This window comes from Pseudomonas sp. (assembly GCF_030147005.1).
Classification (GTDB): domain Bacteria; phylum Pseudomonadota; class Gammaproteobacteria; order Pseudomonadales; family Pseudomonadaceae; genus Aquipseudomonas.
In genome coordinates, this window is the sequence record NZ_JASLAW010000252.1 from 1 (window position 1) to 43,420 (window position 43,420).

Genomic DNA, 43,420 nt, shown 5'->3' on the forward strand with positions numbered 1-43,420 from the left:
GTCAATATATTCATCACTGACCCGGCGCATTCGCGAGCAAGCCCGCTCCCACAATTTGATCTTTGTACAGCCGCTGGACAGTCGTCTTCTGCCCGCCGCTGGCGTAAACTTGCGCCCTTTCGCGACCCAACGGTTCGCACATTCATTTTTTCAAAGGTGCCCGCCATGCCTTGGCTGCAAGTCCGTCTCGCCATCAGCCCAGAACAAGCCGAAACCTACGAAGACGCTTTCCTCGAAGTCGGCGCCGTGTCGGTAACCTTCATGGACGCCGAAGACCAACCGATCTTCGAGCCGGAACTCAACACCACCCCGCTGTGGTCCCACACCCATTTGCTGGCGCTGTTCGAAGACGGCACCGATGCCGCCAGCGTACTGGCCCATATGGAATTGCTCACCGGCGGCCCGCTGCCGGAAAATCACAGCGAAGTGATCGAAGACCAGGATTGGGAACGCAGCTGGATGGACAACTTCCAGCCCATGCGTTTCGGCCAGCGCCTGTGGATCGTCCCCAGCTGGCACGCCGCACCTGAGCCCGAAGCCGTCAACCTGCTGCTGGACCCGGGCCTGGCATTCGGCACCGGCACACACCCCACCACCGCGCTGTGCCTGGAATGGCTGGACGGCCAGGACCTGACCGACAGCAACGTGCTCGACTTCGGCTGCGGCTCGGGGATCCTGGCCATCGCCGCGCTGCTGCTGGGCGCCAAGGAGGCCGTGGGTACCGATATCGACGTGCAAGCGCTGGAAGCTTCCCGCGATAACGCCGGGCGCAACCACATTCCTGAAAGCAAATTCCCGCTTTATCTGCCTGAAGACCTGCCCCAGGTACAGGCCGATGTGCTGGTAGCGAACATTCTCGCCGGGCCGCTGGTTTCGCTGGCGCCGCAGTTGTCGAGCCTGGTCAGGCCGGGCGGGCGCCTGGCGCTGTCGGGCATCCTCGCCGAACAAGGTGAAGAGGTGGCTGCCGCCTACGCCAAGGATTTCGAGCTGGACCCTATCGCCAACCGTGACGGCTGGGTACGCATCAGCGGACGTCGGCGCTAGAATGAGTGCTTGTCTGAATCGGATGGCCGCATGAGCGACAGTTTCGTCACCCAGTGCCCGCATTGCCAGTCGCGCTTTCGCGTCAACCACGCTCAATTGAGCGTGGCCCGTGGCGTGGTGCGCTGCGGCTCGTGCCTGCAAGTGTTCAATGCGGCTCGCCAGTTGCTGGAGCAGCGGGCTCAGCTGTCGACAGCCGAGCCCGGACAGCCCAGCGCTGCTGAGCCAACGCCTGAGACACCGCGTGCAATCAGCCAAAAACAGTGGACGGCCGAAGAACTGGACCTGGACAACCTGGACCTGGACGAGGAACTGGCCAAGCTGGAGCGCCGCGAGATTCAACACACCCATCCCGTCGGCGCGGAACGCCGCCAACCCGGGGCCGATCGTCGACACAAGGAAGACGCCCTCAGCGCCAGCCGCGGTACGGTCAAGGCCGAGGAAGAAAAATGGGCCGCCAGCCTGTTCAGCGAGCCGCCGCAGGAGCGCGACCAGCCCGCCGAAGCAGAACCGGAGCCGAGCGAACGCACCGAACCGTCCATGTCATTTCACGCAGAGGATGATATCGACGACGAGCCGCCACTGCGCCGGGCCCCGAACGACGACAATCCAGACCCACCGTTCACGCTCCTGACGCCAGCGGCAGAAGCCACCGATGACCGCCCGCCATTGCGGCGCAAGCGGCCTCGCGCCGAGGCCGGCGTACACGCCGACGTCTTCCAGGACCTGGAAGACGACCCGCTGCACCTGTATGCGCAGAAGCGCCCGTCCGGCTGGGGCCGTCGCCTGATCTGGATCGTGCTGGTGCTGCTCGCCGCCGCCGGCCTGGCAGGCCAGTACATCGCCTACCAATTCGACGAACTGGCTCGCCAGGACGCCTACCGTCCGTGGTTCCAGCAGCTGTGCCCGACACTGGGCTGCACCGTGCCATCACGGGTCGACATCGCCCATATCAAGAGCAGCAATCTGGTGGTGCGCAGCCATCCGGATTTCGCCGGAGCACTGGTGGTGGATGCGATCCTTTACAACCGCGCGACCTTCTCCCAGCCCTTCCCGCTGCTGGAGCTGCGCTTTGCCGACCTGAACGGCGGCCTGATCGCCAGCCGGCGCTTCAAGCCCGCCGAGTACCTGAGCGGCGAATTGGCCGGGGTCAGCGAGATGCCTTCGCAGACGCCGATCCACATCTCCCTGGATATCCTTGACCCCGGCAGCAAAGCGGTGAATTACAGCCTGAGCTTCCATTCGCCCGAGTGAGACCACGCCAGAACCGAGGTTTGACGGCGGATTATTGACTGCGCCGGCGTCAACCAAACCGATGGCGATAAAAAAATAACTGTTCAGATTTTATCCAATTCAGCCTTTATCCAGTCATCGAGAGCGGGTATCATGCCAACCCTTTTTCGAACTCTAATGATCCGGCCCCACAACAGGGAAGTCCTATGTCGGCGGTACGCATCGGCCCATATACATTGCACAATGGCTTGATCCTCGCCCCGATGGCGGGTGTCACTGACCAGCCCTTTCGTCAGCTCTGCAAACGTTTGGGCGCGGGTCTAGTAGTCTCTGAAATGGTTACCAGCGACATGAGTTTGTGGAACACCCGCAAGTCGCGGATGCGCATGATCCACGAAGGTGATCCCGAGCCACGCTCGGTGCAGATCGCCGGGGGTGATGCGCAGATGCTGGCGGACGCGGCACGGGCCAATGTGGAGCTGGGCGCGCAGATCATTGATATCAACATGGGCTGCCCGGCCAAGAAGGTTTGCAACAAGGCCGCGGGTTCCGCCTTGTTGAAAGATGAGCAGTTGGTTGCCGAGATCCTGCAGGCCGTTGTCGCCGCAGTCGATGTGCCGGTAACCCTGAAGATTCGTACCGGCTGGGACCGGGACAACAAGAATGGCCTGACGGTGGCGAAGATTGCCGAACAGGCAGGCATTACAGCGCTGGCGGTGCATGGCCGCACCCGCGCCGACCTTTATACCGGGGAAGCCGAGTACGACACCATTGCCGCGATCAAACAGGCAGTGTCGATACCGGTGTTTGCCAATGGCGATATCGATTCAGCCGAGAAAGCCCGGCGCGTGCTGCACGCAACCGGTGCCGACGGTTTGTTGATCGGCCGGGCCGCCCAGGGGCGGCCGTGGATTTTCCGTGAGATTGAGCATTTCCTGCGTACCGGCGATGTGTTGCCGGCGCCGGAACTGACCGAGGTGGAATGTATTCTGCTGGAGCATCTGGCCGCCCTGCACGCCTTCTATGGGGATGTGATGGGCGTACGCATTGCTCGCAAGCATGTCGGCTGGTACCTCGCCACCTTGCCGGGCGCCAAGGAGTTTCGCGCTCAGTTCAATCGTTTGGATGAAACGCAGGCACAGGTCGCCACCGTTCGTGAGTTCTTCGCCGAACGTGACAAGAGCCTGGGAACAGGGGATGGAGAGGGGGTGGCCGCATGACGATGATGACCGAGACTTTAGTGAGTGGAACAGCACCCGTGAGCGACAACGTCAATTTGAAACAGCACCTCAACACGCCGAGCGAAGAAGGCCAGACCCTTCGCGGCAGTGTCGAGAAGGCGCTGCACAATTATTTCGCCCACCTTGAGGGCGCTTCCGTCACGGACGTGTACAACCTGGTGCTCTCCGAAGTCGAGGCGCCCCTGCTCGAAAGCGTGATGAACTACGTCAAGGGCAACCAGACCAAAGCCAGTGAGCTACTGGGCCTCAACCGTGGCACGTTGCGCAAAAAGCTCAAACAATACGATTTGCTGTAAGCATTCAATCAAACCAGAAAGGCGCCCGCGTAAAAACGGTCGCCTTTTTTGCTGACTCCTTTGCTTTTGATGGAAATTGAAATGACCGACCAGACTACCCGCCTGCCGATCCGCCGCGCCTTGATCAGTGTTTCCGACAAGACCGGGATCCTCGAATTCGCCCGGGAGCTGGAAGCCCTGGGCGTGGAAATCCTCTCCACGGGCGGGACCTTCAAACTGCTGCAGGACAACGGCGTGGCCGCAGTGGAAGTCGCGGACTACACCGGTTTCGCGGAAATGATGGACGGTCGGGTCAAAACCCTGCACCCGAAAATTCACGGCGGCATCCTCGGCCGTCGCGGCATCGACGACGCGATCATGAGCGAACACGGTATCAAGCCGATCGACCTGGTGGCCGTTAACCTCTACCCGTTCGAAGCCACCATCAACAAGCCAGGCTGCGACCTGCCGACCGCCATCGAAAATATCGACATCGGCGGCCCGACCATGGTGCGCTCGGCGGCCAAGAACCACAAAGACGTGGCCATCGTGGTCAACGCCGGCGACTACACCCATGTGCTCGAAAGCCTCAAGGCCGGTGGCCTGACCTACGCCCAGCGTTTTGACCTGATGCTCAAGGCGTTCGAACACACCGCAGCCTACGACGGCATGATCGCCAACTACATGGGCACCGTGAACCAGGCCGCCGAGACCCTGAGCACAGAAGGCCGCAGCCAGTTCCCGCGCACCTTCAACAGCCAGTTCATCAAGGCCCAGGAAATGCGCTACGGCGAGAACCCGCACCAGAGCGCGGCGTTCTACGTTGAGGCAAAACCGGCCGAAGTGGGCATTGCCACCGCGACCCAGTTGCAAGGCAAAGAGCTGTCCTATAACAACGTGGCCGACACCGACGCCGCGCTGGAATGCGTGAAGAGCTTCGTCAAGCCGGCCTGCGTGATCGTCAAGCACGCCAACCCGTGTGGCGTGGCCGTAAGCCCGGACGCTGAAGGCGGGATCCGCCAGGCGTACGAACTGGCCTACGCCACCGACACCGAATCGGCATTCGGCGGCATCATCGCCTTCAACCGTGAATTGGATGCAGAGACGGCCAAGGCCATCGTCGAGCGTCAGTTCGTTGAAGTCATCATTGCTCCAAGCGTCAGCGCCGAGGCTCGCGCCATCGTCGCCGCCAAAGCCAATGTGCGCCTGCTGGCCTGCGGCGAATGGTCGGCTGACCGCGCCGCTGCCTGGGACTACAAGCGCGTCAATGGCGGTTTGCTGGTACAGAGCCGCGACATCGGCATGATCGGCAGCGACGACCTGAAAGTTGTGACCCAGCGTGCGCCGACCGAGCAGGAAATCAACGACCTGATCTTCGCCTGGAAAGTGGCCAAGTACGTTAAATCCAACGCCATCGTCTACGCCAAGAACCGCCAGACCATCGGTGTCGGCGCAGGTCAAATGAGCCGCGTGAACTCGGCGCGTATCGCTGCGATCAAGGCTGAGCACGCCGGTCTGCAGGTAGTCGGCTCGGTGATGGCGTCCGACGCATTCTTCCCGTTCCGCGACGGCCTGGACAACGCCGCGAAAGCCGGCGTGACCGCCGTGATCCAACCGGGTGGTTCGATGCGTGATGCTGAAGTGATTGCCGCCGCTGATGAAGCCGGCATCGCCATGGTCTTCACCGGCATGCGTCACTTCCGCCACTAAACACCACTGCTTTCACTGTAGGAGCGAGCTTGCTCGCGAAAAGCTCGAGAGCGCCATGGGGTGTCAGGTTTCCCCCGTTATCGTTGACGATCTTCGCAAGCAAGCTCGCTCCTACAGAGAAGCACAGCGTTTCTCAGAGGTTTTTGAAATGAATGTTTTGATCATTGGCAGCGGTGGCCGTGAACACGCCCTGGCCTGGAAAGTTGCCCAGGACCCACGCGTCCAGAAAGTCTTCGTTGCCCCTGGCAATGCCGGTACCGCCATTGAAGCCAAGTGCGAGAACGTTGCCATCGACGTGCTGGCGCTCGAACAACTCGCGGACTTTGCCGAAAAGAATGTCTCCCTGACCATCGTCGGCCCGGAAGTGCCGCTGGTGGCTGGCGTCGTGGACCTGTTCCGCAGCCGTGGCCTGGATTGCTTCGGCCCGACCGCAGGCGCCGCTCAATTGGAAGGCTCGAAAGCCTTCACCAAGGATTTCCTGGCGCGCCACAAGATCCCGACCGCCGATTACCAGAACTTCACCGAGATCGAGCCGGCCCTGGCGTACCTGCGTGAAAAAGGCGCGCCGATCGTGATCAAGGCCGACGGCCTGGCCGCCGGTAAAGGCGTGATCGTCGCCATGACCTTGCAGGAAGCCGAGGACGCGGTGCGCGACATGCTCGCCGGCAATGCCTTTGGTGATGCAGGTTCGCGCGTGGTGATCGAGGAATTCCTCGACGGCGAAGAAGCCAGCTTCATCGTGATGGTCGACGGCAAGAACGTACTGCCGATGGCCACCAGCCAGGACCACAAGCGCGTCGGCAACGGCGACAGCGGCCCGAACACCGGCGGCATGGGCGCTTACTCCCCGGCGCCGGTGGTCACCGCCCAGGTGCACCAGCGCGTCATGGACCTGGTGATCTGGCCGACCGTGCGCGGCATGGCCGACGAAGGCAACGTCTACACCGGCTTCCTCTACGCCGGCCTGATGATCGACAAAGCCGGCAACCCGAAAGTCATCGAGTTCAACTGCCGCTTCGGCGACCCGGAAACCCAACCGGTGATGCTGCGCCTGCAATCGAGCCTGGTGCTGCTGGTGGAAGCCGCGCTGGCCCAGGCCCTGGACAAGATCGAAGCGCAATGGGACCCGCGCCCGAGCGTCGGTATCGTGTTGGCGGCAGGCGGCTACCCTGCCGATTACGCCAAGGGCGATGTGATTGAGGGTCTGGATGCGGCGGCAGCGCTGGAAGGCAAGGTGTTTCATGCCGGCACTGCGCTGAAGGACGGCAAGGTCGTCACCGCAGGTGGCCGTGTGCTGTGCGCCACCGCGATGGGCGAAAGTGTCGACGCCGCGCAGCAACAGGCGTACAAGCTGGCCGCAAAAATCGACTGGAAAGGCTGCTTCTATCGCACCGACATCGGTTACCGCGCCATTGCCCGTGAACGCGGCGAGAACAACTGAGTAGCTATCCGTTCGGGTAGGTAAGGGCCTCTGGCCCTTGCCGCACGCATGCCGCCCCGCGCATAGTTACCCGTGCATTCATCTACGAAGGGACTTCGCCGTGCGCTGGCTCAGGATCGCCATAGGTTTTACAGTCAGTCTGCTGACCTTGCTCTGCCTGGTCCCGGCTCAAGCCGCGGCGCAAGGCAGTGGCTGGGCAGTATTGCTCGATGATCAGGCCGACCTGCAACTGAGCGACATTCGTTCCTCGCGCTACACCAATCAATTCAGCCCCATCGAACTGGACCGGATCACCGCCGCGCAGCCGGACGGTGCGTTGTGGGTACGCTTCAAACTGCAACCCGGCAAGCATGAACAAGTGCTGCGGGTGTTCGCCCCGGACCTGTCGCACCTGAGCCTTTATGTGCTGGACGGCGACATCCTGGTGGAACAGCAAACCACCGGCACGCACCAGCCCCAGGCCGAACGCCCGCTGCCAAGCAGTGATTTCATGCTGCCGATGCCACAGAGCCAGCGCCCGCTCGAGGTGTACCTGCGCCTGGTGTCGGAGCACGAGCTACGCCCCTATATCACCCTGGAACCCGCCGTACTGGCCGCCGCCAACCAGAACCAGACGCTGGTCTACGGCCTGCTGTTCGGCGTCCTGCTGATGCTGATCCTGCACAACCTCACGCGCTTTGCTTATCACCGTTCGCGCAGCAGTCTATGGCTGGCCGCGTGTGAATTCCTGCTGATGCTCAGCCTGGCGCTGTTGCTCAACGTGGTGGGGCCGTGGCTGCCCAACTGGCACGCGATCCAAACCCCTGGCGCGTACCTCGCCCTGCTGCTGACCGCGCCATGCGGGCTGATGTTTGCCTATCGCTTCTTTATGCCCCTGGGGCCCCACCCGCTGAACAAACTGTTGATGGCCGACATATTGTTGATCGTGCTGTGCGGGTTGCTGCTGTTGTTCGTCAACACCCTGCCGCTGAATATCATCACCTATGCCCTGGTCGCCCTGGCCGGCCTGAGCATGCTGTTTGTCTCGGCCTATCACTGGCAAAAAGGCTACCGCCCGGCGCGCTTGTTCGTGGCAGGGATGGTGGTGTTCAACATCGGCACGCTGATCATTCTTCCCGCCCTGCTCGGCCTCACGTTGCTGGCGCCCCAAGGCCTGATCGTGACCCTGCTGAGCTTTATCTGCATCAGCGGCCTGTTGATGAGCCTGGCCCTCGGCGAGCGCCAGCGCGCCATCGTTGAAACCCGCTTCAGTCTCAGCCGCGACCTGGCCGCCAGCAACGCCGAAATCGCCGCCAAGGCCGAGTTCCTGGCGAAGATGAGCCACGAGATCCGCACCCCCATGAACGGCGTGCTGGGCATGACCGAGTTGCTGCTGGGCACGCCGTTGTCGGTGAAACAACGCGACTATGTGCAGACCATCCACAGCGCCGGTAACGAGTTGCTCACGCTGATCAACGAAATCCTCGACATCTCCAAGCTCGAGTCGGGGCAGATTGAACTTGATGACGTGCAGTTCGACCTCAACGCGCTGATCGACGATTGCCTGAGCATCTTCCGCGCAAAGGCCGAGCAGCAAAATGTCGAGCTGATCAGCTTTATCCAGCCCCAGGTACCGCGCGTGATCAGCGGTGACCCGACACGCCTGCGCCAGGCATTGTTGAGCCTGCTGGAAAACGCCCTGCAAAAAACCGACGAGGGCGAAGTGCTGATCGTCGTTGCCCTCGACGAGCGCAGCACCAAGCCGCGCCTGCGCATTGCGATACAAGACAGCGGCGTACCAATGGAAGCCGCCGAACGCGAGGCCCTGCTGCACAGCGAACTGCACAGCAAGAACTTCCTCTCGGCGACACGCTTGAGCGGCCACCTGGGCCTGGTGATCGCGCGCCAGTTGATCCTGTTGATGAACGGCGAGTTCGGGATCAAGAGCGGCAGTCACCAAGGCAGCACCCTGTGGCTGACCCTGCCGCTGGACCCGGAACGCCTCGAACACCCGACCTCCGACCTCGACGGCCCGCTCAAGGACGCACGCGTACTGGTGGTGGACGACAACGACACCTGTCGCAAGGTGCTGTTGCAGCAGTGCTCGGCCTGGGGCCTGAACGTCAGCGCCGTGGCGTCCGGCAAAGAGGCCCTGGCCCTGCTGCGCACCAAGGCGCACCTGCGCGATTACTTCGACGTGGTGCTGCTGGACCAGAACATGCCCGGCATGACCGGCATGCAACTGGCGGCCAAGATCAAGGAGGACCCGAGCCTGAACCACGATATCCTGCTGATCATGCTCACCGGCATCAGCAACGCGCCGAGCAAGATCATTGCGCGCAACTGCGGGATCAAGCGCATCCTCGCCAAACCGGTGGCCGGCTATACGCTCAAGACCACCCTGGCCGACGAACTGGCCCAGCGCAGCAGAGGCGTGACCCTCCCTCGGCCCGTTGCCGTCGCGCCGGCAGCCATTACGGTGCCCGCCGACTTCCGCATCCTGGTGGCTGAAGACAACAGCATTTCCACCAAAGTGATACGCGGCATGCTCGGCAAGCTCAACCTCAACCCGGATACCGCCAGCAACGGCGAAGAAGCGTTGGAGGCGATGAAAGCCCAGCGCTATGACCTGGTATTGATGGATTGCGAAATGCCCATCCTCGATGGGTTCTCCGCCACCCAGCAGCTGCGCGCGTGGGAAGTCAGCCACCAACGTGTACGCACGCCGGTGGTGGCGCTTACGGCGCACATTCTCTCGGAACATAAAGAACGCGCACGCCAGGCCGGCATGGACGGGCACATGGCCAAGCCGGTGGAGCTGTCGCAGTTGCGTGAACTGGTGGATTACTGGGTGGCGCAGCGCCAGCAACGTACGGAACACAGCACCCTTTCCTGATCTGCAATTGTGGGCGCCGGCTCCCGTGACGACTGGGTTGCCCATGGCTATCTGCCTGACGCCCCATGATCCGAATGCGGGCGCTGGCTTGCCTGCGAAAGCGGCCTGACAGCCAACCAGGATGTTGGATGGGTCTGAGTACCTGCCCGGCCTCACGGGGGCAGATCCATGCATACCAACGGCTATCGCAAGCAGGCCGACTCCCACATTTGGTCCCCGTCGCCTGATAGACTTCCCCCCACTTCCTCCGCTGCGAGCCGCCCCCATGCTCCACGTGTTATTCAGCGTTTACCTGAAGATGTTGGTGCTCTACAGCCCGTTCTTCGTGCTGTCCTGCTTTATCAGCCTGACCCGTGGGTATTCCAGCAAAGAGCGGCGGCGCCTGGCCTGGAAAGTCGCGTTGGCGACCCTGGTATCGAGCGTGCTGCTGTACCTGTTCGGCCGGGTGATTTTCAGTGTGTTCGGCATCACTGTGGACGCGTTCCGCATCGGTGCCGGCAGCGTGTTGTTTATCTCCGCGCTGGGCATGGCCCAGGGCAAGTCGGCGGTGCAGACCGATAACGTGCAGCAAGACGTGACCATCGTGCCGCTGACCATCCCGCTCACGGTCGGCCCCGGCACCATCGGTGCGTTGCTGGTGATGGGGGTGAGCCAGCCCCATTGGGACGACAAGCTCACCGCCATCCTCAGCATCGCCCTGGCCAGCCTCACGGTGGGTGTTGTGCTGTACTTGTCCAACCGGATTGAACGCATTCTCGGCGACCAGGGTTTGCAGATTGTCAGCCGGTTGATGGGGTTGTTCGTGTGCGCCCTGGCCGCGCAAATTATTTTTACCGGGGTGCGCGGTTATCTGGTGACCTAGATCCGGTATTTGGCAATGGCCGACTGCACTTTGTCACCCGCGCTTTCACGCATCAGCTGGATGGTTTTTTCGTTGACCACCGAGGTATTGAGCACCAGGCAGGTCTGCCCGCTGAAGGCCTCGAACGATGAGCTGTCCCATTCAAGAAACGGCAACCCCACCTGCTTGGTTACGCCATGGCTGCTGTAGGTCACCAGCACCATCATCACTTCGCCATTGGTCTCGGCGCAGGACGCCACGCCGAAGTCACCGCCCTCCTGCACGCCACTGTTGCGCTTGAACAAATCGAAAGAGGCCGGCTGTTGCTTCAAGGCCTCCAGCGCATCCGCAGCCAGTTTCGGCAGCAGGCTGAGCAGCGGCCCCGACAACGACATCGAGGCGAGCATCGCGCCGATGATGTTCGAAGCCGCCAACTGCACCGTCAGCCCCTTGCCGGCGCGTGAGACTCGCTCAAAGCTGCTGCGCAACGGCAGCCAGCCGAGGCTGATCATCACCTTGATAAATTCGTCGTACCAGACCTCGGTACCTCGATGGACCTTCAGTACATCGCTCACATAACTGCTGGCCAGCAGATAGCTTTTACGGATGTACTCGCGGTTAAGCCCGGACAGCCCCTCGGCAAACGAAATCACGCCATTGTTGACCACCGCCGCATTGCAATCATCTTCGGTATCCAGCGGTAAAGCCACGTGCATGCCTGGCGCGCCCGGCAACTTGTAAGCGGCAATGAGCTTGCGCCTTTTTGTACTGTTGATCCTTCTATGATGTCGCTCCATTTCCAATTCTCCACGTACACCCCGACTCGGGGCTTGTAACCACACTAGTCCACCCACCGACCGGCTTTCCAGGCGACAAACATCCCTTGGCGCGGCCCGGCAAAACGCACCGCCCAGCAATAACGCGGCATGAGCGAAGGGCTTCCTTGTTTCGTTGTGAAAAAAAGAAAAAGCCCCAAACCACAACAGGAAAATCCCTGAGGGGTTCGGAGCTTTCGTGCCGCCGCCGAGCTGTTTTCAGGAGGCGGGTTTATCGCCGTACCAGCGCGGGGTGTACACCCACTCCCCGCCACCGGCACGCGCAAAGGTGCAGGTGGTGGACGAGCCGATCAGCACCATGGTGCGCATGTCCACCTGCTCCGGGGTGAGCTGCCCCAGCGTGGTGACGCGCAGCGTCTGGCCGGGGCGACCAATGTCGCGGCCCAGCACCACCGGTGTTTCAGGCGTGCGGTGCTGCGCGACGATCTCCAGTGCGCGCCCCAGTTGCCACGGCCGCGCACGGGAAATCGGGTTGTAGAACGCCAACGCCAGGTCGGCCTGGGACGCAAGGTCCAGACGCTTTTCGATGATCGACCACGGCTTGAGGTTATCCGACAGCGACAGCACACAGAAGTCATGCCCCAGCGGCGCACCCGCCTGGGCCGCGGTGGCCAGGGAAGCCGAGACGCCAGGCAGGATTTGCAGGTCGACCTGGTGCCAGGCTGGGTCGGCGGACTCATGCAACGCCTCAATCACCGCAGCGGCCATGGCGAATACACCCGGGTCGCCGGACGACACCACCACCACCGAACGCCCTTGGGCAGCCAGTTCGAAGGCGTGGCGCGCGCGCTGCATTTCTTCGCGGTTGTCCGTGCAGTGCTGCACCTGATCGTCACGGAACGGCCCGGCCATGCGCACGTAGGTTTCGTAGCCCAGCACATCGGTGCAGCGCGACAACTCGGCCTTGACGGCCGGCACCATCAACTCAGCGGCGCCGGGGCCAAGGCCGATCACGGCGAGGCGGCCGCGTGGGCGGCCGACCTGTGACACGTCCAAAGGCTGCTCGGCCACGCTGAGGGTGATGTCCGCCTGCGGCTCAACCTTGGCAAACCGCAGCGGTACGCCCAGTTCCAACGCGGCCTCATGCAGCGACGCTTCGGCCATCTGCAGGTCGCTGGCAAGCAGGCACGCCAACGATTGCACGGCAACGCCTGCCTCATGCAAGGCGGTGCGCACACGTGTCGCCAAGTGCACACCTGGTTTGCAGGTGGCGCAGACCGTCTTCGGATAAATCAGCAATTCGTTGGCGGCGGGCTCACGTTCGACACTGCCCACATGAATTGCCAGGCGTGCGTGCGGGCCCTGCGGCAGGTTGGCCTGCGCAAGCCAGGGCGCCGCGCCCTCGATGCGCACGCTTTCACCGGCCAGCAGGTCCGAAACGAAACGCTTGCCCAGCTCCAGGTCCGCCAATTCATAGCCCGTGGGCGGGTTGAGCAGGCAGGTGCCGAACCGCAACTCGCCGCTGGTGGTGATTGCCGCCGCCACGCCCAACGCGGCGGCAATCTCCCGCGCCATTCCATTTACACCACCCAGTCCACCCAACAGTGGCACCACGGCGCTGCCGTCTTCGGCGACGGCCAGCACGGCCGGTTCCTCACCTTTTTCGAGCAACAGCGGCGCGAGCGTACGGATCACGATGCCGGCGGCGCACAACACAACCAGCGGCGTGCCTTGCTGGTAAAGCTGGCGCAGCGTGACGCCGAACTCGCTGTAGCGCTGGTCCGCCCCTTCAACCCGGCCGGCCAGACCGTAGATCAACGCCGTGGGGTAAAGCTGCTGGATCTTGCGCGCAGTCGCCAAGCTGCCCTGGCCCAGAATGACAATCGCCGGGCTCATCAACCTTGCCACCGTTCACCGGGCACGATGATCAACGAGAAATACGGCGACGACATCGGCTCCACCTGGTCCAGCGGCACGATTTTCTGATTGGCCATGGTGGCGCGTTCCACGTACAGCGCACGCCCGGCCAGGCCAAGTTCTTCCAATACCTGGCGCACCTTGGGGAAGTTGCGCCCCAACTTCATGATCACCGCCGCATCCGCGTCCGCCAGCCGGCGTTTGAGGTCAGCGTGGGGCAACACGCCCGACAGCACCGACAGGCTCTGATTGCGATACACCAGCGGCGCGCCCAATACCGAGGCACCGCCAAGCATCGAGCACACGCCGGGGATGACGTGCGCTTCGTAGCGCTCGGCGAGGCGGTCATGCAGGTACATGTAGGAGCCGTAGAAGAACGGGTCGCCTTCGCAGATCACCGCCACATCGCGGCCCGCATCCAGGTGCGCGGCCACGTCGACGCTGGCCGTGTCGTAGAAATCGCTGATCACTTGCTCATAGGACAGCGGCGCCGGCAGCGCCTCGGTGGTGACCGGGTACACCAGCGGCATCAGGGTTTGCTGTGGCACCAGGTGGTCTTCGATGATGCCGAAAGCGTTGCCCTTCTTGCCCTTGGCCACGAAGTACGCCACCACCGGCGATTCGCGCAGCAGGCGCAGGGCCTTGAGGGTGATCAGTTCCGGGTCGCCGGGGCCCACGCCCAGGCCGATCAAACGTCCGCGTGGGTGCATTATTCGACCTCCGTGGCGAGCGCATTGACGGCGGCGGCGGCCATGGCGCTGCCCCCCAGACGGCCCTGCATGATCACGAACGGCACGCCACGGCTGTCGGCGGCGAGCATCGCCTTGGATTCGGCGGCACCGACAAACCCCACCGGGAAACCAAGGATCAACGCCGGTTTCGGCGCACCGGCGTCGAGCATTTCCAGCAGGTAAAACAAGGCGGTCGGCGCATTGCCGATCACCACCACGCTGCCTGCCAGGTGCGGGCGCCACAGCTCCAGGGCGGCAGCGGAACGGGTGTTGCCCAATGCCCGCGCCAGCTCCGGCACGCTGTCGTCGCGCAGGGTGCAGATCACCGGATTGTTGGCCGGCAGCCGCGCACGAGTCACGCCTTCGGAGACCATCCGCGCATCGCATAAAATCGGTGCGCCCGCCGCAAGCGCTTCGCGCCCGGCCTTGCCTGCGCCCTCGGAGAATTGCAGGCCATCGATGGCCTCGACCATGCCGCACGCATGAATCACCCGCACCGCGAGTTTTTCCAAATCAGCCGGGATACGCTCCAACTTGGCTTCCGCGCGAATAATGGCGAAGGAGTTGCGGTAGATCTCCTGACCGTCGCGGATGTAATCAATCATCGGTGTTGCTCCGTGGGCGAGCGCGCAGCAAGGCACCCGCCGCTTCAATAGAAAGAGTGCGCGCGTGCAGCCGGCCAAAACCTGGGTGGGCTGCGTCGCGAAAATAGAGGTCGTAGTGGCCGGGGCTCACCGCCAGCAAGGTGACCGGCGCGGTGTGCGCGGCGGCGCAGGAGCGCGGGCAGCCGGACAGGTGAATATCGTGGCCCGGTTGCAGGGCGGCCAATTGCACGGCGTCGGCCTTGGTATCGGACAAGCCTTTGCCGCAGCCGCTGGAACCGGTGCAGGCGATCATGCGCGCCAGGGGTTGGTCGGCTGCGCAGAGAAAGCCCAATTGCGTCAGCTGCTCAGTCACAACCTCAGGCTCTGTGAGGTTGGGCAACAGCACACCTTGCCAGGGCGTGAAACGCAAGGTTGCGTCGCCATGCGCGCAGGCAAGTTGCGCGGCGCCCTTGAGCATCGCCGAATCCAGGCGGCCCAATGGCGCGACGGCGGCGACGTAGAACTGATCCTGCTGGCGCTGTGGATAACTGCCCAGATGCAGTAAAGCGCCGCTGGCCGGGCGCTTGAAGCCCTTCGCCGAGAGCAGCGGCAGGATCAGGCGGCTCAGTAAGTTATCCACAACCAGATGACGCATGCGCGTTTGTTGCGGCGTGGCCAGGTCGAGAAATGCTTCCAGCACGGCCACCACCAGTGCATGGCCCTGGTCCAATCGCACAGCGGCCAACGGCGCATTCAGTCCGGGACACCCGGCCAGGCCGAACGCGAGCAGCGTTTCACCCGCCTGCTCGAAGGCTGACAGCCACAGGTCGTGATGATGCTCGAGCATCGCAAACGCTTCACGACCATCGAGCTGCACCGCGAACTTGGCGGACAGCTCATGAAAGCGTGGATGGCTTTCCAGCGTGGCGAGGATCTGCCCGGCCAGTGGACGTGTGTCGAACAGCATCTGTGGGTCGATGCCGGCACTGGGGCTGAGCATCAGGTTGCGCACGTCATCACCGGCCGCGTTGCTCGGGCCGAGGCCTGCCGCCAGCAGGCTCGCGATCAGGGCATTGTGCTCGGCGCCGATGCCGCGAATCTGCAGGTTGGCGCGGTTGGTCGCCTCGATCACCCCGCCCGCATACGCTTGGGCAGCGTCCGCCACGGCGTTGGCCTGGTCCGCGGTAATCGAGCCACCGGCCAATTTGATCCGACAAATGCCGCCGTCCAACGCCTGGACAATACGCAACAACCCCGGACAAGCCGAGGGGCGCAAGGTATTCAGAGCGGGCGTTGGTTTCACGGGGCTACCGGTTGACGGGTAAAGGCGCGGTATTATGCCTGCTTTGTCCGACGGCATGAAAAGCCTGCCCGTCGGATGTCGTTCAAGGAATAGATATGTCGCCCTGGCTGACGGTTGTAGGCATCGGTGAAGACGGCTTCAAGGGCCTGGGCAGAAACGCCCGGCATGCCTTGTTGTGCGCCACGCGGATTATAGGTGCTCAGCGCCAGTTGGACCTGTTGCCGCTGTGTATCCGAGGCGAACGCCAGCTGTGGCCAAGCCCGTTTTCCCTGGCGCCGGTGCTGGCACGACGCGGGACGCCTGTGTGCGTGCTGGCCAGCGGCGACCCGATGTTCTACGGCGTGGGGGCGAGCCTGGCGCGGCAAGTGCCGGCTGGAGAACTGCTGGTTTTACCGGCGCCGTCTTCCGTGTCGCTGGCGGCGGCGCGCCTGGGCTGGCCGTTGCAGGAGGTGGTGACGTTATCCGTGGTGGCGCGGCCATTGGCGGCGATCAACGCGCATCTGGCCAGCTGCGTGCGCTTGCTGGTGTTGAGCAACGACGGGCGCAGCCCTGCTTTGATTGCCGCGCGGCTGGTCGAGTCCGGGTTCGGGCCCAGCCGATTGACGGTGTTTGAACACTTGGGCGGCACGGATGAGCGTCGCATCGACGGGTTGGCGCAGGCGTGGCCGCACAGCTCGGTCGCCGATTTGAATCTGGTCGCCATCGACTGCCTGGCCGACGCCGCCACACCTCGCCTGTCGCGCCTCGCCGGGCTGCCGGATTCAGCCTTCAAGCACGACGGCCAACTGACCAAGCGCGACGTACGCGCCATGACCCTCGCCCGCCTCGCCCCAATGCCCGGCGAATTGCTCTGGGATGTGGGCGCCGGCAGCGGCTCCATCGGCATCGAGTGGATGCGCACCCACCCCGGCTGCCGCGCCTTGGCGATTGAAGCCGACGAAGGCCGCCAGGGCCTGATCGAATATAACCGCGATGCGCTTGGCGTGCCTGGCTTGCAACTGATTCGCGGCAAAGCCCCGGATGCTTTGCAGGGCCTGGAAGCACCGGATGCCATCTTCATCGGCGGCGGCGTCACCCGCGACGGCGTGCTCGACACCTGCTGGCAACACCTGCGCCCCGGCGGTCGACTGGTGGCCAACGCCGTCACCCTGCAAAGCGAGATGACCTTGATGAACTGGCGCGCCGAGCACGGCGGCGAACTGACCCGCATCCACGTGGCCCAGGCGCAGCCGTTGGGCGAGTTTGACACCTGGCGCCAGGCACTGCCGATCACCCTGCTGGAAGTGGTCAAGCCGCTATGAAACGAATTCTGCTGCTGGGCGGCGTGACGGAAGCGCTGGCCATCGCCCGAACCCTGGGGCCGGAGCATATCTACAGTTTGGCCGGTGTGGGCCGTGTGCCTACCGACCTCACCTGCCAGGTACGTGTCGGGGGCTACGGCGGTTACGAAGGGTTGGCGCAGTTTGTTCGCGATGAGCGCATCAGCCTGATCCTCGACGCCACGCATCCGTATGCGGCACAGATCAGCCGGAACGCTGCCCAGGCTGCGCAATGGTGTGGCATTCCTTGCTGGGCCTTGCGGCGCCCGGCGTGGCGGCCGCAGGCGGGGGATGATTGGCGTGAAGTCGATGATTGGTCAGAGCTGGTTGCAGCATTGCAGCCATTCAAGCGTCCGCTGTTCACGCTGGGCCGTGAGCCGTTGCAGCATCTCGACGAAATCCCCTCCGACCAATTCTGGACGCTGCGGGCGCTGGATGTTTATCCGGGGAATGAGCGCTGTGAAGTGATCGGGGCACGGGGACCGTTTCTGATCGAGGACGAGCGGGCGCTGTTTGAGCGTCGGCAGATTGATGTGCTGATCAGCAAAAACAGCGGCAGTACCGCCACCGAACCAAAGCTGGAAGTGGCACGGGAGCGTGGGGTGCCGGTGCTGGTGTTGAAGCGGCCGGTGTTGGCGACTGTTGACAGGGACCTTTGGTCGCCCGCAGAAACACTCGCTTCATTGGCCGACTTCATGCGATAGATCAGGATCATCCGCCTGCCTTCATCAGATCTCTGCCAGCTCAAGAAACGGCAGTGAACCAACAACACGAAGTGCTGAACTCCAGGAACAGCTTAAGCCAGGCCCGAGCACCTTCAGGAGTTGACAGGATAGAAGTTAAGAAAGCCGTACAAGTTACCAAGGCGGCGGCCAATGACTTTCTCGGGCAAGAAGTGGCACTACAGGATTTGCTGGTTGAGGAAGCTGAGTTAAGTCCAGACAATAAAACATGAGCAATCACTTTAGAATTCAACATTCCCACCCCTAACAAATTTGAGCGATCGGGCGCATCGTTGGGGCAAACGTATAAGGAAGAATATAAAACGTTCATTATTGACTCGGAGACTGGCGAATTCCGCTCCATGAAGATTCGCGAAACATGATAAGTGCTTATATCAAGCAATATTGGAAAAGCGGAATCATTGTCGATACAAACCTTCAGCGCTGACAGGAGGAGCTTCCAGCATCGTGGGGGTCAACAGAACAAATGATGACTACTGCCTGTTGCTCAACGTCCTGGATCAGTTCGAAAAGCTTATTTCAACCCCACACATCCTCGCCGAAGTCGGCAACCTCTCGAATGGATTGTACGGAAGCAAGTTACACGACTTCTACGCAACACTAAAACCCGCTCTCAACAATTATTTAAACCCACAGCCTTGTCGTGGATATAAGCCGTTATTACGAACTGTCACCTTACGGCCTTAACTGACGCCGGCATTATTGCTGCTGCTAAAAATAACTATCTGGTTTTGCCCGACGACCTAAGGGTTGCCGGGTTTGCTCATCGGCATGATGTAGCTGTCGTGAACTTCAACCCTATACGGGAAGCAAACTGGAAGGCCTGAACCACAGGAGCTAAACCCGCTAATAAAATAACAAACCATCGCCAGCCCAAGGCATGACCCACGCAGCCCGCGATGCCGCCCTGGACGCGAGAGCTTGCACAAAACCCTCTCCAGCATTGGCAATCCCGAGTTCGGGTCTATCATGAAAATGATGAAAGCGTTGAGCCTCAAGCTGCATGCCACCGCAACCTGATAGCACTGCGACACCAAACCACACCGCCCGTTTTTACTTATCCCCTCCGATCAGGCTAAATACCCGCCTGATCGTTTAACCCTACGGATTATCCGCCATGGCCCGTCAACGCGCTGCAATTGCCTGGATCGCCTGCCTTGCAGTGCTGTTCAATGCGTTTGCCATGCCGCTGGCCAGCGCAATGCAGCAGGCGGATGACCCGGTCAAGCGCCTGATGTGGGGCAGTTTCTGTTCGTCCAATGGCGCCAGCTTCAAGGCGCTTGCCCTGGGCACGCTGCAGATCCCGGCGCCGCCGGACGACCATTCCGCCATGCAGCATTGCTGGTGTTGCTCGGGCTCGACGCCGCTGGTGGCGCTGCCGGGGCATTTACCGCAGTTGTATGTGACGCGGTTCGATGCGGTCCAAAGCCTGCCGCCGCGCTCGTTGCACACTCATACGCCGCGCCAGCAATGGCCGAGCCTCAACCCCCGCGCCTCTCCAACGGCCTGATCTTCTTCGCAAGTGAACTGCGTTTAGAACCGTTCTGGAGAACTGCCATGCTTAAATCTTCCCTGCTTCTGGCGGCGTTGCTGCTGCCGGTGTTCAGTGCTGCCAATGCCGATGAGTACAAGGTCGGCGATCTGTTGGTCAGCGATCCCTGGTCCCAGGAGTTGCCGCCGAGTGCGCCCACCGTTGCGGCGTACTTCGTGATTCATAACACCGGAGCTTCCCCGGATCGTCTGCTCAGCGTTGAAAGCGCCATCGCCCAAAAAGCCGAGCTGCACGAACATGTGATGCAAGGCGGCCTGATGAAGATGCAACAAGTGCCCAGCGTCGCCGTGCCGGCCATGGGCGAGCTGACCTTCGCGCCGATGGCCTATCACGTGATGCTGCTGGGCTTCGAAAACCGCAGCCTACTGGCCGACGGCAAGCAGTTCCCACTGACCCTGACCTTTGAAAAGGCCGGCAAGGTCGATGTGAATGTATTGGTGCGCAAGGCGCCACCGATGACCTCCCAGGAGCATAAGCACGCCCAGTAGGCCGACCTCCATGGGCGCCCCTCGCGCCAGGTTGTCTCCACGCCCGCGCCTGATGCGCGGCAGCTGGATCAGCCTGTTCGCCATGCTGATGATCTTTATCGGCCCGCTGATTTCCCAAGCGATGCCGATGGACCATCACGCCGGTATGTCGATGGACATGCCGAGCTGCCATGGCGAGCCCAAGCCAATCAAAGCCCCCGACGAGCACCACGTGCTCTGGGAAAAGTGCGGCTATTGCAGCCTGCTCTTCAGTTGCCCCGCCCTGCCCGGCGGCGCATCCTTCATCACCCTCGATGCCCCGCCGCCCGCCAACGCCCTGCCCGCCGCTCCGCGCTTGGGCCATGCCCGGCAAAGCATCTTCCCCGGCGCCCGCAGTCGCGCGCCGCCCATCGCCTCGTAAACCCTTCGCAGCGTTACTTCACCCCGGCCGACTTTAAACAGACAGCCCCAGGCTGCTGGCCGTGTTGTTTACGATTGATTGATGGAATTTTTCATGTCCAGGTTTTCTGCCGACACCCGTTTGGGATGTACGCCCCTGCTCGCCGCCCTGTGCGGCGCATTGCTGGCTCCGCACGTCTACGCCGAGGAACACGAGTTGAGCCCCACGGTGATCACTGCGATCGCCCCCAGCTCGCCGCTCACGGTCATCACTAACCCGAAGGACCCACGCCAGCCGGTGCCCGCCAGCGATGGTGGCGACTACCTCAAGACCATCCCCGGCTTCGCGCTGGTACGCAACGGCGGCACCAATGGCGACCCGGTGCTGCGCGGCATGTTCGGCTCGCGCCTGAATATCCTCACCAACGGCGGCATGATGCTCGGTGCCTGCCCAGGCCGGATGGATGCGCCCACCTCGTACATCTCGCCGGAAACCTACGACAAGCTCACCGTAATCAAAGGCCCGCAAACCGTGTTGTGGGGCCCCGGTGCGTCGGCCGGCACCGTCCTGTTCGACCGTGAGCCGGAGCAGTTCGGCCAGCTTGGCACGCGGGTCAACGCCAGCGTGCTGGCCGGGTCCAACGGGCGTTTCGACAAGGTCATCGATGCCGCCGCCGGTGGGCCGCTGGGCTACGTGCGGGTGATCGGCAACCAGGCCCATGCCGACGACTACAAGGACGGCAACAACGATACCGTCGCGTCGCGCTACGACAAATGGAATGGCGACGTCGCCGTCGGCTTCACCCCCGACGCGGATACGCTGCTGGAACTCACCGCCGGGCGTGGCGATGGCCAGGCACGTTACGCCGGGCGCGGCATGGACGGCTCGCAGTTCCTGCGCGAAAGCCTGGGGTTGCGCTTCGAGAAATCCAACCTCGGCGAGGTGCTGGATAAGGTCGAGGCTCAGGTCTACTACAACTACGCCGATCACGTGATGGACAACTACAGCCTGCGCGTGCCGTCGGGCACCGGGATGATGGCGGGACCGATGGCCTCCAACGTCGACCGTCGAACCCTGGGCGGGCGGATCAAGGCCACCTGGCGCTGGGCCGACGTACAGTTGATTGGCGGCCTGGATGCGCAGACCAACGAACACCGCGCGCGCAGCAGCATGGGCATCGACACCTACAAGGACCTGCCGCGCAGCAAGGACGCCGACTTCCACAATTACGGCGCGTTCGGCGAACTCACCTGGTACGCCGCCGACCGCGACCGCCTGATCACCGGCGCACGCCTGGACCGAGCCTCGGCCAGGGACTCGCGTCAACGCACCGGCTCGGCAATGATGTCCCGCCCCAACCCGACCGCCGACGCGACGCGCGCCGACACCTTGCCCTCGGGCTTCGTACGCTATGAGCACGATCTGGCGGCCACGCCCACCACGTTCTACGCGGGCCTGGGCCACGCCGAACGCTTCCCCGATTACTGGGAACTGTTTTCCCCCAACACGGGCGCGCTCGGTTCGGCCAATGCCTTCGACGGTGTGAAGCCCGAGAAGACCACCCAGCTGGACGTCGGGGCGCAATATAAAACCGCCGACCTGGAGGCCTGGGCCTCGGGTTACGTCGGCCAGGTGCGCGACTTTATTCTGTTCGACTACACGCCCGGCATGATGGGCACCACCTCCCAGGCGCGAAATGTCGACGCACGCATCATGGGCGGCGAGTTGGGCGCCGCGTATAAGCTGACCCCACACTGGAAGGCCGACGCCAGCCTCGCCTACGCCTGGGGCAAGAACAGCAGCGACGGCAAGGCCTTGCCGCAGATGCCGCCCCTGGACGCTCGCCTGGGCCTGACCTACAGCGAAGACGACTGGAGCGCAGGCGCCTTGTGGCGTGTGGTTGCGGCGCAACACCGTATCGACCAGAACAAGGGCAACGTGGTCGGCAAAGACTTCGACAAGAGCAGCGGCTTTGGCGTGTTCTCGCTGAACGCGGCGTACCGCATCAATAAGAACTTCAAGCTCAGCACCGGTGTCGACAACCTGTTCGGCAAGGCTTACGCCGAGCATTTTAACCTGGCCGGCAATGCCGGGTTCGGCTATCCGGCCAGCGACCCGCAGGCCATCAAGGAGCCGGGGCGTACGCTCTGGACCAAGGTGGATATGAGCTTCTAAAAGCATCGGGGGCTTGCCCTAATGCCGGTCAGTTAAGCGCTAGAACAGCACAACCTGCGACCTGTGGCGCGGGAGCTTGCTCCCGCTGGACTGCATAGCAAACCCGTTTTTGGGGCCGCTTCGCGCCCCAGCGGGAGCAAGCTCCCTCGCCACAGTGACCGGTTCTGTCTTAACTGACTGGCATTAGGGCTTGCCCCCGATGGCGGCGTAACCGACACAAGAAACCAAAAGCCTTGCGGAGCTCCCGATGAGTACTCAAAAAGTTTCCTTCTACAACCTGGCCTGGCGCTGGCACTTCTACGCCGGGCTGTTCGTCGCACCGTTCATGGTGCTGCTGGCCCTCACCGGCATCATCTACCTGTTCAAACCCCAGCTCGACCCGCTGATGTACGGCGACCTGCTCACCGTGCAAAGCGCAGAACATGCCCTGAGCGCCGACGAGCAACTGCAACGCGCCAAGGCTGCCTACCCCCACGCCGCGATCAGCAAATACCTGCCGCCGGCCGACGCCACCAGCAGCGCGCAATTCGTCATGCACAACGACGGCCGCGAAGTGACGGTATTCGTCGACCCGTATCGCGGCACCGTCCTCGGTCAGCAGGACGCCCACAACAATCTGCAGGCCATCGCCCGCGCCCTGCACGGCGAGTTGATGATCGGCACCACGGGTGACCGCCTGATCGAATTGGCCGCCGGGTGGGGCGTGATGCTGGTCGTGTCCGGCCTGTACCTGTGGTGGCCGCGCGGCCAATCATCGGCGGGCGTGTTATGGCCACGTTTGAACCGCCGAGGCCGGTTGTTGTGGCGCGACCTGCACGCCGTCGCCGGCTTCTGGGGCGCGGCATTCCTGCTGGTGATGCTGCTCAGCGGCATGACCTGGACGGGGTTCTGGGGCAAGCAATACGCCGACCTGTGGAACACCTTCCCGGCGGCAATGTGGAACAACGTGCCGCAGTCCGACCAGCAGGCGCGCATCCTCAATACCGCCAGCCGGCAGACCGTGCCCTGGGCCATGGAAAACACGCCGATGCCGATGTCCGGCGACCACGCCGAACACATGAACCACGGCGCCATGCATTCGGCCCCCGCCGCGCCCACCATACGCCTGCAACAGGTGGTCGACCTGGCCAGCGCGCGCAAAGTCGAGCCTGGCTACAGCATCACCTTCCCCACCACGGCCGAAGGCGTGTTCACCGTCGCGGTGTTCGCCAACGACCCACGCAACGACGCCACCCTGCATGTGGATCAATACACCGGCAAAGTCCTCGCCGATGTGCGCTGGGAGCACTACAACCTTGTCGCCAGGGCCACCGAGACCGGGGTGATGCTGCACGAAGGCAAGATGTTCGGCTGGGTCAACCAACTGATCGTGCTGGTGATCTGCCTGATGATTCTGCTCAGCGCGGTGAGTGGCGTGGTGATCTGGTGGAAGCGTCGACCACAGGGCGGGCTGGGTGTGCCGCCGTTGCGTCATGACCTGCCCAGATGGAAAACGGCGATGGCGATCATGTTCGGGCTGGCGATTGTTTTCCCGTTGGTGGGCGCCTCGTTGGTGCTGGTGTGGGTACTGGACCGCCTGCTGCTGTCACGGTTGCTGGGGCGAGGTGAATCCAGGCCAAACATGACATAAGCAGGATGCCCGATCGCATCATGCCGTCAGTATCGCATCGTGCCGTCAGTTAAGAAGGCACACTGTACTGTGACGATGGAGCTTGCTCCCGCTGGACTGCGCAGCAGTCCCATTTCCGGGGCCGCTTCGCGACCCAGCGGGAGCAAGCTCCCTCGCCATACGTCACCGGTTGTCCGCTCCAAAGTGCTGCATATCCAGCCCGGCGCCCTTTTTGAGGGCCTGGCGCGCACGCCACCCCCATTGCGGCGCCAAGTTGGTGCGCGGCACCGCCGCTGCAAGCCGCCAGCCCCCATTCCCAGCCGCGTTGAGCACCGCAGGCACAGCCTTTGCAAAGTCCGTGTATCCGGCTAACAAATCGCCTGATTAAAAACCACCCCAAAAAAATACGGGTATACGGAGATCGCACCATGCAGCGTCGCAGTTTGATCAAGGCTTTCACGTTGTCGGCATCCCTTGCCGCCATGGGTTTGACCTGGACCGTCCAGGCCGCCGAGACCATCAAGGTCGGCATCCTGCATTCGCTGTCGGGCACCATGGCGATTTCCGAAACCTCGCTTAAAGACATGGCGCTGATGACCATCGACGAGATCAACGCCAAGGGCGGTGTGAACGGCAAGATGCTCGAGCCGGTTGTGGTCGACCCGGCGTCGAACTGGCCGCTGTTCGCCGAAAAGGGCCGCCAGTTGCTGACCCAGGACAAGGTCGCCGTGGTGTTCGGCTGCTGGACCTCGGTGTCGCGCAAATCGGTATTGCCGGTGTTCGAAGAACTCAATGGCCTGCTGTTCTACCCGGTGCAATACGAAGGCGAAGAGATGTCGCCCAACGTGTTCTACACCGGCGCGGCGCCCAACCAGCAGGCGATCCCGGCGGTGGAGTACCTGATGAGCGAAGAAGGCGGCGGCGCCAAGCGCTTCTTCCTGCTGGGCACCGACTACGTGTACCCGCGCACCACCAACAAAATCCTGCGCTCGTTCCTGCACGCCAAAGGCGTGGCGGACAAGGACATCGAAGAGGTCTACACGCCGTTCGGCCACAGCGACTACCAGACCATCGTCGCCAACATCAAGAAGTTCTCCGCCGGCGGCAAGACCGCTGTGATCTCCACCGTGAACGGCGACTCCAACGTGCCGTTCTACAAAGAGCTGGCCAACCAGGGCCTGAAGGCCACCGACGTACCGGTGGTGGCGTTCTCGGTGGGTGAAGAAGAACTGCGCGGCATCGACACCAAGCCATTGGTGGGCAACCTTGCCGCCTGGAACTACTTCCAGTCGGTGGAAAACCCGGTGAACCAGAAGTTCGTCGCCGACTGGAAAGCCTACGCCAAGAAACACAACCTGCCGGGCGCCGACAAAGCCGTGACCAACGACCCGATGGAGGCCACCTACGTGGGCATTCATATGTGGGCGCAGGCGGCGCAGAAGGCCAAGTCCACCGACGTCGACAAAGTACGTGAAGCCCTGGCCGGCCAGACCTTCGACGCACCGTCGGGCTTCACCCTGACCATGGACAAGACCAACCACCACCTGCACAAGCCGGTGATGATCGGCGAGATCCAGGCCGACGGGCAGTTCTCGGTGGTGTGGCAGACCCAGGAACCGATCCGCGCGCAGCCGTGGAGCCCGTACATCCCAGGCAATGACAAGAAGCCGGACTACGCGGTGAAGAGCAACTAAGCCCGACTCGATCTGAATGTGGGAGCGGGCTTGCTCGCGAATGCGCGGTGTCAGCAATACACCTGTCAGTGACACACCGCCTTCGCGAGCAAGCCCGCTCCCCAGTTTTCGGCCGCGCATGATCAGGACATTTGTGTATGCCCACTGCCCTTAAACGTTATTTGCTGACGCTGCTGCTGTTGCTGCCTTTCGCCGCACACGCCGGCGACGCCGAAGACTTCCTGGCCGCCAACCCCGCGCAGCAAGCCAAGCTCCTGCAGGACTGGGCCGCCCAGCCCGACCCGGCGCGCATCGAACTGGTGGACGCCCTGCAACAAGGCCGGCTCACGCTCAACGGCGAAACCAAAACCCTGCGCCTGAACAACCGTCTGCGCGGGCTGATCGACAATGTGCAGGCCAGCCAGCAACTGCTCGCCGCTGACCCCAAGGTACGCCTCAATGCGGCGCGCACCCTGCAAAAAAGTGCGGTGCCGGCGCAACTGAAATTCCTCGACCAGCAGGTCGCCGCCGAGCCCGACGAGGATGTGCACAGCGCCCTCAGCCTGGCCCTGGCCAACCTGCAACTGGTCGACACCGACCCGGTGGTGCGCCTGGCCGCCGTGCGCTTGCTTGGCAGCACCGGCGACCCACTGGCCCGCACGCGCCTCGAAGCCCTGCTCGCGCCCGGCGTCGAAACCGATGCCGGCGTGCACACCGCCGCCGAAACCAGCCTGGCCCAGGTCAAACGCAAACTGATGTTCGGCGAGGTCCTCGGCCAGGCCTTCAGCGGCATGTCGCTGGGCTCGATTCTGTTGCTCGCGGCCCTGGGCCTGGCGATCACCTTCGGCCTGCTCGGCGTGATCAATATGGCCCACGGCGAGATGCTGATGCTCGGCGCCTATTGCACCTATGTCGTGCAGTTGCTGGTGCAGCGTTACGTGCCCCAGGCCATCGAGTTCTACCCGTTGATCGCGCTACCGGTGGCGTTCTTTGTCACGGCCGCCATCGGCATGGCACTGGAGCGTACGGTGATTCGTCATCTGTATGGCCGCCCGCTGGAAACCCTGCTCGCCACCTGGGGCATCAGCCTGATGCTGATTCAACTGGTGCGCCTGGTGTTCGGCGCACAGAACGTCGAAGTGTCCAACCCCGCCTGGCTGTCCGGGGGCATCCAGGTATTGCCCAACCTGGTGCTGCCGTACAACCGCATCGTGATCATTGCCTTCGCCCTGTTCGTGGTGGTGCTGACCTGGCTGCTGCTGAACAAAACGCGCCTGGGCCTCAACGTGCGCGCCGTCACCCAGAACCGCAACATGGCGGCCTGCTGCGGTGTGCCGACAGGGCGTGTGGACATGCTCGCGTTTGGCCTGGGGTCCGGCATTGCGGGGCTGGGCGGCGTCGCCCTGAGCCAGGTCGGCAACGTCGGCCCGGACCTGGGCCAGAGCTACATCATCGACTCGTTCCTGGTGGTGGTGCTTGGCGGCGTGGGCCAGCTCGCCGGCAGCGTCACCGCGGCCTTTGGCCTGGGCATCGCCAACAAGATTCTGGAACCTGCAATCGGCGCCGTGCTCGGCAAGATCCTGATCCTCGCGCTGATCATTCTGTTTATCCAGAAACGCCCGCAGGGACTCTTCGCACTGAAAGGACGGGTGATCGACTGATGAACCAGCCATTGATGCTCACGGCCGCGCAGAAAGCCGGCCCCTGGGTGACGATTACCCTCGGCGCGACAGTACTCGCAGTGCTGCTGGCGCTGCCGTTGCTGTCGCTGTTGCCGGCGGACAATGTGTTTCATATTTCGGCCTACACCTTGACGCTGACAGGCAAGATCCTCTGCTATGCCATCGTCGCCCTGGCGCTCGATCTGGTGTGGGGCTACGCCGGGATGTTGTCCCTGGGCCACGGCTTGTTCTTTGCCCTGGGCGGTTACGCGATGGGCATGTACCTGATGCGCCAGGCGTCCGGCGAGGCGTTGCCGGCGTTCATGACTTTTTTGTCGTGGACCGAATTGCCCTGGTACTGGATCGGCACTCAACACTTCTGGTGGGCGCTGTGCCTGGTGGTGCTGGCGCCAGGCCTCTTGGCCCTGGTGTTCGGCTTCTTCGCCTTCCGCTCGCGGATCAAGGGCGTGTATTTCTCGATCATGACCCAGGCCCTGACCTTCGCCGGCATGCTGCTGTTCTTTCGCAACGAAACCGGGTTGGGCGGCAACAACGGCTTTACCAACTTTCGCAGCATCCTCGGCTTCGGCATCACCGAGCCGGGCACCCGGGCGGTGTTGTTCGTGGCCACGGTACTGCTGCTGGTGGCGAGCCTGTTCATCGGCTGGCGGCTGGCCCGGAGCAAATTCGGCCGGGTGCTCACCGCCTTGCGTGACGCGGAAAACCGTCTGATGTTCTGCGGCTATGACCCGCGCGGTTTCAAGCTGTTCGTGTGGGTGTTGAGCGCGGTGTTGTGCGGCTTGGCGGGGGCGTTGTATGTGCCGCAGGTGGGCATCATCAACCCCAGCGAAATGTCGCCGACCAACTCCATCGAAGCCGCCGTCTGGGTGGCCCTGGGCGGGCGCGGCACCTTGATCGGCCCGCTGCTCGGCGCTGGTGTGGTCAATGGCATGAAAAGCTGGTTCACCGTGGCCTTTCCGGAGTACTGGCTGTTCTTCCTCGGGGCGTTGTTCATCATCGTCACCCTGTACTTGCCCAAGGGCGTTATCGGCTTGCTGAAGAAATGAGGAACGTCATGCTTGAACCTGTTTTCGACGCGGGCAGCGGCCGCGAGGCCATCGGTATCGGCCAGGCCGCAGGCAAGGGCCTGAACACCCGCCACGGCACCATCCTGACCCTGGAGGACATCAGCGTCAGCTTCGATGGTTTCAAGGCACTGAACGACCTGAACCTGTACATCGGCGTCGGCGAACTGCGCTGCATCATCGGCCCCAACGGCGCGGGCAAGACCACGCTGATGGACGTGATCACCGGCAAGACCCGGCCCAGCCATGGCAACGCCTGGTTTGGCGAAACCCTGGACCTCACCGCCATGAACGAAGTGCAGATCGCCCAGGCCGGTATCGGTCGCAAGTTCCAGAAACCCACGGTGTTCGAAGCCCTCACGGTGTTCGAAAACCTTGAGCTGGCGCAGAAGGCCGACAAGTCCGTATGGGCCAGCCTGCGCGCACGCTTGAGCGGCGAGCAGAAAGACCGTATCGATGAAGTGCTCGACACCATCCGCCTCAGCGCCTCGGTGCAGCGCCCGGCCGGGTTGCTGTCCCACGGGCAGAAGCAGTTCCTGGAAATCGGCATGTTGTTGATGCAGGACCCGCAACTGTTGCTGCTGGACGAACCGGTGGCGGGCATGACCGACGCCGAAACCGAATTCACCGCCGAACTGTTCAAGCGCCTGGCGGGCAAGCATTCGTTGATGGTGGTGGAGCATGACATGGGCTTTGTCGGCTCGATTGCCGACCACGTCACCGTGCTGCACCAGGGCAGCGTGCTGGCCGAAGGATCGCTGGAACAGGTTCAGGCCGATGAGCGCGTGATCGAGGTGTACCTCGGTCGTTGACGCGACTTGCTTTAGTAGCAATTGAGGAGGTTTCGAGAATGCTGCAAGTCGACAAGCTGCACCAGTACTACGGCGGTAGTCACATCCTGCGCGGTCTGTCGTTTGACGTGAAGATCGGCGAAGTCACCTGCCTGCTCGGCCGCAACGGTGTGGGCAAGACCACCCTGCTCAAGTGCCTTATGGGCCTGTTGCCGGCCAAGGAAGGCGCGGTGAGTTGGGAGGGCAAGGCGATTACCGGCTTCAAGCCGCACCAGCGCGTGCACGCCGGCATTGCCTACGTGCCCCAGGGCCGGGAGATTTTCGGGCGGCTGACAGTGGAAGAAAACCTGTTGATGGGCCTTTCGCGTTTCCCTGGCGCCGAAGCCAGGCAAGTGCCCGACTTTATCTACGAGCTGTTCCCGGTGTTGCTGCAGATGAAACACCGGCGCGGCGGTGATTTGTCCGGCGGCCAGCAGCAACAGCTGGCCATCGGCCGCGCCTTGGCGAGCCGCCCGCGCTTGTTGATTCTCGATGAGCCCACCGAAGGCATCCAGCCGTCGGTGATCAAGGAAATCGGCGCGGTGATCAAGAAACTCGCGGCACGCGGCGACATGGCGATCCTTCTGGTGGAGCAGTTCTACGACTTCGCCGCCGAACTGGCCGACCAGTACCTGGTGATGTCGCGGGGGGAAATCGTGCAGCAGGGCCGTGGTGAAAATATGCAAAGCGAGGGTGTGCGCGGTCTTGTAACCATCTAATCTGTAGCGTCCTGACGATAAGCAAAAACCATGAATCTGCCCGTCACCCCTGCCCTGTTCACCCCCAGCTGGCACGCCGAGCTGGAACTCGGCTATGCGCGTTTCGGCGACACCACACGCCCGGTGCTGCGCCGCCATCTCGGCCCTTTGCGCGTGCAAAAACACCTGTACGCCGAAGGCCCCGAGGTGTGCCAGCACATCATCGTGCACCCGCCCGGCGGAATTGCCGGCGGCGATCGCCTCGCTATCAGCGCGCAGGTTGCCGAAGGCGCCTGGGCACAATTGACCAGCCCCGGCGCGGCCAAGTGGTACCGCGCCGGCGGCCCGGCATTCCAGCAGCTTGAGCTGACCGTGCAAGCCGGTGCGACATTGGAGTGGCTGCCGCAGGAGACCATTGTCTTCAGCGCCGCCCAGGCCGAACTCGGTACGCGCATCGAACTGCACGGTGATGCGCGGTTGTTCTACTGGGACGTGGTCGCCCTCGGGCGCCCGGCCAGCGGCGAGCGGTTCGACCTGGGCCACTTTCAATCACAGCTGGATATCCGTCGCGACGGCCAGTTGCTCTGGCATGAGCGCCAGCGCATTGTGGGCGGCGATGGGTTGCTGGATTCGCCTATCGGGCTGGATGGGCAACCGGTGTTTGCCACCTTGCTGGTGACCGGTGAAATCGATCCGCAACTGCTTGAACAATGCCGCTCACTGCCCCACGCGGTGCGCGGCGACTTGACCCAATTGCCCGGTTTGCTGGTAGCGCGCTGCCTGGCCGGCGAAGCGCTGCTGGCACGGGCGTGGTTGATTGATTTATGGCGGTTGTTGCGGCCTGCCCTACTCGGCCGGGAAGCGGTACCACCAAGAATCTGGAGCACATGAAGACCCGCCCTTCTGTAGGAGCGAGCTTGCTCGCGAAGAACGCACAGGCGCCGCGGCCCACAAGAAGCACTGCGTTATCGTTAATGTTTTTCGCGAGCAAGCTCGCTCCTACAGGGGTTGGCGTTTGCCCTTAAATTGCATGATGAAGGACCTTGAACCATGGACCTGACCCCACGGGAAAAAGACAAACTGCTGATCTTCACCGCAGGCCTCGTCGCCGAGCGGCGCCTGGCACGGGGGGTGAAGCTCAACTATCCGGAAACCATCGCCTACATCTCCGCAGCCTTGATGGAGGGAGCACGCGATGGCCGCACCGTGGCTGAGCTGATGCACGTGGGCACCACCCTGCTCAGCCGCGAACAGGTGATGGAAGGCATCCCGGAAATGATCCCGGACATCCAGGTGGAAGCCACCTTCCCTGACGGCACCAAGCTGGTCACCGTCCATCAACCCATTGCATAGGGCGCGGCCATGATTCGTGACGCAACCGAACACGACCTGCCGGCGATCCGCGACATCTACAACGACGCGGTGTTGAACACCACGGCGATCTGGAATGAACAACCGGTCGACCTGGCTAACCGTCAGGCGTGGTTCAGCGCCCGCCAGGCCCAGGGCTATCCGATTCTGGTGGCCGTGGACAACGCCGAAGTCACCGGCTACGCCTCGTTCGGCGACTGGCGGCCGTTCGAGGGCTTTCGCTACAGCGTCGAGCACTCGGTGTACGTGCGCGACGACCAGCGCGGCAAGGGCCTCGGCCCGCGCTTGATGGAGGCCCTGATCGAACGCGCGCGCATTGGCGGCAAACAGGTGATGGTCGCGGCCATCGAAAGCGGCAATCTGGCCTCGATCCGCCTGCATGAACGCCTGGGTTTCATCACCACGGGGCAGATGCCGCAAGTGGGTATCAAGTTCGGCCGATGGCTCGACCTGACCTTTATGCAACTGGCCCTGAACCCCGGCGCCGAACCGCCCAAGGAGTGAGATCAATGAGCGCTGCACAACTGCGTCGCGTCAATGCTGAAAGCTTTGCCCATTACCGCCTCGGCTTGGTCGAGCTGTTGCTGGACGCGGTCCGGCATGGCGCCTCGGTCGGCTTCATGGCCGACTTCGATGAGGCCCAGGCCCACGCGTACCTGACCGGCGTGCAAGCCGGCATCGAAGACGCCGACCTGCTGCTGTGGGTGGTGGTGCGCGAAGAACAAGTGATGGCCAGTGTGCAGTTGGCGCTGTGCCGCAAAGCCAATGGCCTGAACCGCGCCGAGGTGCAAAAACTGCTGGTACACAGCGGTGCGCGGCGCCACGGCCTGGGCCAGCAACTGATGAATGTTCTGGAGCTCGCCGCACGCCAGCACAAGCGCGGCCTGTTGTACCTCGACACCGAGGCCGGCTCCGATGCCGAGGCCTTCTACCAGTCACTGAGCTACACCAAAATCGGAGAGTTGCCCGACTACTGCCAAAGCCCGGACGGGCGCTACAGCCCGACCGCCATTTACTTCAAGACCCTGGGGCACCCTGCATGATTCCTGGCGAATACCGGATCCAGCCTGGCGAGATCGAACTGAACGTGGGCCGACGCACCCTCAGCCTGAGCGTGGCCAACAGCGGCGACCGCCCGATTCAGGTGGGCTCGCATTACCATTTTTTCGAAACCAACGATGCGCTGGAATTCGACCGCGCCGCGAGCCGTGGCATGCGTTTGAATATTCCGGCGGGGACGGCGGTGCGGTTCGAGCCGGGGCAGAGTCGGGAGGTTGAGCTGGTGGACTTGAGCGGAGGGCGCCGGGTGTTCGGATTTGCCGGGCGGATCATGGGCGACCTTTAGGGGCTCTTGCCTGGGATAGCGGTTTCACATTCACATTTTTATCAGGGCACCCACACATGAAAATCACCCGCCAAGCCTACGCCGACATGTACGGCCCCACCGTCGGTGACAAGGTCCGCCTGGCCGACACCGAGCTGTTCGTCGAAGTGGAGCAGGATTTCACCGTCTACGGCGAAGAAGTGAAATTCGGCGGCGGCAAGGTGATCCGTGACGGCCAGGGCCAAAGCCAGTTGCTCGCCCATGAAGTGGTCGACACCCTGATCACCAACGCGCTGATCATCGACCACTGGGGCATCGTCAAGGCCGACGTAGGCCTGAAAAACGGCCGCATCCACGCCATTGGCAAAGCCGGCAACCCCGACATCCAGCCCGGCGTGACCATGGCCATCGGCGCCAGCACCGAAGTGATCGCCGGCGAAGGCATGATCCTCACCGCCGGCGGTATCGACTCCCACGTGCATTTCATCTGCCCGCAGCAGATCGAAGAGGCGCTGACCAGTGGCGTCACCACCATGATCGGCGGCGGTACGGGACCTGCCACCGGCACCAACGCCACCACCTGCACGTCCGGCCCGTGGCACCTGGCGCGCATGCTGCAGGCCAGCGACTCGTTCCCGATGAACATCGGTTTCACCGGCAAGGGCAACGCCAGTTTGCCGGAACCGTTGATCGAGCAGGTCAAGGCCGGAGCCATCGGTTTGAAGCTGCATGAAGACTGGGGCACCACGCCCGCCAGCATTGATAACTGCCTGAACGTCGCCGACCAATACGACGTGCAGGTGGCGATCCACAGTGACACCCTCAATGAGTCCGGCTTCGTCGAAACCACACTTGCCGCGCTCAAGGGCCGCACCATTCACACCTACCACACCGAAGGTGCCGGTGGCGGCCACGCGCCGGACATCATCAAGGCCTGCGGTTTCCCCAACGTGCTGCCCAGCTCCACCAACCCGACCCGGCCGTTCACGCGCAATACCATCGACGAACACCTGGACATGCTGATGGTCTGCCATCACCTGGACCCAAGCATTGCCGAAGACGTGGCGTTCGCCGAAAGCCGCATCCGCCGCGAAACCATCGCCGCCGAAGACATCCTTCACGACCTCGGCGCGTTCTCGATGATCAGCTCCGACAGCCAGGCCATGGGCCGCGTCGGCGAGGTGATCACACGCACCTGGCAGACCGCCGACAAGATGAAAAAACAACGCGGCGCCCTGCCCGGTGACGGCCCGGGCAACGATAACTTTCGCGCCAAACGTTATATCGCCAAGTACACCATCAACCCGGCAATCACCCACGGCATCAGCCATATCGTCGGCTCGATAGAAGTGGGCAAATGGGCTGACCTGGTGCTGTGGCGCCCGGCATTTTTCGGCATCAAGCCGACGCTGATCCTCAAGGGCGGCGCGATTGCGTCGAGCTTGATGGGTGATGCCAATGCGTCGATCCCCACCCCGCAACCGGTGCACTACCGCCCCATGTTCGCCAGCTTCGGCAGTTCGCTGCACGCCACCAGCCTGACCTTTATCAGCCAGGCGGCGCTGGCGGAGGGTTTGCCCGAGGCGCTGGGGTTGAAAAAACAGATCGCCGTGGTCAAGGGCTGCCGCGACGTGCAGAAAACCGACTTGATCCACAACGACTACCTGCCCAGCATCGAGGTCGACCCACAGACCTACCAGGTCAAGGCCGACGGCGTGTTGCTATGGTGCGAACCGGCGCAGGTGCTGCCCATGGCGCAGCGTTACTTTTTGTTCTGAGGCGGATGCAACGGCTTCACTGTCTCCACTCGCGCCTGCAAAAAAGCAGCGCAGCCGTTGCCTCAAAACGGTGATCACAGGTCGGTCGCTTCCTCCCCGGAAGGGCCGCTTGCCGCCTGATCCAGCGGGTGCTCGGCCAGTTCCGTGCGGGTTAGGGTCTCGATCAACTCAGCTTCCACGATTGCCATTTGAGCCTGCAGGTCGTTGCCCGCCGAGGCGTATTCGGCTGCCGTGATTTCGCCGGCGGCCACCTTCTGGTCCAGCGCAAGGCTCTGATTCAGGTAGGGCTCTCGTTGGGCTTCGAATTGCGTTCGGTATTTGTTGGTCACGTATTCTTGCCAGTATTCACGCCCAAGCAATGCCTGGAACTCTTGGGGTGAGTCATCCAGCGCCACGACTTGTGCATAGGCCTCATCCAGCATCGTCTGGGTAACGCGCCCCAGGTCGGTGAACCTGACGCGCTGAGGTTGCGCCGGCAATTGCAGGCGCTCCTTGAGGCCATAACGATAGGCCAGCCGTATCTCCACTTCTTCCAGCAGCGCGATCTGGGTTTGCTTCTGGGCGGGCGTAAGCCTGGCGTCGGACATGATCGCCTGGGTGCGCCGAGCAATATCCTGCAGGGCGATTTTTTCCACTTGGTCCAAGCGGAACAGGCCTCTGGACAACTTCAAAAAGTCCACCACGTGGGTCTGGTCCAGCGCCAATGCCCGCGCTCGGAACACCAGCGTCATGATTTCAAGGTTACTGAACGACAACGCCGCACGGTCGCAACAGGCAGGCTGGCCCGCCCACTCGAACATTTCCTTGCGCAGGTTTTCGGATTCGGCAGTGTTTTCGCTGATCGCGTCCAGCACGTCCCAGACCCGCCGTTGCAGCTCGGCGTGGTCTTCACCCGCGGCCTCAAGGTCTGTGAACACGCGAAAGAACCCGTCCGCGCCTTCCTGCTCCGCGAGGCTCAGCCATTGGGCTTTTCGGGCGACGGTCTGTTCGGCGGAGAACCCCCTGGACCAGCGCGAAAACCGCCCGACGGCTTCGGTGCTGGGTGCACTTTGCGCGCGAATATCCAATGCCGTTCTTACCAACCGGTTCGACGTAGCCGTCTCTGACAGCCCGGCCTGCACAAGCCGTTCACCGTAGGCCCTCACCTGTTGCAGCGTGGCCTCGGTCAACAGGTTTTCCGACACCGTGGTCACGTTATTGACCCGCGCCGACTGCGCCAGCAGCGCGTCCGGCGGCGCGATGACCGCGTCGGGGATCGTGGTGATGTGGTTGCCTTGCAACATGATGTTGTCCAGTAACGGTTGCTCTCCCAAGCCGGTCGGCCAGGTACTGATACCCGCGTTCTGCAGGAACAACGAACGCATGTCCGGCATTTGACTGAAGTCCGGCGTTATTCCAAGGCGGTTGCCGCTCAGGATCAACCCCCTGAGCGTGACTCGCCCAGACACAATCGCGGCAGTTTCAGGGGTCAGGCTCATGAGGTTGTTGCGCAGGTCCAGGATGGTCAGCCCGTTCATTTCGCCCACGGCCGGGGGCAGTTCCCTGAGCTGGTTGTCGGTCATGTACAAGCGGCGCAGGTGTTTGAAGCGTGCCAGGAAGCCCTCCGGCGATGTGCTCAGGCTCATGTTATTCAACTTGAGCGAGCCCACGTGGCTGAAGTCCACATCAAGGTCCGGCAAGCTGTGCAGTTGCAGACCACTCAGGTCGAGCTCAAGCCCGATGGGGGTGCCGTCATGGGCGCGCACCTGCGGGGTTTCCTGGCGCCAGCAGCTCAATATGCGGTCGACGGCCTTGAGCCGATCACTTCGGTTTGCAGGGTGGGTGTCGCGGGCGCGGATGTAGCGCTGGCGTTCGCCGCCACCCGTGTCCGACCAGGCGTTCAACTGCCGTTGCAGCACATCGAACGCTTGTTCGCGGCTGAGCAATTGCGCTTGCGCGTCCTCGCCGAGCGCCCAGAAAAACTCACGCGCTTGGCGTGTGCTTTTGTCGGGGTACATCCGACGAATCTTGGCGACCCACGGGTTATAGCTGGAAAACGCGTCGGGATTGGCGGCCTGCGCCACGTCGGGGAAAGCCTCGGCCACGCGCTGCCAAAAGCTGTCCAGTTGCTGCCAGTAATCGGCCGGAAACGGGTTGCCCTGAAGCAGCGTGACACCATTGATGCGCGCCACCGCCCTGAGCTGATCGGCCGGTGGGTTGAGGTGCGCCTGCGGCACCTCGCGCAATTGGTTAAAGCGTAAATCGACGTTTTCCAGGCCGGCCTGGTTCAGTAAGCCCATGGGCCACTGCTCGATCTGCGTGTTGTGCAGGTCCAGGTTTTTCAGTCTTGCCATGCCACTGAAGTCGGGCGTCATTGTCAGAGGGTTGCCCGCAAGGTCGAGTGTTTCAAGGCTGCGCAGGCCACTCAGTCTGGCGGCGCTTTGTGCGTCCAGGCGGATTCTGTTCGAGCGCAGGTTGAGGGTGGTCAACCTGTTCATGTCGCCGATCACATCGGGTAATGCCTCCAGCCTGGCTTCGAGGGTCAAACGTTTGAGATGCGCAAAATTCTTGAGGAACACATCGCTCGCCGGGGACCAGGCGCCCTTATAGATCGAAAGCGTGTCGACATGGCTGAAGTCGGCGCTTAATGCCGGCAGTTCTTTTTGCTGCATGAGCAATTTCAGCTCCGACCCGGTCTCCCGGCGCCAGCAGCTTTTTATTTTCTTGGCGATCGCCTCCGCGTGCGTTCCCGCCGCTTCCGTGACGGCCGGGGGGTTGGCCTGCACCCACGCTTTGAGCTGGTTTTTCAGCGTCGCGTATTCGTTTTCCCAATGCCCCAACCCTGCCCGCACATGCTCGCCCAGCGACTCGATAAAGGCGCTGACCTGTTCATCGGTAAACGTGGGGAAGAGTTTGCGCACCCGTGCTTGAGCGGAGAGAAACACGTTAGCCGCGCCAGACAGCAACTGTCGCACCCCAGGGCCACCGCCCAGCAAACGCATGGCGGGGTCGTAGGCCGGACGAGTTTGCGGATGGTCCTCCAGCACCGTACTGAACCGGTCGCGGGACAACGGGCTTTTTTGAATGCCTTGCTTGAGCTGCCCGGCCTCGCTGAACCCGAGTTGCTGGCGCTCGACGGCCGATAAAGCGTCCCAGGCCGCGGTATAGAAATCCCCTGGGATACGCGCCGAGAATTGACCGTTCTCTTGCAGGATCAGGGTCTTGCTGACCGGCGAATCCACGGCGCCGATGGCATCCAGCAGCGTGCCCTGGGCCGAATAATGCCGCAGCTCCACGCGCGTTCCCCGTCGCCATCCGGGTAACGTTTCAAGGGTGCGCAAGGCCAGCCGCTGGCTGTCGATGCTGGTCAGGGTGTCCAGGTAAAGCCCCTCATAAGCACGGGACATCCGCGTTTGCTGCGCGTACCAGTTCGCGTGCTCGGCCAACCATTCGGGCAACCGCCGAGTGGTGCGCAGCAACTGCAAGTCTTCGGCGCCGAGGCTGGCGATCAACTGCTCGGCGACCGACGTCGGCAGCTTGGGGTGGGCATCCTGCAGACGCTGCACGTCTGCATTATCGGTACGGGTACGCGCTTGATAACGTTCCTCCAGCATGCCGAGCTTGAAGCTGTCGACAGCGTGACCGATGGCCAGCCGGACCTTGGCGGCCCTCACGTACAGCGAATCGGCGGGCTCTCCGGGGATCTGCTCGAGCGTCGGGTCCAGGCCCTCCAGCGTGAGCAGCACGTCTTTGATCAATTCACCAGCGGACAACGCGTTCTCATGCAGCGCGATAACGCGTCGGGGTTGCGTCAGCACCGAGGGGGCGTCCCAGAGCACCCGGCCATTGCTGTCGATCACCCTGAGCGGCGGTGTGTCGGGCAGCATTCCACGGCGCTGCATCATGTGCAGTTGAAACGCCGGGTCGGCCTTGGCATACACCGCAGGGTCGGTGCTTTTCATCTGCTCGACGAAGGTGGTGAGCTCTTGATGGAGCTTGAACCGCTCAAGCGTATCGAGCAGCAGCAACGGCGCGGGCTCCTGCTCGACAAAGGCCTGACGCAACACATCGGGCGCCACGCCACTGGCCGCCTGGGCCTGCTCCAGCTGTTCGGTGCTGAGCGACGCATGCTCAAGCCCCATGCGTCGTCTCAATGTCGCTGCGTCCCAGGTCAGGGGTTCTTCGGCTTCATGGCTCCAGGCACCCGCCTGGTTATGCTCCACGTGCGGCGCATAGGCCTCGGGGCGGGTGGGGTGCTGGATGCGGTATTGGCCGGTGTTCGCGTCCTTTTTGAGGCTGTAGTGTTTGCCCTCGATCGGCACGATTGTCTGGCCTTCGTGCCGATACAACCCCAGTTCATCGGGCTTGGCGTCCGGCGCCGGCCTGGCCGGGGTCTCGTACGCCGAGAGGTCTGGGTTCCAGAGTTTTTGCTGGCCTGTCGGCAGCGTGACCGGCCTCAGGTGGTCAATCGAACTGACCCAGCGCACCTTGGGCAGCACCACGCCGCCGCTGGCGATGAACCCCGCATTCAGGGCCACGCTGGCGTAGTGCGCCCACATCTGCCTGATATCGCCTTCCTCGTACGCTTCGATGCCCTCAAATACCTCGTCGCACATTTGCGCCATGCCCACGGCCAGCATGATCGGCCCCAACCCCGGCAAGACGAACGCCGCCAGGTTGAACACATTGAGCACCGCGTCCTCGAAGCTTTGCAGGCGGGCGAGCCGGGCGTTGCGGTCTTCGGTTTCGGTAGGTACGGCAACGGCTCTGGCATCGCCGATGATCTTCTGGATCTGCTGTTGCCGCTGGTGCTGCCACAGGTTGCCGACAATGCTCGCTTCATCCAGCGGCAGCCTCGCCGGGTTGGCCTGGAGCGGGTAATCGCCTTGTACCCCATTGCCCGCATCGGGCTGGTACAAGGCATTGAAGTGTTTAAAGAACACCCCCTGCTGACGCTGCGGCACGAAACGACTGAAAAAACGCCGGTAGGAAACACTGTGCAATCGCGTACGCAAATCGACCATGAAGTCGGCGCTCGAGGCATATTCCCTGAGCGGTTGCTGCGGGTCATTGGGCAGGTAGGCCACCAGGCGTTCGACCCGCTCGCTGCTCTCGCGCCACGGCCCGAACAGTAACGGCCCGACCAGCTCCACGTTGAAGACTTTCAACCCCGTCACCGTCACTGGCCTGCCGTCGAGGGTGACGTCGCTTTGGCCGGCAATCAGTTGCTTGAGCATTTGGTACGCATCGTCGCTGATGCCTTGGGCGACCTTGCTGGCGTCCGGGGCCTTGGCGAAACCATGGCGGGCGACCTCGGTGCTCAGTGCCAGTAACTGGCGCTGATGCTCATCCAGCTGGCGTTCCAGCGCCTTGCGTTCGGTGTCGGCCTGAGGCTGCACGATGGCCTTGATATGCGCCTGGTACAGCCCACCCAGGTCCAGTTCGCGGCAGAGTTTGGCGAAGTCATGGGGCGCAATCGGCACGGCATGGGCCTTGAGCACCTCAAACGTGGGGACGACCTCGCCCTCGTAATGGCCCCACCGGGTGATGATGTGGCAATCGTTGCAGGGCAGCGGTTTTTCGTCTTCTGGCGCGAAGTTGGCCAGCGCCGCTTCCAGCAGGTTCATCGCCCTGTATTCATAGCGGGTGCTGGGGTCGTTTTGCTGATCGAAGACAAACGCGCCCCAGAAATCGTTGCGACTCGCGGGGGCGTATTTACGTGCGAAATAGACGTTCTTGACGTCCACATCCAGATTGAATCGTTGCTTGATCGCGTCTGTGAGCGGCGCCTGGGCAAACGCCAAAACGTCCTGGATGCCGCCCAGTACGAACTCAACCTGGTTCAGCGACTCACGAAAACGCGTGTGGCTGTCCGCCAGGGCGGCCTTTTGCTGGCCTGTGGCGCTGACGTACCAACTGGGCAGTTGCAGCAGTTGCTCATCGCTGAGTTCTTCCTGGCGCTGCCTGGAACCCTGGATGAACCAGGGCGACACCCGGGCCTTGAGAAAATCGTAATGCACACCCCGAAGGTCGGCATTGAGCCTGCCTTCGGGGGTGGGGACGGGGGGGATGGGAGCGGTGGTGGGCGAAGTCATATCGGGTCATTCCTTGACTGAGCATAAAGCCCTCAGCCTATAGAACGACCCTTTTTCCAAAGCATATATATTGTTCGCGCTGACGAGTGTGGGTCAGCGATTCCAGGTTTCTCTCGGATCAAAAGCAGCCTTTTGCGCCAGCGCCTCCCACAGCGCCTTGACCTCATCGTCGAGGTGTTTGGGCATCACGGCCTTGAGCTGCACGAACAGGCTGCCGCGCGGCTTGTCCTTGCTCATCAGGCCGTGGCCTCTGGCGCGCATACGCTGGCCGTTCTGGCTGCCGGCCGGCACTTTGAGGTTGATCTTGCCGGTGAGGGTCGGCACCGCGACTTCCGTGCCCAAGGCCAATTCCCAGGGCGCCAGGGGCAGCTCGATGACCAGGTCCTGGCCGTCCACCTGGAACTTGGGGTGCGGGGCGAACTTGATGATCAGGTACAGATCGCCATTGGCCCCACCGCCAATCCCCGGCGCGCCCTGGCCCTTGAGGCGGATACGCTCGCCATCGGCCACACCGGCGGGGATCTTCACGTTCAGGCTTTTGGTGGTATTGCTGACGTGGCGCCCCATGGCGTCGTACTGCGGCACCTGGAAGCTGATCTGCTTGGCCTCGTTGGACAGCGTCTCTTCCAGGGACACCGCCAGCTGCATTTCCACATCCTGGCCGTTGCGCCCGGCGCTACGGCGCTGGCCGCCGCCGAAGGCATCGCCACGATTGCCGAAAATCGAGCTGAAGAAGTCCGAGAAATCCTCGGTGCCCTGACCGCCGCCGCCATAACCGCCACGGCTCTGCCACCCTGGCGGGCCCTGGAACGGTTGGCCATGCTGGCCGTATTTGCGCAGCTCGTCGTATTCGGCGCGCTTGTCCGCGCTTTTCAGCGCCTCATAGGCTTCGGACGCGTCCTTGAACTTGGCTTCGGCGTCTTTTTCCTTGCTCACGTCCGGGTGGTATTTGCGCGCGAGCTTGCGGTAGGCCGCCTTTATTTCCTTGTCGTCAGCCGTGGGCGCGACACCCAGAATCTTGTAGTAGTCTTTGAAATCCATCGGAGTATCACCATCCTTCATCGGGATCGCACGGCCTGGGGCACAACGTGCGCTGCTTTGCACCTGTTGAGTGTTGTGGCCAGGGAGTGCGTCAAAAGTGTTATCGGTGACCTGTAAGGCGGCCACCTGACGTATGCAAAGGATGTGGGGGCGATTGGCGCGCTTTCAAGGTGAACGACCCGCGCTATTTAGCGGATGACCGGCCTACGCATCTGCCCGCGACTGGCATACACTGCGCGGCCGTTTTTCAACCGGAACCCGATAGACATGAAAAACCCATCCCCGGCCCGCGCCTGCGGCATCGACTTTGGCACGTCCAACTCCACCGTCGGCTGGATCCGCCCCGGCATGGAGACGCTGATCGCGCTGGAGGACGACAAGATCACCTTGCCGTCGGTGGTGTTCTTCAACTTCGAGGAGCGCCGCCCGGTCTACGGCCGCCTGGCCCTGCACGAATACCTGGAAAACTACGAAGGCCGGCTGATGCGCTCGCTCAAGAGCCTGCTCGGGTCCAAGCTGATCAAGCACGACACCAGCGTGCTCGGCACGGCCATGCCGTTCACCGACCTGCTGGCGCTGTTTATCGGCCAGCTCAAGAGCCGCGCCGAAGCCACCGCCGGCCGTGAGTTCGAGGAAGTGGTGCTGGGCCGCCCGGTGTTTTTCGTCGATGACGACCCCATGGCCGACCAGGAAGCCGAAAACACCCTGGTGGACGTGGCGCGCAAGATCGGCTTCAAGGACATCTCCTTCCAGTACGAACCGATCGCCGCGGCCTTCGACTACGAGTCCACCATCGAGAAAGAAGAGTTGGTGCTGATCGTCGACATTGGCGGAGGTACCTCGGACTTCTCGCTGGTGCGCCTGTCTCCGGAGCGGCGCCACAACGACAACCGCCAGAGCGACATCCTCGCCACCGGCGGCGTGCACATCGGCGGTACCGACTTCGACAAACAACTTTCCCTGGCCGGCATGATGCCGCTGTTCGGCTACGGCAGCCGCATGAAAAGCGGGGCCTACATGCCCACCAGCCACCACATGAACCTGGCCACCTGGCACACCATCAACTCGGTGTACTCGCAAAAATCCCAGCTGGCATTGGGGAGCATGCGCTACGACATCGAAGACACCGGCGGCATCGACCGTTTGTTCAAGCTGATCGAACAACGCGCCGGGCACTGGTTGGCGATGGAAGTGGAAGAAACCAAGATCCAGCTCACCCACGAAGACAGCCGCCATGTACCGCTGGACCGGGTTGAACCGGGCCTGAGCGTTGACCTCACGCGGGCCCTGTTCGAATCGTCCATCGACAACCTGCTCGAGCGCGTGCGGGGCAGCGTGACGCAGTTGCTCAACGATGCTTCGGTGAGCGTGGCGCAGGTGGACACGGTGTTCTTTACCGGTGGTTCCAGCGGCATCCCGGCGCTGCGCCACAGCATCTCGGCGATGCTGCCGAATGCGCGGCATGTGGAAGGCAACATCTTCGGCAGCATTGGCAGCGGCTTGGCGATTGAGGCGAGCAAGCGCTACGGCAGCTGAGTTCTATCTGCAAGCCCGGCTCCCACAGTTGATGGCATTTCAATGTGGGAGCCGGGCTTGCCCTAATGCCAGTCAGTTAAGACAGAACCGGTCCCTGTGGCGAGGGAGCTTGCTCC

35 protein-coding genes and 2 pseudogenes are annotated in these 43,420 nt (G+C 62.6%); 29 read left to right on the forward strand and 8 right to left on the reverse strand.

What is annotated here, in order from left to right:
* Positions 1-165: 165 nt before the first annotated feature.
* The 5 genes from prmA to purH all read left to right on the forward strand — a co-directional run bounded on the left by prmA (position 166) and on the right by purH (position 5,500).
* On the forward strand, positions 166-1,044 hold the full coding sequence (prmA, locus tag Q1V60_RS24240; RefSeq protein ID WP_300635564.1) for a 50S ribosomal protein L11 methyltransferase: 879 nt from the start codon (positions 166-168) through the stop codon (positions 1,042-1,044).
* Between the two features lie 30 nt (positions 1,045-1,074).
* Complete coding sequence (locus tag Q1V60_RS24245) at positions 1,075-2,295, forward strand: DUF3426 domain-containing protein (RefSeq protein WP_300635566.1); 1,221 nt, start codon at positions 1,075-1,077, stop codon at positions 2,293-2,295.
* Between the two features lie 185 nt (positions 2,296-2,480).
* Positions 2,481-3,494, forward strand: a complete 1,014-nt coding sequence (gene dusB, locus Q1V60_RS24250; RefSeq protein WP_300635568.1) for a tRNA dihydrouridine synthase DusB — start codon at positions 2,481-2,483, stop codon at positions 3,492-3,494.
* On the forward strand, positions 3,491-3,811 hold the full coding sequence (fis, locus tag Q1V60_RS24255) for a DNA-binding transcriptional regulator Fis (protein WP_003221275.1): 321 nt from the start codon (positions 3,491-3,493) through the stop codon (positions 3,809-3,811). The genes dusB and fis overlap by 4 nt, the downstream gene beginning before the upstream one ends.
* An 81-nt stretch (positions 3,812-3,892) precedes the next feature.
* On the forward strand, positions 3,893-5,500 hold the full coding sequence (gene purH, locus Q1V60_RS24260; RefSeq protein WP_300635577.1) for a bifunctional phosphoribosylaminoimidazolecarboxamide formyltransferase/IMP cyclohydrolase: 1,608 nt from the start codon (positions 3,893-3,895) through the stop codon (positions 5,498-5,500).
* Position 5,501: 1 nt separating this feature from the next.
* Here purH and Q1V60_RS24265 read toward each other — a convergent pair.
* Positions 5,502-5,627, reverse strand: a pseudogene (locus tag Q1V60_RS24265) (outer membrane lipoprotein carrier protein LolA); the annotation flags it as partial.
* Positions 5,628-5,648: 21 nt separating this feature from the next.
* Here Q1V60_RS24265 and purD point away from each other — a divergent pair.
* The 3 genes from purD (at position 5,649) to Q1V60_RS24280 (ending at position 10,678) form a co-directional block, all read left to right on the forward strand.
* On the forward strand, positions 5,649-6,941 hold the full coding sequence (gene purD, locus Q1V60_RS24270) for a phosphoribosylamine--glycine ligase (RefSeq protein WP_300635579.1): 1,293 nt from the start codon (positions 5,649-5,651) through the stop codon (positions 6,939-6,941).
* A 100-nt stretch (positions 6,942-7,041) separates the two neighbouring features.
* Positions 7,042-9,816: a hybrid sensor histidine kinase/response regulator gene (locus Q1V60_RS24275; protein WP_300635581.1), complete on the forward strand. Its 2,775-nt coding sequence runs from the start codon at positions 7,042-7,044 to the stop codon at positions 9,814-9,816.
* A 265-nt stretch (positions 9,817-10,081) separates the two neighbouring features.
* Complete coding sequence (locus Q1V60_RS24280) at positions 10,082-10,678, forward strand: MarC family protein (protein WP_065883442.1); 597 nt, start codon at positions 10,082-10,084, stop codon at positions 10,676-10,678.
* Here Q1V60_RS24280 and Q1V60_RS24285 read toward each other — a convergent pair.
* The 5 genes from Q1V60_RS24285 to cobG form a co-directional block, all read right to left on the reverse strand.
* Positions 10,675-11,454 (reverse strand): hypothetical protein, encoded by a 780-nt coding sequence (locus tag Q1V60_RS24285; protein WP_300635584.1) that lies wholly within the window; start codon positions 11,452-11,454, stop codon positions 10,675-10,677. The genes Q1V60_RS24280 and Q1V60_RS24285 overlap by 4 nt on opposite strands.
* 237 nt (positions 11,455-11,691) lie before the next feature.
* A complete protein-coding gene (gene cobJ / locus Q1V60_RS24290; protein WP_300635586.1) occupies positions 11,692-13,329 on the reverse strand; it encodes a precorrin-3B C(17)-methyltransferase in 1,638 nt (545 codons plus the stop codon).
* Complete coding sequence (locus tag Q1V60_RS24295) at positions 13,329-14,060, reverse strand: precorrin-2 C(20)-methyltransferase (RefSeq protein WP_300635588.1); 732 nt, start codon at positions 14,058-14,060, stop codon at positions 13,329-13,331. Before Q1V60_RS24295 ends, cobJ begins: the two co-directional genes overlap by 1 nt.
* A complete protein-coding gene (locus Q1V60_RS24300; RefSeq protein WP_300635590.1) occupies positions 14,060-14,686 on the reverse strand; it encodes a precorrin-8X methylmutase in 627 nt (208 codons plus the stop codon). The genes Q1V60_RS24295 and Q1V60_RS24300 overlap by 1 nt, the downstream gene beginning before the upstream one ends.
* Positions 14,679-16,025 carry a precorrin-3B synthase gene (cobG, locus tag Q1V60_RS24305; RefSeq protein ID WP_300635592.1) on the reverse strand — a complete coding sequence of 449 codons (1,347 nt, stop codon included), beginning with the start codon at positions 16,023-16,025 and terminating at the stop codon, positions 14,679-14,681. Before cobG ends, Q1V60_RS24300 begins: the two co-directional genes overlap by 8 nt.
* Before the next feature lie 38 nt (positions 16,026-16,063).
* Here cobG and cbiE point away from each other — a divergent pair, with 38 nt between their 5' ends.
* The 20 genes and pseudogenes from cbiE to ureC all read left to right on the forward strand — a co-directional run bounded on the left by cbiE (position 16,064) and on the right by ureC (position 34,653).
* Complete coding sequence (gene cbiE, locus Q1V60_RS24310) at positions 16,064-17,269, forward strand: precorrin-6y C5,15-methyltransferase (decarboxylating) subunit CbiE (protein WP_300635594.1); 1,206 nt, start codon at positions 16,064-16,066, stop codon at positions 17,267-17,269.
* Complete coding sequence (locus Q1V60_RS24315) at positions 17,266-17,991, forward strand: cobalt-precorrin-6A reductase (RefSeq protein ID WP_300635595.1); 726 nt, start codon at positions 17,266-17,268, stop codon at positions 17,989-17,991. The genes cbiE and Q1V60_RS24315 overlap by 4 nt, the downstream gene beginning before the upstream one ends.
* Positions 17,992-18,044: 53 nt before the next feature.
* A complete protein-coding gene (locus tag Q1V60_RS24320) occupies positions 18,045-18,242 on the forward strand; it encodes a hypothetical protein (RefSeq protein WP_300635597.1) in 198 nt (65 codons plus the stop codon).
* A 653-nt stretch (positions 18,243-18,895) separates the two neighbouring features.
* Positions 18,896-19,050: pseudogene (locus tag Q1V60_RS24325) on the forward strand (transcriptional regulator); the annotation flags it as partial.
* Positions 19,051-19,147: 97 nt separating this feature from the next.
* Positions 19,148-19,540, forward strand: coding sequence for a DUF2946 domain-containing protein (locus Q1V60_RS24330; protein ID WP_300635599.1), 393 nt, complete (start codon positions 19,148-19,150; stop codon positions 19,538-19,540).
* A gap of 47 nt (positions 19,541-19,587) precedes the next feature.
* A complete protein-coding gene (locus Q1V60_RS24335) occupies positions 19,588-20,070 on the forward strand; it encodes a copper chaperone PCu(A)C (protein WP_300635601.1) in 483 nt (160 codons plus the stop codon).
* A gap of 10 nt (positions 20,071-20,080) precedes the next feature.
* Positions 20,081-20,470, forward strand: a complete 390-nt coding sequence (locus tag Q1V60_RS24340) for a DUF2946 domain-containing protein (RefSeq protein WP_300635603.1) — start codon at positions 20,081-20,083, stop codon at positions 20,468-20,470.
* 93 nt (positions 20,471-20,563) lie between these two features.
* Positions 20,564-22,624 (forward strand): TonB-dependent copper receptor, encoded by a 2,061-nt coding sequence (locus Q1V60_RS24345; RefSeq protein ID WP_300635605.1) that lies wholly within the window; start codon positions 20,564-20,566, stop codon positions 22,622-22,624.
* Between the two features lie 247 nt (positions 22,625-22,871).
* Positions 22,872-24,254 carry a PepSY domain-containing protein gene (locus Q1V60_RS24350; protein ID WP_300635607.1) on the forward strand — a complete coding sequence of 461 codons (1,383 nt, stop codon included), beginning with the start codon at positions 22,872-22,874 and terminating at the stop codon, positions 24,252-24,254.
* 407 nt (positions 24,255-24,661) lie between these two features.
* Positions 24,662-25,927 carry an urea ABC transporter substrate-binding protein gene (gene urtA / locus Q1V60_RS24355; RefSeq protein ID WP_300635609.1) on the forward strand — a complete coding sequence of 422 codons (1,266 nt, stop codon included), beginning with the start codon at positions 24,662-24,664 and terminating at the stop codon, positions 25,925-25,927.
* Between the two features lie 137 nt (positions 25,928-26,064).
* Entirely contained in the window at positions 26,065-27,567 is a 1,503-nt protein-coding gene (gene urtB, locus Q1V60_RS24360; protein ID WP_300635611.1) for an urea ABC transporter permease subunit UrtB, read from the forward strand.
* Positions 27,567-28,634, forward strand: coding sequence for an urea ABC transporter permease subunit UrtC (gene urtC, locus Q1V60_RS24365; protein WP_300635613.1), 1,068 nt, complete (start codon positions 27,567-27,569; stop codon positions 28,632-28,634). The genes urtB and urtC overlap by 1 nt, the downstream gene beginning before the upstream one ends.
* Entirely contained in the window at positions 28,631-29,464 is an 834-nt protein-coding gene (gene urtD / locus Q1V60_RS24370; RefSeq protein ID WP_300635615.1) for an urea ABC transporter ATP-binding protein UrtD, read from the forward strand. Before urtC ends, urtD begins: the two co-directional genes overlap by 4 nt.
* A gap of 38 nt (positions 29,465-29,502) precedes the next feature.
* Complete coding sequence (gene urtE / locus Q1V60_RS24375) at positions 29,503-30,201, forward strand: urea ABC transporter ATP-binding subunit UrtE (protein WP_300635617.1); 699 nt, start codon at positions 29,503-29,505, stop codon at positions 30,199-30,201.
* Between the two features lie 30 nt (positions 30,202-30,231).
* Positions 30,232-31,071, forward strand: a complete 840-nt coding sequence (locus Q1V60_RS24380; RefSeq protein ID WP_300635619.1) for an urease accessory protein UreD — start codon at positions 30,232-30,234, stop codon at positions 31,069-31,071.
* 159 nt (positions 31,072-31,230) lie between these two features.
* On the forward strand, positions 31,231-31,533 hold the full coding sequence (gene ureA, locus Q1V60_RS24385) for an urease subunit gamma (protein ID WP_300635621.1): 303 nt from the start codon (positions 31,231-31,233) through the stop codon (positions 31,531-31,533).
* 9 nt (positions 31,534-31,542) lie between these two features.
* Positions 31,543-32,055, forward strand: a complete 513-nt coding sequence (locus tag Q1V60_RS24390) for a GNAT family N-acetyltransferase (RefSeq protein WP_300635623.1) — start codon at positions 31,543-31,545, stop codon at positions 32,053-32,055.
* A gap of 5 nt (positions 32,056-32,060) precedes the next feature.
* Positions 32,061-32,594 carry a GNAT family N-acetyltransferase gene (locus Q1V60_RS24395; RefSeq protein ID WP_300635625.1) on the forward strand — a complete coding sequence of 178 codons (534 nt, stop codon included), beginning with the start codon at positions 32,061-32,063 and terminating at the stop codon, positions 32,592-32,594.
* Positions 32,591-32,896: an urease subunit beta gene (locus Q1V60_RS24400; RefSeq protein ID WP_300635627.1), complete on the forward strand. Its 306-nt coding sequence runs from the start codon at positions 32,591-32,593 to the stop codon at positions 32,894-32,896. The genes Q1V60_RS24395 and Q1V60_RS24400 overlap by 4 nt, the downstream gene beginning before the upstream one ends.
* A gap of 56 nt (positions 32,897-32,952) precedes the next feature.
* Positions 32,953-34,653, forward strand: coding sequence for an urease subunit alpha (ureC, locus tag Q1V60_RS24405; RefSeq protein WP_300635629.1), 1,701 nt, complete (start codon positions 32,953-32,955; stop codon positions 34,651-34,653).
* Positions 34,654-34,727: 74 nt separating this feature from the next.
* On the opposite strand, the gene Q1V60_RS24410 is transcribed toward ureC, so the two are convergent.
* Positions 34,728-40,727, reverse strand: coding sequence for an NEL-type E3 ubiquitin ligase domain-containing protein (locus tag Q1V60_RS24410; protein ID WP_300635631.1), 6,000 nt, complete (start codon positions 40,725-40,727; stop codon positions 34,728-34,730).
* 93 nt (positions 40,728-40,820) lie between these two features.
* Positions 40,821-41,768, reverse strand: a complete 948-nt coding sequence (locus Q1V60_RS24415) for a DnaJ C-terminal domain-containing protein (RefSeq protein ID WP_300635633.1) — start codon at positions 41,766-41,768, stop codon at positions 40,821-40,823.
* A 267-nt stretch (positions 41,769-42,035) separates the two neighbouring features.
* Between Q1V60_RS24415 and Q1V60_RS24420 the strand changes: the two genes are divergently transcribed.
* Positions 42,036-43,304 carry an Hsp70 family protein gene (locus tag Q1V60_RS24420; RefSeq protein ID WP_300635634.1) on the forward strand — a complete coding sequence of 423 codons (1,269 nt, stop codon included), beginning with the start codon at positions 42,036-42,038 and terminating at the stop codon, positions 43,302-43,304.
* Positions 43,305-43,420: the final 116 nt, after the last annotated feature.

What these genes read in the sequence shown, in the direction of transcription:
- cobJ (WP_300635586.1), bottom strand. Translation starts at nt 13,329, where the DNA reads ATGAGCCCGGCGATTGTCATTCTGGGCCAGGGCAGCTTGGCGACTGCG.
- fis (WP_003221275.1), top strand. Translation starts at nt 3,491, where the DNA reads ATGACGATGATGACCGAGACTTTAGTGAGTGGAACAGCACCCGTGAGC.
- cbiE (WP_300635594.1), top strand. Translation starts at nt 16,064, where the DNA reads ATGTCGCCCTGGCTGACGGTTGTAGGCATCGGTGAAGACGGCTTCAAG.
- urtB (WP_300635611.1), top strand. Translation starts at nt 26,065, where the DNA reads ATGCCCACTGCCCTTAAACGTTATTTGCTGACGCTGCTGCTGTTGCTG.
- urtD (WP_300635615.1), top strand. Translation starts at nt 28,631, where the DNA reads ATGAGGAACGTCATGCTTGAACCTGTTTTCGACGCGGGCAGCGGCCGC.
- urtC (WP_300635613.1), top strand. Translation starts at nt 27,567, where the DNA reads ATGAACCAGCCATTGATGCTCACGGCCGCGCAGAAAGCCGGCCCCTGG.
- purH (WP_300635577.1), top strand. Translation starts at nt 3,893, where the DNA reads ATGACCGACCAGACTACCCGCCTGCCGATCCGCCGCGCCTTGATCAGT.
- purD (WP_300635579.1), top strand. Translation starts at nt 5,649, where the DNA reads ATGAATGTTTTGATCATTGGCAGCGGTGGCCGTGAACACGCCCTGGCC.
- Q1V60_RS24350 (WP_300635607.1), top strand. Translation starts at nt 22,872, where the DNA reads ATGAGTACTCAAAAAGTTTCCTTCTACAACCTGGCCTGGCGCTGGCAC.
- Q1V60_RS24395 (WP_300635625.1), top strand. Translation starts at nt 32,061, where the DNA reads ATGAGCGCTGCACAACTGCGTCGCGTCAATGCTGAAAGCTTTGCCCAT.
- Q1V60_RS24420 (WP_300635634.1), top strand. Translation starts at nt 42,036, where the DNA reads ATGAAAAACCCATCCCCGGCCCGCGCCTGCGGCATCGACTTTGGCACG.
- urtE (WP_300635617.1), top strand. Translation starts at nt 29,503, where the DNA reads ATGCTGCAAGTCGACAAGCTGCACCAGTACTACGGCGGTAGTCACATC.
- Q1V60_RS24280 (WP_065883442.1), top strand. Translation starts at nt 10,082, where the DNA reads ATGCTCCACGTGTTATTCAGCGTTTACCTGAAGATGTTGGTGCTCTAC.
- Q1V60_RS24315 (WP_300635595.1), top strand. Translation starts at nt 17,266, where the DNA reads ATGAAACGAATTCTGCTGCTGGGCGGCGTGACGGAAGCGCTGGCCATC.
- cobG (WP_300635592.1), bottom strand. Translation starts at nt 16,025, where the DNA reads ATGCCGTCGGACAAAGCAGGCATAATACCGCGCCTTTACCCGTCAACC.
- Q1V60_RS24390 (WP_300635623.1), top strand. Translation starts at nt 31,543, where the DNA reads ATGATTCGTGACGCAACCGAACACGACCTGCCGGCGATCCGCGACATC.
- Q1V60_RS24380 (WP_300635619.1), top strand. Translation starts at nt 30,232, where the DNA reads ATGAATCTGCCCGTCACCCCTGCCCTGTTCACCCCCAGCTGGCACGCC.
- Q1V60_RS24285 (WP_300635584.1), bottom strand. Translation starts at nt 11,454, where the DNA reads ATGGAGCGACATCATAGAAGGATCAACAGTACAAAAAGGCGCAAGCTC.
- Q1V60_RS24410 (WP_300635631.1), bottom strand. Translation starts at nt 40,727, where the DNA reads ATGACTTCGCCCACCACCGCTCCCATCCCCCCCGTCCCCACCCCCGAA.
- Q1V60_RS24300 (WP_300635590.1), bottom strand. Translation starts at nt 14,686, where the DNA reads ATGATTGATTACATCCGCGACGGTCAGGAGATCTACCGCAACTCCTTC.
- prmA (WP_300635564.1), top strand. Translation starts at nt 166, where the DNA reads ATGCCTTGGCTGCAAGTCCGTCTCGCCATCAGCCCAGAACAAGCCGAA.
- Q1V60_RS24330 (WP_300635599.1), top strand. Translation starts at nt 19,148, where the DNA reads ATGGCCCGTCAACGCGCTGCAATTGCCTGGATCGCCTGCCTTGCAGTG.
- ureC (WP_300635629.1), top strand. Translation starts at nt 32,953, where the DNA reads ATGAAAATCACCCGCCAAGCCTACGCCGACATGTACGGCCCCACCGTC.
- urtA (WP_300635609.1), top strand. Translation starts at nt 24,662, where the DNA reads ATGCAGCGTCGCAGTTTGATCAAGGCTTTCACGTTGTCGGCATCCCTT.
- Q1V60_RS24335 (WP_300635601.1), top strand. Translation starts at nt 19,588, where the DNA reads ATGCTTAAATCTTCCCTGCTTCTGGCGGCGTTGCTGCTGCCGGTGTTC.
- dusB (WP_300635568.1), top strand. Translation starts at nt 2,481, where the DNA reads ATGTCGGCGGTACGCATCGGCCCATATACATTGCACAATGGCTTGATC.
- Q1V60_RS24415 (WP_300635633.1), bottom strand. Translation starts at nt 41,768, where the DNA reads ATGGATTTCAAAGACTACTACAAGATTCTGGGTGTCGCGCCCACGGCT.
- Q1V60_RS24340 (WP_300635603.1), top strand. Translation starts at nt 20,081, where the DNA reads ATGGGCGCCCCTCGCGCCAGGTTGTCTCCACGCCCGCGCCTGATGCGC.
- ureA (WP_300635621.1), top strand. Translation starts at nt 31,231, where the DNA reads ATGGACCTGACCCCACGGGAAAAAGACAAACTGCTGATCTTCACCGCA.
- Q1V60_RS24345 (WP_300635605.1), top strand. Translation starts at nt 20,564, where the DNA reads ATGTCCAGGTTTTCTGCCGACACCCGTTTGGGATGTACGCCCCTGCTC.
- Q1V60_RS24245 (WP_300635566.1), top strand. Translation starts at nt 1,075, where the DNA reads ATGAGCGACAGTTTCGTCACCCAGTGCCCGCATTGCCAGTCGCGCTTT.
- Q1V60_RS24400 (WP_300635627.1), top strand. Translation starts at nt 32,591, where the DNA reads ATGATTCCTGGCGAATACCGGATCCAGCCTGGCGAGATCGAACTGAAC.
- Q1V60_RS24295 (WP_300635588.1), bottom strand. Translation starts at nt 14,060, where the DNA reads ATGCACCCACGCGGACGTTTGATCGGCCTGGGCGTGGGCCCCGGCGAC.